General features: G+C 38.7%; 62 protein-coding genes (1 of these 62 running past the window's edge). 42 read left to right on the top strand and 20 right to left on the bottom strand.

Annotated elements, in window-relative coordinates; genetic code table 11:
- The 13 genes from M0R80_09970 to M0R80_09910 all read right to left on the bottom strand — a co-directional run.
- Window positions 1-7,400, bottom strand: partial view of a hypothetical protein gene (locus M0R80_09970; GenBank protein ID MCK9459952.1) — the 5' portion only. 2,593 nt of this gene lie to the left of the window's left edge; the window shows 7,400 of its 9,993 coding nt (coding positions 1-7,400); its start codon is at window positions 7,398-7,400; its stop codon lies off the left edge, out of view.
- A gap of 205 nt (window positions 7,401-7,605) precedes the next feature.
- On the bottom strand, window positions 7,606-8,145 hold the full coding sequence (locus M0R80_09965) for a hypothetical protein (GenBank protein MCK9459951.1): 540 nt from the start codon (window positions 8,143-8,145) through the stop codon (window positions 7,606-7,608).
- A 47-nt stretch (window positions 8,146-8,192) separates the two neighbouring features.
- Window positions 8,193-9,218: a phage tail tube protein gene (locus M0R80_09960; GenBank protein ID MCK9459950.1), complete on the bottom strand. Its 1,026-nt coding sequence runs from the start codon at window positions 9,216-9,218 to the stop codon at window positions 8,193-8,195.
- 6 nt (window positions 9,219-9,224) lie between these two features.
- Entirely contained in the window at window positions 9,225-9,605 is a 381-nt protein-coding gene (locus tag M0R80_09955; protein ID MCK9459949.1) for a hypothetical protein, read from the bottom strand.
- Window positions 9,606-9,607: 2 nt separating this feature from the next.
- Window positions 9,608-10,228, bottom strand: coding sequence for a hypothetical protein (locus M0R80_09950; protein MCK9459948.1), 621 nt, complete (start codon window positions 10,226-10,228; stop codon window positions 9,608-9,610).
- The gene (locus tag M0R80_09945; protein MCK9459947.1) at window positions 10,225-10,635 is read right to left on the bottom strand and encodes a hypothetical protein; all 411 of its coding nucleotides are present in this window, start codon (window positions 10,633-10,635) and stop codon (window positions 10,225-10,227) included. Before M0R80_09945 ends, M0R80_09950 begins: the two co-directional genes overlap by 4 nt.
- 13 nt (window positions 10,636-10,648) lie before the next feature.
- Entirely contained in the window at window positions 10,649-11,554 is a 906-nt protein-coding gene (locus M0R80_09940) for a hypothetical protein (protein ID MCK9459946.1), read from the bottom strand.
- A 2-nt stretch (window positions 11,555-11,556) separates the two neighbouring features.
- A complete protein-coding gene (locus tag M0R80_09935) occupies window positions 11,557-12,075 on the bottom strand; it encodes a hypothetical protein (GenBank protein MCK9459945.1) in 519 nt (172 codons plus the stop codon).
- Between the two features lie 17 nt (window positions 12,076-12,092).
- Window positions 12,093-13,199, bottom strand: coding sequence for a hypothetical protein (locus M0R80_09930; protein ID MCK9459944.1), 1,107 nt, complete (start codon window positions 13,197-13,199; stop codon window positions 12,093-12,095).
- Between the two features lie 42 nt (window positions 13,200-13,241).
- Window positions 13,242-14,726, bottom strand: coding sequence for a hypothetical protein (locus tag M0R80_09925; protein MCK9459943.1), 1,485 nt, complete (start codon window positions 14,724-14,726; stop codon window positions 13,242-13,244).
- Window positions 14,727-15,056: 330 nt separating this feature from the next.
- Window positions 15,057-16,601, bottom strand: coding sequence for a hypothetical protein (locus M0R80_09920; protein ID MCK9459942.1), 1,545 nt, complete (start codon window positions 16,599-16,601; stop codon window positions 15,057-15,059).
- Window positions 16,602-16,607: 6 nt separating this feature from the next.
- Complete coding sequence (locus tag M0R80_09915) at window positions 16,608-17,123, bottom strand: hypothetical protein (protein MCK9459941.1); 516 nt, start codon at window positions 17,121-17,123, stop codon at window positions 16,608-16,610.
- Window positions 17,124-17,313: 190 nt separating this feature from the next.
- The gene (locus M0R80_09910) at window positions 17,314-17,958 is read right to left on the bottom strand and encodes a hypothetical protein (protein MCK9459940.1); all 645 of its coding nucleotides are present in this window, start codon (window positions 17,956-17,958) and stop codon (window positions 17,314-17,316) included.
- A gap of 939 nt (window positions 17,959-18,897) precedes the next feature.
- Here M0R80_09910 and M0R80_09905 point away from each other — a divergent pair.
- The 42 genes from M0R80_09905 to M0R80_09700 all read left to right on the top strand — a co-directional run bounded on the left by M0R80_09905 (window position 18,898) and on the right by M0R80_09700 (window position 52,912).
- Window positions 18,898-19,185 carry a hypothetical protein gene (locus M0R80_09905; protein ID MCK9459939.1) on the top strand — a complete coding sequence of 96 codons (288 nt, stop codon included), beginning with the start codon at window positions 18,898-18,900 and terminating at the stop codon, window positions 19,183-19,185.
- Window positions 19,186-19,214: 29 nt separating this feature from the next.
- On the top strand, window positions 19,215-19,433 hold the full coding sequence (locus tag M0R80_09900; protein MCK9459938.1) for a hypothetical protein: 219 nt from the start codon (window positions 19,215-19,217) through the stop codon (window positions 19,431-19,433).
- Between the two features lie 478 nt (window positions 19,434-19,911).
- On the top strand, window positions 19,912-20,325 hold the full coding sequence (locus M0R80_09895; GenBank protein ID MCK9459937.1) for a hypothetical protein: 414 nt from the start codon (window positions 19,912-19,914) through the stop codon (window positions 20,323-20,325).
- Window positions 20,326-20,391: 66 nt separating this feature from the next.
- A complete protein-coding gene (locus M0R80_09890; GenBank protein MCK9459936.1) occupies window positions 20,392-20,835 on the top strand; it encodes a DUF2637 domain-containing protein in 444 nt (147 codons plus the stop codon).
- Window positions 20,836-21,085: 250 nt separating this feature from the next.
- Window positions 21,086-21,442: a hypothetical protein gene (locus M0R80_09885; protein ID MCK9459935.1), complete on the top strand. Its 357-nt coding sequence runs from the start codon at window positions 21,086-21,088 to the stop codon at window positions 21,440-21,442.
- Between the two features lie 64 nt (window positions 21,443-21,506).
- Window positions 21,507-21,947 (top strand): hypothetical protein, encoded by a 441-nt coding sequence (locus M0R80_09880; GenBank protein MCK9459934.1) that lies wholly within the window; start codon window positions 21,507-21,509, stop codon window positions 21,945-21,947.
- A gap of 391 nt (window positions 21,948-22,338) precedes the next feature.
- Window positions 22,339-22,587, top strand: coding sequence for a hypothetical protein (locus tag M0R80_09875; GenBank protein MCK9459933.1), 249 nt, complete (start codon window positions 22,339-22,341; stop codon window positions 22,585-22,587).
- Between the two features lie 80 nt (window positions 22,588-22,667).
- Window positions 22,668-23,396, top strand: a complete 729-nt coding sequence (locus tag M0R80_09870; GenBank protein MCK9459932.1) for a hypothetical protein — start codon at window positions 22,668-22,670, stop codon at window positions 23,394-23,396.
- Window positions 23,397-25,921: 2,525 nt separating this feature from the next.
- The gene (locus M0R80_09865) at window positions 25,922-26,233 is read left to right on the top strand and encodes a hypothetical protein (protein ID MCK9459931.1); all 312 of its coding nucleotides are present in this window, start codon (window positions 25,922-25,924) and stop codon (window positions 26,231-26,233) included.
- Window positions 26,230-26,463 (top strand): hypothetical protein, encoded by a 234-nt coding sequence (locus M0R80_09860; protein ID MCK9459930.1) that lies wholly within the window; start codon window positions 26,230-26,232, stop codon window positions 26,461-26,463. Before M0R80_09865 ends, M0R80_09860 begins: the two co-directional genes overlap by 4 nt.
- Before the next feature lie 1,782 nt (window positions 26,464-28,245).
- On the top strand, window positions 28,246-28,521 hold the full coding sequence (locus M0R80_09855) for a hypothetical protein (GenBank protein ID MCK9459929.1): 276 nt from the start codon (window positions 28,246-28,248) through the stop codon (window positions 28,519-28,521).
- Window positions 28,522-28,962: 441 nt separating this feature from the next.
- A complete protein-coding gene (locus tag M0R80_09850; GenBank protein ID MCK9459928.1) occupies window positions 28,963-29,454 on the top strand; it encodes a hypothetical protein in 492 nt (163 codons plus the stop codon).
- A gap of 425 nt (window positions 29,455-29,879) precedes the next feature.
- On the top strand, window positions 29,880-30,605 hold the full coding sequence (locus M0R80_09845) for a thymidylate synthase (GenBank protein ID MCK9459927.1): 726 nt from the start codon (window positions 29,880-29,882) through the stop codon (window positions 30,603-30,605).
- A 714-nt stretch (window positions 30,606-31,319) separates the two neighbouring features.
- Window positions 31,320-31,799, top strand: a complete 480-nt coding sequence (locus tag M0R80_09840) for a hypothetical protein (protein MCK9459926.1) — start codon at window positions 31,320-31,322, stop codon at window positions 31,797-31,799.
- Between the two features lie 563 nt (window positions 31,800-32,362).
- Window positions 32,363-32,653 (top strand): hypothetical protein, encoded by a 291-nt coding sequence (locus M0R80_09835; GenBank protein MCK9459925.1) that lies wholly within the window; start codon window positions 32,363-32,365, stop codon window positions 32,651-32,653.
- Window positions 32,654-33,543: 890 nt separating this feature from the next.
- Window positions 33,544-33,783 (top strand): DUF3450 domain-containing protein, encoded by a 240-nt coding sequence (locus M0R80_09830; protein ID MCK9459924.1) that lies wholly within the window; start codon window positions 33,544-33,546, stop codon window positions 33,781-33,783.
- A gap of 281 nt (window positions 33,784-34,064) precedes the next feature.
- Complete coding sequence (locus M0R80_09825; GenBank protein MCK9459923.1) at window positions 34,065-34,430, top strand: hypothetical protein; 366 nt, start codon at window positions 34,065-34,067, stop codon at window positions 34,428-34,430.
- Window positions 34,431-35,154: 724 nt separating this feature from the next.
- Window positions 35,155-35,544, top strand: coding sequence for a hypothetical protein (locus tag M0R80_09820; GenBank protein MCK9459922.1), 390 nt, complete (start codon window positions 35,155-35,157; stop codon window positions 35,542-35,544).
- Window positions 35,537-35,851 carry a hypothetical protein gene (locus M0R80_09815; GenBank protein ID MCK9459921.1) on the top strand — a complete coding sequence of 105 codons (315 nt, stop codon included), beginning with the start codon at window positions 35,537-35,539 and terminating at the stop codon, window positions 35,849-35,851. The genes M0R80_09820 and M0R80_09815 overlap by 8 nt, the downstream gene beginning before the upstream one ends.
- Before the next feature lie 147 nt (window positions 35,852-35,998).
- Window positions 35,999-36,676, top strand: coding sequence for a DUF2786 domain-containing protein (locus tag M0R80_09810; protein ID MCK9459920.1), 678 nt, complete (start codon window positions 35,999-36,001; stop codon window positions 36,674-36,676).
- Between the two features lie 414 nt (window positions 36,677-37,090).
- Complete coding sequence (locus M0R80_09805) at window positions 37,091-37,363, top strand: hypothetical protein (protein ID MCK9459919.1); 273 nt, start codon at window positions 37,091-37,093, stop codon at window positions 37,361-37,363.
- A 610-nt stretch (window positions 37,364-37,973) separates the two neighbouring features.
- A complete protein-coding gene (locus tag M0R80_09800; GenBank protein ID MCK9459918.1) occupies window positions 37,974-38,369 on the top strand; it encodes a hypothetical protein in 396 nt (131 codons plus the stop codon).
- 355 nt (window positions 38,370-38,724) lie between these two features.
- Entirely contained in the window at window positions 38,725-38,883 is a 159-nt protein-coding gene (locus M0R80_09795; GenBank protein MCK9459917.1) for a hypothetical protein, read from the top strand.
- 464 nt (window positions 38,884-39,347) lie between these two features.
- The gene (locus M0R80_09790; GenBank protein MCK9459916.1) at window positions 39,348-39,740 is read left to right on the top strand and encodes a helix-turn-helix domain-containing protein; all 393 of its coding nucleotides are present in this window, start codon (window positions 39,348-39,350) and stop codon (window positions 39,738-39,740) included.
- 173 nt (window positions 39,741-39,913) lie between these two features.
- The gene (locus M0R80_09785; GenBank protein MCK9459915.1) at window positions 39,914-40,237 is read left to right on the top strand and encodes a hypothetical protein; all 324 of its coding nucleotides are present in this window, start codon (window positions 39,914-39,916) and stop codon (window positions 40,235-40,237) included.
- A 10-nt stretch (window positions 40,238-40,247) separates the two neighbouring features.
- Window positions 40,248-40,616 carry a hypothetical protein gene (locus M0R80_09780; GenBank protein MCK9459914.1) on the top strand — a complete coding sequence of 123 codons (369 nt, stop codon included), beginning with the start codon at window positions 40,248-40,250 and terminating at the stop codon, window positions 40,614-40,616.
- Window positions 40,609-40,857, top strand: coding sequence for a hypothetical protein (locus tag M0R80_09775; protein ID MCK9459913.1), 249 nt, complete (start codon window positions 40,609-40,611; stop codon window positions 40,855-40,857). The genes M0R80_09780 and M0R80_09775 overlap by 8 nt, the downstream gene beginning before the upstream one ends.
- Before the next feature lie 64 nt (window positions 40,858-40,921).
- A complete protein-coding gene (locus tag M0R80_09770) occupies window positions 40,922-41,923 on the top strand; it encodes a hypothetical protein (GenBank protein MCK9459912.1) in 1,002 nt (333 codons plus the stop codon).
- A 10-nt stretch (window positions 41,924-41,933) separates the two neighbouring features.
- Complete coding sequence (locus tag M0R80_09765) at window positions 41,934-42,242, top strand: hypothetical protein (protein MCK9459911.1); 309 nt, start codon at window positions 41,934-41,936, stop codon at window positions 42,240-42,242.
- Between the two features lie 193 nt (window positions 42,243-42,435).
- On the top strand, window positions 42,436-43,287 hold the full coding sequence (locus tag M0R80_09760; protein ID MCK9459910.1) for an ATP-binding protein: 852 nt from the start codon (window positions 42,436-42,438) through the stop codon (window positions 43,285-43,287).
- An 8-nt stretch (window positions 43,288-43,295) separates the two neighbouring features.
- Window positions 43,296-45,569, top strand: coding sequence for a hypothetical protein (locus M0R80_09755; protein ID MCK9459909.1), 2,274 nt, complete (start codon window positions 43,296-43,298; stop codon window positions 45,567-45,569).
- Between the two features lies 1 nt (window position 45,570).
- Window positions 45,571-45,789, top strand: coding sequence for a hypothetical protein (locus tag M0R80_09750; protein MCK9459908.1), 219 nt, complete (start codon window positions 45,571-45,573; stop codon window positions 45,787-45,789).
- Window positions 45,790-46,345: 556 nt separating this feature from the next.
- Window positions 46,346-46,783, top strand: coding sequence for a hypothetical protein (locus tag M0R80_09745; GenBank protein MCK9459907.1), 438 nt, complete (start codon window positions 46,346-46,348; stop codon window positions 46,781-46,783).
- Window positions 46,784-46,885: 102 nt separating this feature from the next.
- Window positions 46,886-47,431, top strand: coding sequence for a hypothetical protein (locus M0R80_09740; protein MCK9459906.1), 546 nt, complete (start codon window positions 46,886-46,888; stop codon window positions 47,429-47,431).
- 417 nt (window positions 47,432-47,848) lie between these two features.
- Window positions 47,849-48,559 carry a PD-(D/E)XK nuclease family protein gene (locus tag M0R80_09735; GenBank protein ID MCK9459905.1) on the top strand — a complete coding sequence of 237 codons (711 nt, stop codon included), beginning with the start codon at window positions 47,849-47,851 and terminating at the stop codon, window positions 48,557-48,559.
- A gap of 40 nt (window positions 48,560-48,599) precedes the next feature.
- A complete protein-coding gene (locus M0R80_09730) occupies window positions 48,600-49,133 on the top strand; it encodes a hypothetical protein (GenBank protein ID MCK9459904.1) in 534 nt (177 codons plus the stop codon).
- A gap of 27 nt (window positions 49,134-49,160) precedes the next feature.
- The gene (locus tag M0R80_09725) at window positions 49,161-49,388 is read left to right on the top strand and encodes a hypothetical protein (protein ID MCK9459903.1); all 228 of its coding nucleotides are present in this window, start codon (window positions 49,161-49,163) and stop codon (window positions 49,386-49,388) included.
- 2 nt (window positions 49,389-49,390) lie between these two features.
- Window positions 49,391-49,942 (top strand): dCTP deaminase, encoded by a 552-nt coding sequence (dcd, locus tag M0R80_09720; GenBank protein MCK9459902.1) that lies wholly within the window; start codon window positions 49,391-49,393, stop codon window positions 49,940-49,942.
- A gap of 14 nt (window positions 49,943-49,956) precedes the next feature.
- Complete coding sequence (locus M0R80_09715; GenBank protein MCK9459901.1) at window positions 49,957-50,223, top strand: hypothetical protein; 267 nt, start codon at window positions 49,957-49,959, stop codon at window positions 50,221-50,223.
- Between the two features lie 8 nt (window positions 50,224-50,231).
- The gene (locus tag M0R80_09710; protein ID MCK9459900.1) at window positions 50,232-50,897 is read left to right on the top strand and encodes a hypothetical protein; all 666 of its coding nucleotides are present in this window, start codon (window positions 50,232-50,234) and stop codon (window positions 50,895-50,897) included.
- A 36-nt stretch (window positions 50,898-50,933) separates the two neighbouring features.
- Window positions 50,934-52,082 carry a hypothetical protein gene (locus M0R80_09705; protein ID MCK9459899.1) on the top strand — a complete coding sequence of 383 codons (1,149 nt, stop codon included), beginning with the start codon at window positions 50,934-50,936 and terminating at the stop codon, window positions 52,080-52,082.
- Between the two features lie 338 nt (window positions 52,083-52,420).
- Complete coding sequence (locus M0R80_09700; GenBank protein MCK9459898.1) at window positions 52,421-52,912, top strand: hypothetical protein; 492 nt, start codon at window positions 52,421-52,423, stop codon at window positions 52,910-52,912.
- A gap of 13 nt (window positions 52,913-52,925) precedes the next feature.
- On the opposite strand, the gene M0R80_09695 is transcribed toward M0R80_09700, so the two are convergent.
- The 7 genes from M0R80_09695 to M0R80_09665 form a co-directional block, all read right to left on the bottom strand.
- Window positions 52,926-53,420, bottom strand: a complete 495-nt coding sequence (locus M0R80_09695; protein MCK9459897.1) for a hypothetical protein — start codon at window positions 53,418-53,420, stop codon at window positions 52,926-52,928.
- 14 nt (window positions 53,421-53,434) lie between these two features.
- A complete protein-coding gene (locus tag M0R80_09690) occupies window positions 53,435-53,800 on the bottom strand; it encodes a hypothetical protein (GenBank protein ID MCK9459896.1) in 366 nt (121 codons plus the stop codon).
- A 49-nt stretch (window positions 53,801-53,849) separates the two neighbouring features.
- Window positions 53,850-54,872, bottom strand: coding sequence for a glycosyltransferase (locus M0R80_09685; protein ID MCK9459895.1), 1,023 nt, complete (start codon window positions 54,870-54,872; stop codon window positions 53,850-53,852).
- Between the two features lie 53 nt (window positions 54,873-54,925).
- On the bottom strand, window positions 54,926-55,801 hold the full coding sequence (locus M0R80_09680; GenBank protein MCK9459894.1) for a hypothetical protein: 876 nt from the start codon (window positions 55,799-55,801) through the stop codon (window positions 54,926-54,928).
- Window positions 55,802-56,069: 268 nt separating this feature from the next.
- The gene (locus M0R80_09675; protein MCK9459893.1) at window positions 56,070-56,357 is read right to left on the bottom strand and encodes a hypothetical protein; all 288 of its coding nucleotides are present in this window, start codon (window positions 56,355-56,357) and stop codon (window positions 56,070-56,072) included.
- Window positions 56,350-57,183: a hypothetical protein gene (locus M0R80_09670; protein MCK9459892.1), complete on the bottom strand. Its 834-nt coding sequence runs from the start codon at window positions 57,181-57,183 to the stop codon at window positions 56,350-56,352. Before M0R80_09670 ends, M0R80_09675 begins: the two co-directional genes overlap by 8 nt.
- Window positions 57,184-57,235: 52 nt before the next feature.
- Window positions 57,236-57,671: hypothetical protein (locus M0R80_09665; GenBank protein ID MCK9459891.1), on the bottom strand; the 436-nt coding region annotated here is incomplete at its 5' end.

Raw genomic sequence — 57,671 nt, 5'->3', positions numbered from 1 at the left:
GTAAGCACCGGTTGCATTACAAACGCAATAAGCGTAAATCCAGTAATAAGTGGAGCAAACGGACTTTTTGCAATTCCAGCAACCAGATTAGCAAGAGTTTTAGCAAACCCAATAAACATCGGTAGCAATTCTGCACCCGCCACAACCAGTGTCTTAACAGAACTCACCAATTCATCTATGCTTCTTTTATCTGTAAATGCCTTCATCAGTGTATCAGCAATGGTTTTGAACGCTGAAGTTCCGTCTTCTCCTACCTGCATCATCTTAGCAGCAATAGATCCCAAAAATACCTGGAACGATGCCTGGATAGATGTTATGCCTTTCCACCCATTAATGAAATCCTGCTGGGTTATTCCCATCGTAGCCATTATATCCTTAGATCTAAGTAGCCCATTGCTGAAGTTATCCATTATGGCAATTGATTTCATCTGAGAACTAAGATCCTTCAGTGAATCGGTTACCATACGAACGCCTTGAGATATCACACTATAGATACCAGTTATTGAAAAGTAGGTACCCATTGCACCCATGCTCAATGCCGTCATTTTTCTGCCATATCCCTGAAGAGTGGAAGATGCAGATAAATATCCAGATGATTCTTCTGTAGGTCTTGTGGTTCTCCTGCCTTCCACAATATCCAGGTTTGCATTTGAAATATATCCTGGCTGATCAATTAAAGACGGCCCAAACATACCCTGTAATATCTTCCTATAATCTTTGCCAAACTTCAATCTCAGAGCTTCTTTACTCACCTCTACATTCATCCCAAGTTGTTCCCCAAAGACGCTCTCAACTTGTTTTGACTTTTCGCCCGGTGAGAATTTTGTCCCCGTCTGAGTATTTATTTTAATATTTTTGTCAATCTTAGACAATTCAGATACAAATGCAGAGAACTCTGACTGCACCCTTGTCATTTCCGACTTAGCTGCTGGAGACTCCAATGCATAATTGGCTTGGAATGCAAATGTCTCAGTTTCTTCGGTCCCCTTCAAAGCCCTCTTCTTTAACCACCTAGCTAATCTCTGATCTCTGCTTTCTGAAAATGATGCTTCAAACCTATCTGCATTCCATTCTTCCGGAGTCAATCCGGGATCTCTCCTCTTTGCCATCATGTATCTGATGCTGCTTATAGGGCCTTCCTTAAAGTACCCCTTTTTCATGATTTCTTCCTGATATTCAGGAGATACCTTTCTTGCCTTTGCAATATTCTCTATCTTTGCAACATCAGAAAACGACTTCAATTCCGGAACAATAATCCTAAGCTGATCACTAAGTAGCTTAAACTGTTCTGCCACACCTTTTGTTACATCAATACCCCTGTTTGCCCCAATTGATGTTTCAAGACTCTTAATGAATCCACCATAATCAGTATCGCTACCAAGATCTCTCATCGACGCATTTAAATCCCCCAGCATATCTTTAAGACTATTAATTTCTGTTGCAGACAATCTTGCTCCGGATTGTGCGACTCCACCAGGCTGAGGCAATGATGTTACTACTTTTTGAATTCCAGGAATGGTGGCATCTTCATATACATCTGCAATCCCCCGGTTTTTATTTCGTATAAATCTATTATCTGTGATATTTGTGACATCCGACATTCTCTGGATTCTACCAGATATATCTTGTCCCATGATATCATGCCGCCCAATATCTTTTCTTACATTACCAGGACCACTAAGCGTATAATCAGTATTACCAAAGTCCATAAATCTTCCAATACCACTGATTATTCCACTTCCTTCCGTCCTAAACAACCCAGCCCTTTCAGGATGCTTCCCGGATTTAGCCAATCCGGAATTCATATGTTCCGCCACCACACTTTTTATCGACTGGATTTCAGACGGTGTGGTGGTCCTTGTGACTCCCTTTGTTGATAATAAATCTGATCCAAGAGCATTATATTCTTCAAAACTATTTTCAATAGATTCCGCAATAGACCGTATTATGTCATTTCTGTTGAAGTCTGGGGTTCCAAAAGCAAAGTGTGGAAGTCTATTCTTTGGTATTACAGTAGTAGGAGATCTAAAATTAACCACTTCTTCCGTATTGTGGGTTCTAATGGTCCCATCATCTGAGATTGATATTTCAGGTCCGCCATCGCCTACCACCGATAATCCAAATGCCTTACCAGATAATGTAATTCCATTTATATTTGGAGTTCCTTTTCCAAATTTAGGCAGTCTAAATCCAATACTTCTACCCTTACTGTAATCAATGACATCTGAGTACAGATCAGTAAGCACAGATGATCTCCCGCTTTTCATCCCAAGTCCATAATCGCGTGGATTATATTCAGACAACTTCCTTGGTATTCCCTTATAATATGGATTAACATGTTGTATTCCATATTCAGGTCTTAATGGTCTATATCCAGAAACCAAGTTAACCGCATCAAGATATTCAAGACTTATTTCTCCGGTTTCTCCAGTCCTGTATTTATTTATTACGTGAGATACCACATCATAATCGGATGCGTCTTTCCCTATCCTTTTTCCATTTAACATCCCGCTTTCTTGTATCTCCGCAACCTCCTCAAGCATACTGGACAACGTACCATATCCTTTCTCATTCTCAGAAAATGCAGCAGATAACTCCTTTGTATTGCCTTTTGTAAGCCAGTCAAATAGCGAAGTTCCCAATCCAGAACTCATACCTGGTGATTTAGACAATGCCAAGTAATCTGGAATATATGGATAAGTTCCCTCAACCCCTTCTTTCTTCCATTGATTGAATCCTTCAATAGATCTATGCATTTGATTTATAAGTTCAACCGGGTTATCAGATTCCTTAATGGACTGGAGAATTGATTTCTCCATTACATCTCTGCTTATTCTCTTAAAGTCCTTTGAACTCTCGGTTGTGGTTTCCCTGGTAAAGTCCAGTCCAAATATATCAGACCCTTTTATATCTTCGTTCTCTCCCTTCGGCATCAGACTAAATGGAGTCTTTCCACTCCATACCCGCTCCAACTCTTTGTTCATCCAAAAATCTATGGAAACCAAATCAGACACATCATTTTCTGGATAATATCCAGGAGCAAACAATCTGGCATCACTGCTTTTCCAAGTGTCTGGTTTCCTTGGACCCCATATGTTTAAAAACTTTGATATGATTCCAGGAGCCTTCTTTAATGCCTCCTTGCTATCTTTAAATCCTCCAACATCTTTAGCCATTCCAGCATAATCAGATACGCTTCCAATTATCTGTCCAATGTCTCTATTATATCTAACATTTGCTGTTTCTGGAGAATATTCCCCAAGTATGCGATTTCTTGATATTGTTTTCTTAGGAACATATCCTGGCTTTATTATATCGCTGTGTCTCTCTCCTATAGCATCAGAAACCTTGTTATATGTCTCATATGTCTTAACAAGATTTCCAACCTTTCCTTCTTCCATCACAGCATTTGCACCGGTAGCAACCTTGTGTCCTTTCAAGTAATCAACCTGAATGGAATGAGATCCAGCAAGCTTATCTAAAACCCGTTCGCTCTCGAGCCTTCTCAAATCTTGTTTCTTACGTGCTGCATTCTCAGCCATTACAGACAAGGTTTCTCCCATCATTCCCCGGAATGTACTGTAGTATAAACGAGATGGACCAGATCCACGTGTCTGAATATATTCATCTCCTACATTAGGCGGTCGTATAAATCCACTGGAGAAATCAACTTTAGAAATATCTGCAAATGCCCTCGGAATATGTTTTTCCCATCTAGTTCCTTTCTGATCTGTAATTGGTTTCGCAGACAACACAACAGCCTTTGCATATTCTTTATCCGTTATTGCACCAGACTCCAGCATAGACATTAAAACATCCGGATCGGTTATACCAATGGGGTGAGACATTAATGGAGTTCGTCCTCCAGTCTCAGACGATATATCAAATATTGCGTTCAGTAGCGGAGAATGAGATCTTCCAACTCCTGTATCTGAAATGACCGGTGCAACATCTGGAATAACAGAGGCAATTGCCTTTTTTAATGGTGGAAATAACGTTCTGCTGACTGCCAAGGTAGCAGGAATTTTTGATTCCGGAGAAAACGCCTGTCCTATATCATAAGCCTCAGTTGTGGCATTATTTACCAACGAATATGCATCGTCTTCATTCAATCCCAGCTTCTTCACCGTGTCATATATTGATGCTGCATTAACAGACTCAGTTGCATTTGGGGCATATCCCTTTTCTATTCCAGAAATAAACTTTTCTACTTGCAACAATTCTTTCGGCCTTATTACTTCAGACAGTTCCTTAACTCTGTTTATATAACTTCCTTCCAGTTTCCTGGCTTCCTTTTCACTCATCGTCGGGAGTGTAGATAATGTCTGATATGGTACAATGGTACTCATTCCTGTTTCTTCATTATAATTTCTATAAGATCCATGCAATACATTGGGGTTATATCCAACCTCGTTCTTAATATTCCCTATATAATCAAGACTTTTGTCTAGATCTGCCCTCATTATAGTTTCGTCTCTGGCAACTCTTTTTGACATCACTAAATTAAACAAACGAGACATCTTCAGAACTTCAGCATCACTAAGTACATTTTTCCCATATGCCTTCCTATAACTCATTTCAGTTAATATGGTGTTTTTGATGCCTTTTGCTGCTTTGATTCCCACTTTTTTATCCGGAATGCTCTTAAGCAGTCCTATCTGAGCAAAAAAATCATAGGAGTCTTTTATATATTGCGATCTTCCACCGGGTGTAATTCCCTTATCGCCGCTTGCATAAATTTCTGGAATCATCTTTGGTATATTTTCAATAAATGCCTCATGTCTAAACTGCTTATCAGTCAGCATAGATGTTATTTCCTGACCTACAGTTCCCTGATAGAACCCTGTGGATAACTCATAATTCTTATTATGTCCCACCATCCTGGTATCAAGATCTCCAACCTGCACCAGTCCGTTTGCATCTCTAAACGGCCCTTTTGTTCCTATAGCAAGAGCAGATCGTATCTTATTCTGAACTTCAGGCGAATAATTCTCAATATTTTCCCACAAGTCAGTAAACTTCTGCTTTACATCATCTGTAACAATAATTCTGGACTGTTTCCACCATTCGTTTCCTTTTCCATACAATACCGGGGATGTCAGTGCCTCTCTTAATATTTCTCCGCCATTTGCAACCAGTTCTTCAATCTTTTCAGGTTCAAATCCCAATGATCTCAACCGTTCTCTATGTGATTCATCAACATCTCCTTCTTTAAACCTGGATCGTATAGGCATCTTGTTAAGCAGCTCTGTTTCCCCATATAACTCATTCATTTCGGGTGTGTTGATTGCATTTACGGATTGCATCCGCTCGTCCATGTTCTCATATGCCGCACCATAATTAACAGCAGATGACATCAATTGCTGTCTGAATCTAAACTTTCCTGGTATGGCAGCCACACTTTCCGGTAATCCCATCTTTGTTATAATTTCAACAGCTCTTCCACTACCAAGCAACGATCCAAATGCAGCAGCAGACTTTCCGGGAGTAAATCCTGGAACACTATGTTTTGCTATTTTTATCCCGGCAAACGATTCATATACTCCATTAAGCAACGAGTTTAATCCGGACTCCGATATTTCAGACTTCGATTCCTGTAACTTCCTTGCATAAATAGGATCTCCGGTTGTAGGATCAAACCCAACCTGTTTAATTGCACCAACCACATTTCGTTCTATACTTTTCTTTCCAGTCAATCCTTTTGCCACATTACTAAGTCCAAGCCATGTTCCCACAAGGCCATGTCTATGATAATCCCTAATCCACATCTCCGGGTTTGCATCAATAACATCAGGTGAAATTCCCAATGCACCAAAATAATTCTTTACCTCGTTTATATCGGTAGGCAGACTCTTTACCCTATTAAATATGTCAGATGTTGCAGATTCTACATTTCCCTTGTTTATATCCCCTTTAACAAAGTGCCCCACAGATTTCATCAGGTATTCGGGAGATGCTTCATACATCTGTCTGAATGCCTTTACAATTGAAAAATCCCCGCTTCTTATTTCCGGAATATATCCAATTCCAATCTTGTTGTCCTTGCTGTATGCACTGGCATATTTAGCATATGATCCGCCCTGCCCAGGTTTGTTTCGATATGCATCAGATACATACACCCGGTTGGATCTAAACATCCCAAGTCTTCCGGCTACACCCTTTGCATACATCCTTGCAATTGGATTAATCCCGGATTTTACATCGGTCTTTGCAGTTCCGGATAATGCATCTGCAACTGCTTTATAAATGTCTATTCCGTGGTTTGTATGCAGATAACTTGCTATTTCTCTTTCTGCTTTTAGATTTACTTCCTCTGCAATTTCTCCTTTTTTTAGTTTTACTCCTACTGCTGCTGCCTTTTCCAATATTCCTGTTTCGTGCTTTTTTTTAATATCTAAAATATTATTGTCGCTTAGGTAATTCATCACTGCATTTTGGGATTCATCAGACGGTGACAAATAACTTTCAACATATAACTTCCCATCATTTCCCTTTTTAACCCTGGTTGCTATAATATTCCGTCCTTCCATGAAATCCTGAACACTAGGCGGTGGCCTAAACATTGATCTCTTTGCATGCTCTATCTCATCAATCTTATTTATAAAATCAATCTGATCCTTGGATGCTCCAATATTCTTCAGGTTCTTAAGATCATTGTGCTCTCCATAATACTTAGATACCACTTCATACAGTGCTAGTGCATCTCCAGCACCATACCTAAGAAACCACTTATCAAAATCTTTGGTTTTGGATGTCTCAACATTATAGTTAAATCCAAATCCAGACCCAGACAACTTCTTAGGCAGATATTTTCCCAAAGATCTCAGTACAAATGATGCCAGAGAATTTCCCATTTCTGGATTAGCAAGCAAGTTTGCCTTCCCAAGTCTGGATGCCAATGCAACTGTATCATGTGCTGTAACTTCCCCCCCTGAATTTGTCAATGCCAGATTAAACCCATCCCTGGTGAGAAAGTCCATATCAAACATTCTATTATGGTAATATGAATGCACGTCATCCCGGTTTAACAACGACCCTATCTTATTTCTAAGATATGTCATATCCGCTTCGTTTTCTCTAAATGCATTAACCGCAATAGTATGTACACCTGATCTAGATGCAATTTGAATAGTCCCGGGTTTTCCGGCCCTAGGATTTACCTCGGTATCCACAGCAAAAGTTTTATCCAGCATGACATGTTGCATCATGTCATTAAGCTCTTTGCGATCACTCACCAGCTTAGGATTAACAAGTATGATGTCTTCATCGGCCCCATACTCCTTTATGGCATCCTTATATCGCGTTCTAATGTGCTCAAGATTCTCATCGCCTTTCTTTGCGGCGTCAAGCAAGATCTTAACTCTTACATTATCATTGATATTTTTTTTAGGATCCACCATAAAATAAAACCTCTAATATTAATTACTAGAATTTGATTCTTTCCTAGTATTATTAACTATGTAGAGGTCAAACAACAATCGCCTATACCAATCTTTAGGATCGTCCCATCCAAAAATAGAAGTTGGCCTTATATGATATCGCTCACCTATATCATTGAGGCTATCCATCAGACTGTTTACTCGTTTCTGTTCTTGTCCTTTCTCTTTAGACGCCATCACCGACAAGTAACCGAAAGGGCGTAACGCCACTATTACACCTGTTGTATAGCGCCATAAAAATCCCAAACATGTCAGCAGGAGGCATCTTATCAAACGGTAGTCCTTCTACAACCACGGCACCCGGTTTATTCAGTATATTTTCGCACCATGCTTTAAATGCCTCGAATAAATTTCTCCAGTTTGCATCAGACCACCTAGGCGTTCTAACCTTTGTCATCACCGGAATGGGATCTCCATCTTCATCAATCTTAAACGTCCCATCTTCATTTGTCTTAAATACTGGAATTCTCTCTGCTCCTTCGATAATATCTCCGTTTTCATCCCTGGGATATTCATATTTTGGAACTCTCTCATCCTCAAACTGCATGTCCATAGGAACTCCTTTAGACATCAAAATAAAATGATCAGGTGCAAGATTCCCAACAGGCTCCTGGATCTTATATACGTTTCCAGTGGATGGAATAAGTACCTTCATAATATTATCTTTGCATTCGATAATCTGTCCAGATTCTTTATCAAAACCCATAAGATATAATGATATTACCTGGATATCAATATATCGAAAAAAAGTAATTATGTTACTGCTGCCACAGTAATACTGAAATCAGCACTTGTAGGTAGTGCAGCTTTCCAATTCACGGTCTTTTCCCACATATTCCGGTTCTGGACACTCCGGTTAAAATCAGTAACAACACATTTAGCTATCGTAACAGTCAAAAGCAGTCCATTTGTCGCACCGCTACCAGCCGGCCTATAGAACTTCAACTTCAATTCTCCAGAGGCCATCGTGTTTGCCAGACTACCATCAAACTCCGTATGACCTGAATCGAGAGCACCGCCAATTGAGGACCCATTAATGATCTGACTTACGAGATCCCATTCACCAGCTCCAATATCCATAGTTCCTGAAAGGTTGCTCATACCGTTAATATACAAGCCCTGCAAAAACTGTGACCCCAAGAACCTGTAATCCTGAGCATATTTTCTCTCAGCCTTAACAGTAATTCCTTTGGTCTGTAAGACAGTTCCTCCAAATGTCAACACTGCATTATAATATACTGACATCGGAAAACTTGTCCAGGTTGGTTCCGTTGGTGCAGCCGATAATGCCCCATGAACTGTTATAGCCCGTCTTCCAATCCATGCAAACTTAAGCTTGGCGTAATCTTCTACCTTACAGCTTATTTCCATGGACGTCATCCCGACACCGGTATAATATGTGGCAACCCCGGCATTATCATTTGCCTGCTCATCATACACAAGCAACGTGCATGTGGTAAGCGGGATATTCGTCATATAATAAGTACCGGCGGTTGTTCCACTAGCTTGAACCCCCATGAAACAACTAATCAGATTAAGAGTCCCAGGATCAGTCCTAAGTGTTCCATCAATATTACCGGTAACAGCATATCCACCACCGTCTATTTCACCCGGTGCCATAGTATCCATGTTCTCTTCTGATATAGGAGTCCTGTTCACCCCATCAGTATCAGCACTACCCCTGAACTTATAATAAGTTCCGGCGATATCAGTTCCGATGGTGGTTACTCCATAATCAGAAGTAGAATTTATTGCAATTGCAACCAATCTATCTGTCATTTATTTTCACCCATGACTTACTAATTCCCTAAACGATACAGTCATTACGGATCTATACGATGTTCCTAAATCTATTATTTTTACTTTCCCAAACATAAAGCTAGATACATGAAGCACTCCGCTTAACTTAACGGTCTTCTCAACATTTTCCACCATTCTCCTTACCTGGAGCCTAAGATTTGTATCTATTTTCTCCTCCCATTGTATAACCAGTGTGTTCCACTGAATATAGTCCTCCGTAGTTTCAAGTTCAAGATCTACATCCGTATAATATATGGCACACTCGTTTGGTGCCATACTATCCTTCTTTGAATAAAATATCTTATATCCTAAGTCCTTAAGACACTTTCCAATCAAACTCTTATACTCGTCAACATTTTCTTCCATACTTAAAACCGTGTAAGTGATCTTGTACTTTCCACTCCTCTATTCAGATATGCCTTAACAACCTCACCAGAATTGCTAAATGCATGTCCTTCCTTATCCTCATAACCAGCTCCCTTTATATCCGCAACATACCCTGCAATCCTATCGCTCTCCTCCCTACACCTATTCGTAAATACAGTATCCCATCGTCTCCAATACTCCGCGCTAAATCCTTTCCATTTTCCACCTTTTTCCATAACCCCAGAAAATGGATCATAATGCATCCCATCTCTTCCAGGAACACCATGAGACAACGCCTTAATAAGCTGAACGGAAGTCCCATTTGGATTTTTCTTCACAACATTTTTTAACCCCAATATCCCCATATTTCTAGCGTTTATTGTAGGCTTCAACAATGCATTCTGAAGCACAGACGATTTAGATGGCGACACCAGCTTAAATTTAGATCCTTTCTTAAACAGACTTTGATTTTCACTCCGTCTAAAATAATATTTTACCCGGTTGTTCCAAAAAAATATCAGATTATCTCCGGCCATTAAAAGTGCCAATCTATAATCATCATAGTCCACGCTACCCAATAACCCCGGATTCCCATATTCATACACCTTAAGTATTTCTGTCATATCGGATCAGCAACAGATTTTGTGAGTCCAAAACAACATACCGTTCGTTTAGACATCACTTTCATATCAATAGTTAACTCATCTGTAAGCGGAAATGACGTCAACATCTGAATCATACCTTTTGCCGTAGATCTCAACATCGCTGCTTTGTTCATGTTTGCAGCAGGTAAATATCCCAATTCTGGTTCTACCAATGTTGTCCATGTAACATATGAATAAAACGTAGTTAATGCTTCAACTGCATCATAAACCTGATCATCAGTAGCATCAGAATCAGCAGGCAGATAAAAGTTTACAAATGAATAAGCTCTTCTGGCGTCATTCCTTACAAATTTTTCATCAAGATATGACTGAGTTATTCCATGTAAATTATCAATAACCCGATCGACTATAATAGAGAGATCCATAATGGATCCCTCCTTAACTAGATGCTCTTGTAGCTCTAGTCTGACATACGCCACTTAACAAAATAATCCGGTTATTCTTAAGTCTATCAGTAGTGCTATTCGGCATAGCAAGAGTCGAGTACATCTGAGTTACATAGAACTTGTTACCGGTTCCGTACTCTCTTGCATACTCAACAAGCGGAATATCTCCACCCATATATATCATATGAAGTGCAGTCCACTGTCCTGGAAATACCAACATTGCTTCTGCGTCAAGTTGCCTGGTTGGAATAAATGTGACTCCATATTTCTGCTGAACCCATTCAATAGGACTCATACCAAGCATGGTATATTCGTTTGGTCTTGCAGGCTGATTCATAAATGCCCAAAGCTCAGCAGGATAAAACAATATTCCACCTTTTAAATCAACCACATTCATATAGGTAGTCGAAAGAGCAAATGCCATAGCTTCAGCAATATCCTTAGGCAAGTTGCTCGAAACCGGGTCATCCCAATAAGCAGACACACTAACCGTCTTTCCAGCAGCAGCTTTTACAACGGTCTTTATCTCCTTATCTTTTGCCCATGCCAGACCTCTTGCAATTGCAGTCATGGTATATGGCATCTGGATATTCATCTGGTTTCTGGCATTTGCTTCATCAGTCGTCAGAATGATATCCTGGAACTTTTTCATGCTCCCATAAAACTCTGCCCAGCTAAGTTTCTGGTAATCAGCAATTGTTCCTTCTGTTACCTGTTGAGGATCAAGCCTCTCAACCGTGGGAAATGTCATCCCATAACTCAGCTGATCTATTCCCTGAACTACAACAGCTCTGCCCATTTCAAGCATTGTTTCAGCTTCGGTATATAAAATCCGCTTAACAATGTCTTTTTTCATTGCGTCCTTATCAGAAGTTAACGCACCAAATTTAAGCACCATAATTAGCTCTCCTTCTGGACATCAACCCAGATAAGCATAAAGTCAGCATCAAGTCCAGCAGTCCCCAAGCTATCAGTGTTTGCATCAATCGCCCTCAATGCATACCCAATAGACCAGGTTGCACCAGAAACAGCAGACAGTTTATCATGCTCACCGTTTGCATAAATTGCAACTTTTTCTCCTATCGCAATTGCTGCATGTCCGGCACAAAGCGGAACTGATATTCTCTGCCCTCTTTCATATCTATTTACAGAACATGGGACATCGCTCTGATAACTACTCGAAGTCTGATATTCATATGGTATCCTCGGATCTACCGTAGACAGATATGCAAACCCCACAGGCACATCATTTTTATCTGCAAGTGTCACATAAGGATCTCCGTTTTCATCAACCTCGCTTGTTTTAAACGTCACTGCTGTTCCAGGCCAATACACAGCAGAGTCTACAAAATACATCCTCCTTGGAGCATCTTGCAGAGTTCCACCAGTACTGATCTGCTGATCGTTGCTTATTGGCATCACCATAATTTACAACCTCACTGATACATTTCCGGAAACATTTCCGTATAATGTTTGTCTCCAAACCCAAGTTCTGTCATAGTTTTCTCAAATTCCATCCTAGAAGCTTTCGAAGATTCACCACCACCAAGATTCTGTGGAACACCGTTTAACTTGATCAAATCCAGTCTAAGATCCTTTGTTTTGGTCAGAAACTCAATAGTGCCCTTCTTCGAAGCTCCAGCCGGAATCAATGACATTGGATCGGACACACCAAACCCTTTAATCTGATTTACAAGGGCCTCGATCTTTTCGTCCATCATACCATCAAGCATGGCGCCCTGTTCATCAAGTCTGCTTTTTAAAGCATCTACTCCCGGATCAGAACCCCCATCTTGCTTTATAGTCTTCTTATCTACATTATCACCGCCTTTAGATTCCTCCTTCTTACCACCATCAGAAACACCAGGAGTAGTATTCCCTCCAGCGGTAAGAAACGGCTTTAATGCATCTATTGTCATACTAACAATCTTATTATAATCTACCTCTACCGGTGCTTGTTCTGCCTTCTTTCCCCCGTCGAACAACCCGGCAAACTTATCCTTAGCATCATTTCCAGACTCCTTTTTCTGATCTTGTCCGGAAATATTTCCAGCATTTCCATCTGTCTTGTCTGCCCCTTTTTCTGGAGCTTCTTCAAATTTTTCGAACATAAAATTCACATCATTTTTCATCGCAGAATTGGGAATATAACAAAGTGCAGTAAGAGTTCTATCAGCATTTCCTTTTGAATCAATTAATGTACTAAATTCTGGAGAGCACTCGTTATCCCCGCTTACAATTGCCTTTTGCGCATCCAAATTATACACAAATCCTTTATGGGCAATTTTACTGCTGTCTTCTGATATTCCAAAGCTCATTGCATATCCATCGGGTTCACTCCGATCTCCTCTCCTGCCATGCAGATCTACATAAATCGGAATTAATCCCTTTGGAATTCTGTCATAGATCTTCCTTACATCAGAATTAGTGAAAGTAGAGACATATGGCTTATTATCAACGACATTGTTTCCGTGCCAAGTACCAGCTTTGACAACATCGCCTTCAGAAAGCAAAACGTCTTCCTGTTTCCACTGGAATACCATAATTAGGCTATGAAATTTCCATGATAAAAAAGAAATGGGTAATTACGTTGCGCTGACAGACTTTTCAGCCTTGCTCATACCTGCAACAGTAGGTCTCTGATTTGCACTCTGTGGTGTATCCGGATAGTTCATCTCATTCTTCATACTACTTGCCGCATTTACAGCACCAGGCATCTTATCATAATCCTTTGGATCTAAATGTGAATGTCCGGTCTCATTCCTACATTCATCGATCGTATAACAATTTGTAGATGCCATTGCAGCACCTCTCTTAATCTCATCCAACTCAGTTGTAGCAAGCTTAAACTCCAATTTAACCTTTAAATAATCAACAGGATACCCTTTGTTATATGCCTGAAGCCTTTTTTTCATATTTTCCAGTATTGGTATTGTTGCCCTTCCAGCCAAATGCAAAATCATAGTGTTGGTGTAGTTTGCAATGGTAAGCTCACTAGCATAACTATTGCCGGAAACCCCAGTAACAATGCTCTTAGGTATCGCAATTGCACCCCATACCTGATCAGAGATCTGTGTCAACAAATCATTTGGTGCCATATATCCGGCGTTTGCATGCTCCAACGGCTCAATAGTCACTGTATCTAATGTAACATATCCCTGATCAGGTGCCTTTGCACTAACTTCAGCAGCATATGCTTTTATAACCTTATCTGCTGCCTTTATCGACTGATCCACAACGCTGTCCATATCAGACCCAGGAAATTTATCCAGGCTAAACATCTCAGAATTCAACTTATGGTGATCCCTGGGAACATTTGCCCATCTCCACATTGCATCAATGGCAATAATAATTGATTTTTGCCAAACTGGAATAATAGCACGCTGCAATGGACTAACCGGATACAATCCATATGTCAGCCTGCATAATCTATCTTTTGCCCATAACGGAATATCCCGCATCTTAACAATATAGCATTCAGACACCGGATATTTGTCCATTAAGTCTGGCACCGGTTCATTGACACAAACTATATTTGCCTTTGTAATAACCTGTTTCTTTATATCGGTAGGAGGAGTTGTTATTCTGCTTTCATAATCAAGAAACGTAATTAAACTATTTGGCAAAATATCGATATCATACGTTCCTGGATCTTCGTGAAGCACCAGTAATCCATACATCGACAGCACCCCACCGTATGTAGCTGCAACCGAAGACAAATCATTCTTAATTTTGAGATAATTTGCTCTTCTAACCATCTCATCTAACTTTTTCTTATCCGGTGGAGGTCCATCAGTAAACATTTCTTCATTCGAACATGCTTCAAACCCTATAAATGCCTGTCCACACATCGTGGAAACTCTATCTATCCCACCTCCTACAGCATCATCATAGCAATACATATCCTGGAAAATTTCTTCTTCTTGTTTCGTATCCCAATCAGAAAACAAATTAATTACAAAATTTACAAAAGAATTGGATTGCATTCTGGCACCCACACTTCCACCAGGTGCCTGTCTAACCCTTGCAAATCCCGAAAACACCTCTCGTATATGTTTAATCAGTCCCATATCCAAATATTAAACACAAGAACTGATATAGATGTTGGAGCACAATCGTAACCGTTGAGATAATTTAGCAACCCTTAAGTTACAAGACATCTTATACTTATTTCCACAAACAAACCAAGCAGGAGAAATCAATTTCCTTTCTTCTGTTTAAGCAAGATCATTTGCGCAATTAGTGGTTGATTTGTGTTCTATTCTTATTACCTAATGATTCGCGGCGAATCTACATTCAAGACACAAGTTGCTCCAGGATTCAAATCAATCAACTTAAATATCAACCCAACTTACTCTGTATAGACAGGGTCTATAAGAGTGGTCCCCTGTCAATCTCTTTTAAATTATTTGAAGCCCGATATACGGCACTACAGTTGATTCGACCTCAAAATTCGTTAGGAACCAGCAGACGCCTGCCACAGTATCCGACTGATCTTTATACTGGTTCCAGGCATGATCTACCACATGTCCGCGTTTGCCTTCCTTAACTATGAGCTGATCGGCTTCGTCCTTTAGTTCTTTATCGTAGCACAATCGCATCGGGTGTGGTGCGTTAGGGCTTTGATAGGACCTCCAGGTATCATAATCGGATTTAGTCACGAAATGCTGTTCTGGCTTAATTCCATGCTTTTTCCAGACTCGCTCCAGGATTTCAGTGAACATCCAGGTATCAAAGCAAAAGTATCGGACATTACATCTTGGGATTGCTTCATTTATAAAGTCCCAGACATCAGACGGCATGATAAACGGGTCGCCCGTTTTCTTCTTAAAATATGTTGTGCCGTCTACCACCATTCCTTTAAATGGCACCCTACAGCCAACGGATATCCCAAATTTATCTGATCTTGCAGCCGGATCTATGTACATGACATGGGGGTATTGAAACTTCGGACGGACCTTTTCCTTTAATATGTTAGTCAGGGTCTCATCCATGAATATGCCTTCAGGAAACTGCATGCCACCTGCCATTTCGGGTTTGCATCCAAAGTCTCTCCACATCGCAATCATATCATGGGCATATCGCTTACATAATTCCGGGAATGAAAAGAACGGATCTGGATTTAGTTCCCATACGGGCTTATTAAATCCAATTGTGTCGGTTCCATTTATGCCAAATTCCTCAATACGTTTTTGTGCTACTCTTACCAATGACAAAATTGGACCGGATATAGACTTTGGAGACGAAATTGCAACCAGATGCCCCCATTCTCTTAAGGTGTCCCTGGATTTTGTCATCCTGGAATATACCTCCATTCCAGACCGTTTAGAAGTAGATTCCTCAAAATAATCTATTTCGTCCAGCAATACGCAGAAGTTGGTCCTGCCAACTGCTGTATTCATCCAGGAACCTAATACCTGGGCATACACTTGTTTATCATCAACACTGATTTGGGGTATAGGAGAGGTCACAGATCTTATGTCAAACCACTGATTCATCCATTCGCTTGCTTCAATGGCATTTAGCATGTGCGCATAAATTCCATCCTCCGCAAGCTTCCCGCTGGTACTCATGCAGGTGGCAAAAAGCTTCTGTGAATTTTTAACCCCGAAGAACTTTTGTGGTTCTGGAATAGTCACCACGTTAAAAAAGTCATATGACCCAATCATTGCAGCCCACATAGTTTTTCCACTACGCTGGCCCGCTGATAGATATGCATCTCTTATCGGCATTAAACTGGCATCATAAATATTCCGGTAAAACAATCTCAGGTATTCTTCCTGCCAGGGGAACAGATCTCCAAATCCCAAAATATTTTGGACCGCCCAAACCGGATCTGATTTCCCCTTAATCAAATCCAACTTAAACCGGATCAGATCTTTCCCGTCTAAAGTCTCCCCGGGCTTTATCTTAAACTCATTAAACTCTTTTTTGGATTTTGTCAAGACCTATCACGCCAGAAGTTTCTGTTCTCCGTATACAAACCCTTCCATTTCAGCAATTGCAATTTTCTTGCATTCCGGACATAATTTCATCATAATAACATTAGTCAAATTATCAATATTATTTTGGACATTTGTTATCTGTATTTGTGGAGCATCTTTCTTAATTATGCCTGCTATTTGTGCCCTGGACACCAGTTGCTTCTCAATTACATCCATCAGTTTAAGCACCTTGTCTAACTTCGACGGATCTAGTTCCTTACTCACTATCATTTCATCCATCCAGATCTCACAAATATGAGAAAATCTAAGCAGCTTATTCTTTAGATGTTCTGGTGTATTAGGGTCGCCGTCGGCATCCAATCCAGATGAATGTTTGTATATGTGTTCATTTACTTCTTCCACAGATATGTCAAATTCTTTAGCACACTCCATAGAAGACTTTTCATTCGATAAAATAAGCCTGCTCCATGCATCCGCCTGGATAGGACTTCGACACAATGGACAGTTCTCATCATATGGCATGAGACAGTATTTGTGGTTCAATGTTTAAATAACGCAACCCGACACACCACGCAACTGCCAAAATACATTGGGAGTCTCATGAATGATTTCGCTTACAAAGAAAACCATTACCATGCAATATTGACAAATGTTGTATCGGGATAAAAAATAAGCAACCTGCAAACTTTGCAGATAATTGCAGATAATTGATTTAAACTACACGCGAAATGTTTTCAATCCTGACAATATTATACACAATTCGGGATATTACGCCACCGGTGGTATATTTGTTCCGTTTGGATACCACAAATGCAATGTTGGAACGCGAATTGTCTACAAATTTTAGGTCTATGGTTAAGGGGATCTCTCCGTCAAATTCCACAAGGTCGCCCCCAGTAATACAGATTGTTCCCATCGTTGCAATGGCATCAGCGCCAATGTTGCCGATCTGATCAAATAATATTGACATGTGTTTTGCCTCACATTTGTTGCCATTTATAACGACAGAAGTATAATATCCTGGAGCAAGAACTGGCATGACATGATCTCTTGGAAAATCAATACTTTTGCCTAATAGTATAAGGTTTTGATCTAATATTTCCCTCTCTAGGTAAAAAGTCGCATAATTTTGGGGAATAAAATCCATAAATATACTTGAAAATCTACCTTTAGGAACATGAAATCTACTCACAGAATATGCAGGATGGACACCGTCCGGAATTAATTCATTCCGCAATAACTCCATAAACTCCGGTCTAATTGCACCACCAAACTTCAAAGTCCATGGTTCTCTCGCTCTGGTCTCAATAGACACGTCAGTTATCCCCATGTAACTATTGCCGTATTTGAACGTCATACACGAATGTATGGATGTCCAGCATTATAATGATTGCGTAACGAAACCCCGGCAAAAATAGTGATAATATCAAGAAATTATTTCTTCGGCCTTTTCGGCTTTTTACATCCCATAACATAATGTGGGTAAGATAGGTGATAAACTCGACTGCAATATATAATAACGATATATATGTTTTGTTTTTTATAATAATTGGTAGATTTAGTGAAATTTTTTTTTATCCGGGTAGAAGGTGAGGATGATTTGTGATATTATGAGGCTATATAGATGCTTTTTTTCTTCCATTCATATAGCCAGAGTATCACTGGAGAACAACATGACAAGACGAGAATACAATCTTAAGATTGAGTGGTTATTTGCACTCAACATGGTATTGATGAACATAGCATTATGGGTGGGATGTATTGGGCTGATTAAATGAAGCAGTTGGTTTTAGATGCTTACTTAGCATCATGTAGCACCTCTGTGTGGAGAGTAACCATAGAGATGTTTAACGGTGGCAAGAAGGTAGAATACTGTCAGGGTAACACCTGGCTAGACGTTTACCTACAGTATCGCACTGTGGGTAAAATAGTCAGGGAGTTAGTACACACCTAACTCTCATCGTTTCCCAGATAGCATGGCAGAATCAATCTGTCATGCCTGGAGAAAAATAAATGAAAACAGAAAAGAAGTTCGACATGGTGTATGTAGCACCATGCGGTGATAAATTTACGAACCCATGTTTTATGTGTTACTGGCATGGGCCGGCGTACGACACAAGATCGTGTGGGTATCACTGCGGCAAAAGCACTGGTTGCTGTGCGGCGGGTCTAATGACATGCACACACCCATTAGGGTGCAGCATAGATGGAAGGCACTTTGTGCCTAACATCTAATCCTTTTTAACCCAGATAGGGTAGCAGATGACAACCTGCTATCCCTGGAGAAAAGAAAGAAATGAATGGAAACTTGAAGGGGTATATGATTGTATCCTCAAAGAAAGCAGCAGTCAAGTTTCATAGCAAACTTGCTGTGAAGCAACAGTATGTAGAATACAGCATTTCAAAGAAGCTCAACGATATAGTGCTTGTTAAGCCTGTAACAATCAAGGAAGCCTCAAGAAGGCTTAAGCTTGCAGATGTGGTGTCATACAATGGCATCCATCTTACTATAGAGAAGATAGTAGAACAGCACTCATTAGACTTTGTAATAGAAGGCAAATGGGTTAAATCAACCCATTTTTAACACAGATAGGACATCAGCATGCTAGACTGATGTCCCTGGAGAAGAAAATGGAAGACCGAGAAATACAGGTGCATGGATCACAATCCACACTTGTCAAGCAACAGGATGTGCTTAGGATTGGCACTCCTGGTAAAGGGGGAAGTATGGACATACACGGTGATATCAGTGATATTGCTGACTTCAAGAGTAAGATTGACAACGCAAAGATTGCACTTGAGTATGCAAGACAACAGCTTGAGGTGAAGTAAACGATTAACTGCAATGTAGACGAGTATCGAGAGTATCTTGCAGATAATGCAGATACCGACGAAAAGCGAGAAGAATACGAAAGGATGTCTGATGGAGAGATATTAGACATCTTTTGGTCCGGTTATGAGGACCATTGCTATGAAGTAGAAAGAGATCGTCGTCTTTGTGAAGAAGACGATTACTAACCCTTATTTTTGGAGAAGTAATGAGAAGAAAACTAGAAACAGAGGTTGCATATCTACGGAATATGTACGCTTTGCTACCAGAAAATGATAGGTTTAAAGAATTTATCGGTCATTCAATCGACTTGGTAGAATTCTATACAAAACACGGCAATAGAAGGAAAGCATGGAAAGTAATTGATAAGTTTTATACAATGTAGACCTTATCACTCTAATTTTTTAACGGGCAGATAGCATGTCAGCCCATGTATGACTGATATGCCTGCACCAGGCAGTAACTTGGATGGAGAAAGAAATGGCAGCAGAACTCAATTCAGTTAAGGTCTCAAAGGACGACCTTGCAAAGGCAGTAGAATTTCTGACTGAATACCACATCGATCTAGAAAATCAGATCAATGTTGGATTAGATCTGGCAGAAACAACTATTGCACTGTGTGATACCCTGGAGAATCACGTATTATCAGTTGTATCTAGACAGAGAACAACTAGGAAAAACAGTGGTGATCTCCTTGGAGTTATTACAATAGACAGTCTAGTCAATGACATCAGATATTGTGAGAATCTACTCACAAAGACTGAAGCGTTCGGTAACACAAGACTGTCTGTCAAGACTATGAAAACAATCCGAAAAGATTGTGAGAAAATTAAGACCATAGCATTATCGATCAATGTAGAAGCATTGATCCAAAGTGCTAGGAATGAAATCTAACTTTTTTAAGACATTAATTCCCTAGATTGGGTAACAGAACATTCTGTTATCCCTAGAGGAAAAGAAATGAAACTAACGAAATCCAGCAAGAGAATTGCTGATGTAGTCACTGTAGGACTGATTGCAGTGTGTATTGCTGCATTCACCCTGTCTTACAGCAGCCTGGTAATAATGGGGCTAGAACACGGATTATCATATCTATCCTATCTGTGGCCTCTATGTCTTGACTTGTTCATGGTGATTGGTTGCCTCACTGTTATCAGGTTCAGTATGCTCAAGGAGAATACCATATTCCCGTGGGCTATTGTGGTAGCAACTACAGCAGCATCGACTGCATTCAATGTGGCAAGTGTCTGGTATACCCAGAATCCACTTACCATGTGTATGTATGTGGTCCCGCCGGTGACCGTCTTTGCATCATTAGAATTCTTGATTATGATAATCAAGATTGAGCAGAAGCATAGTCCGGCGGCATCAAGAAAGCCAAGGATGGTAAAAGCAGATGATTAAGATTGGAACGAGAGTTGTAAACCAATACACACTCTCTCCTAAATGCGGTCTTCATGGTAAAGTTATAAGATCTAGATATGGCAAGGATTGGGAGCATTACTGGGCAATGGTCCAGTATGATGATGGAACTGAAGACACTGAAATGAATCGATATCTGATGAGAGAATAACCCTCTACTTTTTAGAAGTCGGTTCAATCCGGATAGAGGATTCCATCCCTAGAGTAAGCATCTAGGGTATGGAGAAAAGAAATGGAAAAATTCAAGTTTCTAACAGGAGACGTGAACTGGAAGGACTATGGCGGAAAATGGTATAGATACGATGGATGTTCATGTTACACGATCATTGAATTTTGTAATATGCAAGATTGCTGTGATAACATATCAAACGGCAAATACTTAGTTATAGTAAGAAACATAGATTTGTCATCTTTATCGTATACAGGTGTGTCTAATGCATCAAAGACGTGTGGAGAGCCAATTAAAGAAGTGATGAAGGATCAACTATTATTACTTGAAGTCTGCGATTCATACGGTCTGTCTGATAATATAGATCATAGATATGGCAATAACTATACTGCATTGCTGAAGTGGGCTAAATCTCTATAATCCTCCTTCTATTTTTCCCGGATCTGGATAGGTAATCAATCCTATCCACTGGAGAAGAAAAGAAATGGAAAACATCTGTAAGGCTGTGTATGAAGCCGTAAGGTCAGAATACACGGCAGACAGCAGGAGAACTATTGTATCTCCTGAAGATATCCTGGCATATAAGCAGGTATCCAGGATATCTGGACAAAAACAGGAGCACGTCTTGGTACTGACTCTTGGTGCTGATTCAAAGGTTATCAGGTGCAGAATCATTACCAAAGGATTGATGAATCATTCATTGGTCCACCCACGTGAGGTATTCCGGGAAGCAATAATGGATAATGCACACAGCATAATTATTGTGCATAATCACCCAAGCAACTGTCTCACACCAAGCAGTGCAGACATAGAAGTTACCAAGCAGATTGTCAATGCTGGTAAGATTATTGGAATAGAACTGCTAGACCACATAATAGTGGCAAAGGCAGGGATAGCATCGTTAAGAAGACTAGGATGCATATGATTAGATTAACATGTCCTTATTGCGGAGAAGATGAGAACCTAGAAGACACCAGCTGTGGATCTGGTTACATCCACTTCATCTGTCACAACTGCGACAATGAATTTGACTGGAGCGTTGATTAAATGAGATTTAGAATCTATTACCACAGTTACGCCGATGTTGAGGCCAATTCGCCAGAAGAAGCATTGAACATCGATACATCGGAACAGATCATGAAATACCTTATGGCTTGTCAAGTAAGGTTAAGGGATAACGATCAAATTATATGAAAAACCACACCACAACCATTTTGGTTCTAATCCCATGGATACTATCAATTTGTATCCTATTGTATAGTTGTTGAATAACTTTTGGCAATGAGGTTAATTCTGAGCCTACTGGAGAAGAAAACATGAAAGAAGAAATAGAAATATATGGTGCCGGGGCAGTTTTATGCCCAAGCTGCCAGTATGGATTGATAACAAAAGCCTATAATATAACATTTTGGGTATATGCACATGGCACTACAGACTGCAATGCTCACAGTATATGTCCATACTGTGGAGAAACTGTTCTTATAACATCTGGTTCTGATGTCGTTCACTACAGATTTGAAGATGCTGCGTGTATGGCAGCACCTTTAGTTGTAGTAGATCGATAAATTCTCTTATTTTTTGGTTCATTGCTCCAAAAATAGGACTCTCTTGGGAAATGAGGTTAATTCTGATCCCAGGAGAAGAAATGAAAACAACCATAATTAGTAGAGAGGTTGCTCTCAAGAAGAACATCTATAACATCCTCCCAAAGGAGAAACTTTTTGATGACCTTGGGTGCGTTCATTGGAGCACGATGACCGGGAAGATGTTTGGAAAGCGTGCAATTGGTCGGCCGATGACCGACAGATGTCAACCCAGACACGAAATACCAGGATGTATTTGCCAAAAGTGCTATGCAACACGGATAAATCAAATATATCCTGCTGTTGGACAGGCACTACAACGCAACCGAGATCTGTCCCCGGAAGATGTATATGATCATCCTCCTGTCTTTCATTTAAATAATGATCTTACTTGGAGATCTAATTGGAATGGAGATTATCAGGACGAACGAGATGTTCTTGTGGATTTTGCCATATGTTCTGTTGTAAACTATGCAACATGTACATCGTGGACTAAAAATCCAGACATAATTGAGAGAGTTGAAAGCAAAATGCCCTCAAACTACACGTTTGTTCATTCTAACCCGATGATAAACGATGTGGACTTCGACAGGCATCCACTGTCGCGGGCATCATTCAACATATTCACAGCAGACTTTGCAATTGAAAATGACATAAATATCAATTGTATTGGTGCATGCAGGCTATGTAAGCGTTGTTATGGAGAACAAAAACATAAGCCAAAAGTGGTCAATGAGTTGCTGAAAAGCGATGAGGCCAAGTATTTAAAACTTATTGGAATTATACAATGAGGACAATCATAGAGGACTACCTGTTTGAGGAGATCGAACAGGAGTTTGAGAAGTCGAGCACAATTATATCACAAATAAAGTGTAATTGTGACGGAAAAATGAATAGGAGTCGTATTGACAGCCTAATTTCAATACATAAAAAGATTGTGGAGGTAAACACATCACTCACTAGGTTATACCAGTGGACAAGATCCTTCAGATAACAATTTTTTAATCAAATAATACGACAGTAAAAAAAATACACAAATTATTAACACACTACACTAATACCAATTGGTATAAGTGTTACTGCAATTTTGTTAAGTATATATACTTAACACCACCTGATTCATCAAAAACCAGTTTGCGCAATTATTATAGCGATAGCTAACGCGCTAAAGCCGCATTCTTCAATCTACCCCAGCAATAGCCATGCTTTATAAGTTAAACCAATCCAGCCATGTTTTACATTAGCGCGGCTTTAAATCAAAAATAAAAACCAAGCCCAAATCAGCCCCAAAATAGTTGTCAACCAGTCCGGACAAGTCAAGAAACGGCATATACACTGCTTATTCATCATTCCGACCTATAATTAACGTCACACTCCCACTATTTCCACTGGAAAATACGCCCATTCTGTCCTTATTTCAATCCAAGCCCATTCTGCCAGTTGCAACTAGTTGCATCCGTATCTCACTTATTTCACCAATCCAGATTTAAATCATCAGTAGAATATAAAATTGAATTAGTAGCACAAATCTATCACGATTCTACATTTTCCGAAATCATCCCAAACATATAAATACTACAAAAATTGAAATTTTCTCAAAAAAGTGCGGTATCAAATAAGCGAAAACAAAACTTAACTTAACTCAAAAAACATTGAGTTAGCATCTATCCAACCATTTTCCACACGCGCAACACCACGCCAGACTCGCGCCTATTTTATCCATCACAAACTATATTACAAAACCAACGTAGATAAATCGATATCCGGCTTCATCACGATGCGTGTGCGCTCCATAAATCATTAAATAAACCATATTTAAATAAAAGTATTAATATTAAAGCCAAATTGAACCCCGATTCAAAAGTATAACAAAATCACACTAAAAAAAAATTAGTGTTAAACTTTTTTTCATATTTTTTAAACTAAATCTCAACTTTTGTACCACTACATGTTATATTTGTGTTTTCGCCGCCCACTTAACCCTCATTTCCGGACAAAATTACCACAACATAAACCTATCGGTCAGGATAGAATAGAAGGAAACTGATATTAACGTTTTGGCTAACGATTTTGAATCCCTGGCAGTAATGAGGCGCAATCGGATAAAGGTATGCTCTCCTTTTGCCAATAACCCTTTTTTCGATTCCTTCATTTTACTTATATTGCAGTGTTACCATATAATACATCAGGCATAATTAAGCCGCAATCAAAAAATTAACCCAGTATATCCCACCAAAAAACATTAACCGGAAACAAAGCCCAAACTATCCCCCAATCATATCCCACATGATCTATCATGACAATTAACCCAATAAGGTAAAAACCAAATAAAAAATTATACAGAACATCATTACATTATCATTTTTGAGTTGAAAAGAGAATTAATTATACCAAATCTTATTACTATTTTATCAGTGTTGTTGTAAGGATTGAACCTAATACATATATAACACCATTCAAAACAATTAAATACCTAATGGCAAGCCACTTGCCACAATTCCCTAACCATATTTAAACAGCGCATCAACTCATCTCACAATAACCTCAAAATTGCCCCAAAACTTATCACCCACCGCATTTCATAATTCACCATTCAATTCACCAAATCCGTCATCTCCTACCGAAAACCACAGCATTAAATACAACAGAACGCAATCATTAGCATATGTATGAGCCATGTTCATCATATATTCATGATGGAAAATGCCGTAACATATCCTGCATACACTATTTCATATGTGCAGGGAGTCCTGTGGCTATGGATAGATATGCTGCTAGGAAAAAAGAAATAGATGATTTAATCCATTCCACGACCTGAGGTAATCATATGCAACACAAGAGCACCATACCAAAAACCAAATGCAACAAATGCAAAGAATCAAAGCACACGACAAAGTCAGCCAAACAATGCGGGACTACCATAGAACATCCTAAAACAACAACAGGCACCATTACAAAGCCATCCAAATGCAACACTTATCAGAACTACAACAGCAATTGCAAAGTTAAATGCAAACACTACAACATGTGCACCAGGATTCACATACAACAGATCGAAGTGAAATCACTAACCCAGTCTCTCAACAAATATAGAGACGCATATCATGCAGCCAAATCCACTAGCACGACAACTGCAAGAAGTCTAATTCCCGAATGCCACAACTACAACAACTACAACAGCAATTGTAATGCTGACTGCCACATGTATTCAGCATGTCGGGCAATACATGAACTCAATGCCTGCATAGAATCACGACATGCAACCATACAGCATCTAAACTCCAAAATACATAGCATTGCATCAGCAGACAGCATAATGATGGTAGCCAAGGATAACACCATACAAGCACTAAAGAAAATATTATCGGATCGCGATAACACCATACAAGAACTAAATACCAAATTAGATGATGAGATAAAATCCTATAATCAAATGTTGACAGTTTATGCCAAAAAAGAAGACCGAAGAGAGTGGACAACTGAAGATCAAAGTACGAAAATCGAAGCGCTTACCATCCATAACAAACAATTAACGGAATTTATAGCAGCCAAAGACGAAACCATACAAAATCTAAAGAAAACACTATGGTTAAACGTGACGAAAAAACACTGGTGGAATAGACTATGATAGAGATATTGTTAAAGATATACATTGAAAATCGTAGTGGTAAAGGACTACTGCTTGAAGAGTTCAATCCCGAAGATAAAGATAAAGTTTTAGCATTAATAGACATGGGTCTTGTTGTATGGGAACCATCATTTTGCGGAGAACCCATCCTGGTAATTCCAGATGAATTAGTTTTGTCAATTTGTAGTATTTATAGAGTTGTTCAAAGAAAATTGAAGGGTGTGGAATAGACTATGGTAGACACGGCAAAAGGATCAAACTGCGATGATTCCGACAACTATCCAAATTTTAGGTGTAGTATTGACATGCACAAATACATTCGTAAAATTGAGGAATAATATTATGAAGTGGGTTACTGTCAAGTATCAGAGGAACATCCAATGAAACAAAGATTGAAACAATCATGACAATAATTATAATAGACAAGATACGTAGCATTATTATGAGAGCACATAAGAATCATGGAGAAAATCATTCGGGAATGAATGAATTTGATAAAATAAAATATTATGACATAGAAAAAAGGAGGCTTCCAGAAAGTCACACTATAAAATGTTTTAATTGTAATGCAATAATTGACGATCCGAATCCAATGGACTGTTGTAGATGTTTAGAGTGTGGCGAAATTATCTGTCCCATCTGTGGTGGTAAACTACATACGGAAATGGACGACGCAATAACACTGGTATTACACTGCTATAATTGTGAAAATAAAATTTATGATGACTAAATACACGGATAACCCATGACAACAATTACGCCCAACATATCTCTAACATACCAAGACAGGACATATCCAATACATCCGACCTCTCTACCCATCATAGAATCCATTCTATCTTCCAGTCTTAACCACACCGGACATAACACCGTAACCCTATCTATAAACAATACCACAACAGTCTACACCGGTATAGAAGACAACGTAATTTCATACCTCACCAGACTACTAAACTCAGGCAGCCTAACAACAAACCCAAGGAAAAACAATGACAACACAATACACCACATGTAAACACCACAACTATCAACACACTGGACATATCTGCACCAAAATCAACTCAGGATGTCCATTTGCCATGTTATCAGACAACGGCACCTCATCTCCAGATCCAAGCGCCTGGGAATTTGCAGCCCTTCTATGCAAACATTACAAGACCATATCTAAATAAAAAATGCAAACAACGAACCATCCAATGAATAACATAACATGTAATATCACCCAATTATATCCCCAATGATCCCCCATTGTTTTTCCTGCATTCCATTCCACAACGCCTTTATCTGCGCAGAAAAAATCAGAAATCGCCCCTGTTGTTATCCAGGACACCTCACCTGCAATTACAAACTACAATTTAACTCCCCACCGTCTGTGCAGTTAATCAAACAACATTAACACAACACCTCATATCTCCACCAAATCCACAAAACACCTACTTTTTCTGCATATTAAACCGAAACACTTAATAGTCAAATCATCAAATGTAATTATACCGATGAGTTCCGTGAGGCAAGGCAACCACACCCGGCCCTGCCAAATGACGACAGAATAACATCTGTCCAGGAATGATGCAGGCAACAGCATTAACAGCATATTATATGCGGCTGTAACTGGGTAGGTAAAGCTGATTAGTGTGACATTAATCCGGGCATTAATCAAGAACAAAACAGCACTCTATAAAACAGAATGCTGCAACCCTGTAGAACAATTCTACAACCATTCTATTATTGTTAACAAATTGGGTCAAACCAATAGTTAACCTGGGAGTAACCCAAGCCCATTTTTCCATTATCTACTGTTAAAATACAGGAAAAACAATGAACAACATAACACTTATATTGAAGTTGGCAACGGCCATAGAACTGCTAAAGGACCACAAGATATCATCCACCATATCAAACAACCTAAATCAGATTCTTGTCGAAATGCTAGAACGACAAGGATGCCCGCTACATCATGATAAATTGTCATATAATGATATATGTCGTGCTTTAATCCCGGAGATAAAATAATGGAAGACACAACAGAAAACAGCAAAATCTGCCCATTCTCTCTTTCTTCGGGAAATCTTCTATATTGTACTGAAGGGAGAATTGGAAATCAGCGAGTTGGCATTCTGGGTGAGGAAATCTGCAGAGCATGGTCTCCAGAACTAAAATTTGGTGACACCCACTATCACAAGAAAATTGGTAACGGCTGTCATTACAGGCCAGGTTACTGTATGTTAATTCCTGCGAGCGAACCAGACGTAACATTTCTACCAAATATATTTTTGGATGGTGATTAAGCATGGCAGAAGAAAAAATCTGTCCATTCATGAGCATACCAGTCGCAGCAAGTTCTTTCAGAGATCCCAGGATTCTAATTGCACAGTTCAACATGGTGAAATGCCTAGGTAACGAATGTATGGCATGGCGGGAAATCAACACCGGAAAGTGGGATTGCATAAGACTACAACACGGATCTACATAATGACAGGAGAATCTACATCATGACATCCCTATCATTTAAGAAAATCGTGTTGTGTCCAATGTTAGATGACTACAAAGATCCAGCATATTGCGAAGACTGCGACTATTATCGAGGTCACAACGAGTACTCCCTGGATTGTAGATATAGCGAACAGAGTTAATCAAAGAGTGATAAGAAATGACTGAAGAATTACTCCATTGTCCATTTTGCGGGTGGCCTGAAGAGATGTTAACAGAAGGTAAAATGGTGAACAAGTATGAAATATCATGTTGAACCCTGCCCGGAATGTGGAGCAGGAGATGCAGATGAAGATTGTAACGGTGTGGGATTGATAATTGGCTTCCACCCGCAAGATCCAACTCGACTTAAATTACCTGGAACAATTTTCTTTATCGGTTGTAACAAATGCCAGTACGTAGGACCTATCGTGTTATGCCCTTGTGGTATAAATGAGAAAAAAATAACCGATGCGTGGAATGAGCACATTAAACCCGGCTCCACCATTTCTACTGAAGATCTTGTCCAGGCATTATCCAAACGAAAAGAAATTTGTCCAGAAGATTATCCATGGAATTTATTAAACTCCAATAAATCTGAAGAACTACCAGAATGGATATTGGCAAAACTCCAGAGTAAAATAGATGAAATGAAAACAGATGAAACAGTTCGTTCGACAACACGGATATGTGGAATTAAAATATTGGGTTGGGTTTTATCATTGAAGAAACCGGGGGAGGAAGATATATAATGATTGCCCCATCCTCAATTAAAGTTGTAGAAAGTTCAGATTGTGATAAATTTGAGGAACTGGTAAATGGTCTCCTTAAAGCAGGATACAAGTTGCAATCGTCTTCGTGTTGGTTCGGAGGGAGAGAATCTGATGGATTTTGCCCACTTTATCAGGCAATTTTATTATACGATACAGAGAGAGAGAGAGAGAGTGGATCGTGTAGACAATCTATCGCAATCAAATTGCATGGGTTCCCTGAAGAAATCGGAAACAGATCATGACTGAATCCACATATCTAATTTGCATAGTAACATTTATCATAATATATGTTATCATGCTATTATATCTATATAGCCTGGTGATTAGATTGGAGCACGATTTTAAACATTTTGTTAGACTACATGTCGACTATTACAACAAAATTGAGGAGAATAAATGATCCCATGATCCTACTATCAAAATCAACAATTGGAGAGGCACATAATTCCATCGTAAATCTTATCCATGACACATGTCTCGGCATTGATAAACTAACCGAAGACAACGAACACATATGGGACCTGGAACAACCTCTCTGTGTTCATATAAAAAATCCAATGCAGTCCCCAATGAAATCCCAATACTCTATGTTTGGCGACAAATTCATAGATCAATACAAATCATCTATGTATTCAATTACAACGCGAAAAAACGACAACACTGACGCAACATACACCTATGGTAACAGATTGTGCGATTATCCAACTGAAGATGGGCAAATTGGCAATGGAAATCTAGGGGGAATAAATCAGCTCAAACTCAGCATAATAACTCGACTAATCAACACCCCAAACAGTAGAAGAGCCATAGCAATCACTTGGTCTCCAGAGATTGACATAATATCATCTGAACCCCCATGTCTCCAACTAATCCAGGCACTAATCGATAGAACAAATCATCTAAACTTAATTTCCATATTCCGCTCCAATGACATGCTATCTGCCTGGGGGATGAACGCCATAGCACTAGCATATCTACAGCAGAAACTAGTGAATGACATTAATACAATGTTATCCCATGAAATTGAATCCGGGTGGCTTGAAACCATAAGCAATTCACCCCACATCTATTACAAACGAGACATTGAAGAATTATCCAGATTTATACAAGGCAGGAAGCAATTCTCATGACTATCTCGACTAGACGATGTCCATACAAAGGCTTTACATCCTGTTACCTGGAGGAGTGTCCGGCATACCAATCAACCAAACCAATCTGGTGTATATTTGTAGAACAGAAGCAAACGCCAAAAAAGAAGTGATGATATGGGAGATAATCCAGGATATACTTGTAAAACATGCAGATTTTCAAGTGATGTTTTTGAAATAACTTGTAACGATATGATCGAATGCAGGCGAGATAACCCTTCAATTGACGGGTTCCCAATTATAAGAGCAAATGCATGGTGCTGGAATGGTCGTAAGTCACAGCACTCAATTGATGATAATGAAATCGGGGAAATAGCATTATGAACAAAGCACACTGTATATGTTGTGAAGATAACTTCTACAACGGCAATAACGACTTAAATGTCAAGGAATGCTGGAGGTTAAAAGATGCCAAAATGGTATGGTGTAAAGTAATATCGCGTGATGCTTACCCGAGAGATTACTGGAAATATCCAAAGCAACGGAAGCCAGACTGCTATAAAAAACGAGGATACACTATGTTCATAAAAGGATCAAAGTATTACGACGCTAAAGAGGGCGATTATGTCTAACAGAAACATCGAACAATACTTAAATGATGCCCTACTCATATGTGCATTACTAATGGTTATCATAACACTAATACTGTTTATATATTCGACATTATATGGATGAACTCCAAAATATGGTGACACAATGTTTGACCTGACAAAATTACACAAAATATTATCTGAATCAACTATATGCCTCAGGATCGGAAAACCATCTGAACAAATTGAATACAAAGATCTCACTGTAACTGAAATTTGGAATATGCCACACGAATCAGATCCGGACTATACCGATATTCTAAAAATAGATGTGGGATTATTCAAGGTAGGTATAATAGTAGAAAAAGCAGAACGGAATAAACAAAGTCTGATAGACATCCTAGACAACTACCCCGATCCAAAACGACTCTCTCAAGGCCCAAGTTACATAGAAATTGGGGCAACACTAGATTCCCAAGAAGCAGCATTCAGGATCGCAGCATTAGGGTCATACCTGGAAATATGCGACATAATATCTCCCATGTCATTGGGAATCACCGGAGATGACGCAAAACTTATGATAAAACGTGGACTTTTCATGATGATATATCCAAAAAGGATGTTTATCAATGGAAATGGATATTAACAATATTGGGATAACATAGTGATGATATGACACTTAAATTAACAACTCGCTCATTCTCCGGTGTGATATACCACCAGATAAAGGTCCACAGCATATTTTTTACACCAGAATTAACAACCATAATGTATGAAATCGGAAATTTAGACAGAGAATCACAACGTGAGATGCTAATATTATGGAAACAATTAAGCATAAATTGAGGAATGATATATGACAGACAGAAACAACAACGAATTCAAACAAATAAACTCATGTAGAGACTGCACAGAAAGTTCAGTAAAAAACGGAATGTATAAATGCAACATATCCGGAGACCTCCGGTACCAAATGATATCATGCCCACAAAAGAAGTGGTAACATGGCAAAAAAACTATTTAAAGATGACATAGAAACCCCACCAACATGCAACCATTGCGGGTACCTGATAAACGGACAGAAATCCGGATACTCCTGCAAATTTTATCACATATACCTCGGACCGCCAGGAAAAATCCCAGCAAAATATCCAAAATGTGGTATTATCATCCAACAAAAATAATACCAGGGAACACCAACCACATATTATGGAGACAAAAGCGCTTTACATAGTTCTTCTGATAGCAACATTACTGATGCTATCTAGTATCGCAATGGCAGATACCAATCAGACCATAAACGTAACATCAAAGTCCCTGGTTATTGCAGGTGGGGCGACACCACTTTACTATGGTGAGTTCATCACAAACCAATCAGTACTTTATGTTACAGGACAACAGGCATCTCTTGCTGCAACCCTGACCATCTATAACAACCTGACAACAAACACATCAGAAGTTGTGGCTCAGTCGAATTACATAATAAGCAGAGCTTATTAACCTTATTAACTCAAACTTTTTTGGCCGGTGATCCAATAATCACATCTTGGTGAGGCCAAACAACTACAGGAGGACCACAAGACACGGAAACAAGCCATCGAATGCACCTACTTAGTACAAACATTTTATCCTCATCAGACTGATACCCTTCGCAAATATAACTCATACAGGAAACTTACTCAACTTCCTGTCGCAAATAACAATAATCTTATCCCTGGGTCAAATCAGGGGTAAGACCTCCATAAGTCTGATTGAATTGTGGTTAAATTCCACTATTCGGTTATCCAGAAATGGATGAGATTTAAAGACGTTTGAATCAAAAAGAGGTTAAATTCATAGGTTGATACCTCTATAAAAACAATCAGCCTATCGGATGTTTGATATGAGATCAATGGAGGTTCAAACCCTCTACATCCGATCATCAGGATGAGTTATAACAAAAACCGGAAGTGGGTTGGCACATGTAGCGCCGTTCGGGTTCGATCCCCGATTCTGGTTATCTCTGGTATCAGAAACTATGAAGAACCAGCAGCGTGTAGCGACTAATTGCTTCATATGAGGGTGTCTGTAAAGTCAGCTTAAATCGACCCACGACGGGTCAGCCTGTTACCAGAGAACAACAAACTCAAAATCTGCCGCCGTAGGGCTACGTGAGTGCGAATCTCACTGGTGCCATTTCAAAGAATGTTAACAATTCCCATTGTCGATTTGGTCTGGTCTAATAAAATCATGCCCGTGGGAAATATAGATCTATCATTTGTATTTTATTAGATTGGTAAAGACGGTGGTCTCAAGCCACAGAAGTAGGTTCAAATCCTACAATCGACATATCTTAACGAAACCAATACTATAAATAAGATAATAAACAGAATTCTAACCGAGGAACCACAATGAGCAAAAAGTTACCACAATTAACATCTTATATATCTGAAATAAAACCAGATCCAGAAATTGAAAATCTTAAGAATGAACTGTCATATCTCAAAGACAGAATAAAAGAAACGGAACTAACTATTACAGAACTTCAGCAGAAAATAAACAAACTTGAAAACATCTCAAGAACCCTAGTAAGAGCAGAACTAAAGAAATCAGCAGATATTGCAGATGACATTGCAATATTCAACGTATAACATATTTTCAATTGACTCCTGCAATGACGGAACAAAAATTCCAGAGCAGAAAATCACTGGGTGTAGAAAATATGTGGGAGGTTATGATGGGTTCAGTCCCACATAATCTTTACTCTGGGCACGGAGGCTAAACTATGTAGGGACAACATAGGTCCGATGTTTTTTCATTTCTTTCTTCTCCAGGGAGATACAATAGGCAGGAGTGGGATCAAACCCCATTCCCGCCAATCGCAAGCGGTAACACTATGAAATCAGTAAATCCACATATCTGATGATCTATTATGACATCCACAAGCTTCAGCACAATAATCCAGACAGCGCCATTCTCATATGAGACAGCATTCTGGTATAGAACAAAAACTGGTAAATTTGACACATTTGCCATGATGGTTGACGTATCTCCATACATAAACCATAGTATAGACAAATTAAAAACAGCAAACCTAATAAAACAGTCATATGACCTCATATTAGGATCTATCATATCAGACATAAATGAGCAATTCGGAGAAAAAATGGCATGTGAATTAACAGAATGCATCTTACAGAACGACACTGAACTATCTACAGACGACCAGGAAAAAATTAAAGCCGGGATATGTCCATTCCCAGAACATTGTCCTCACTCAACAAAGTTCGAAGAATGATACAATAAGGCAAAAAATTACATACAAATTAACCCAATGAGGAAAATATAGCATGATAAATGGAAACCCGACATTACGATCAACAAATCTAAAACTAATATTCCGGTGTGATTTCTTATGAAACTAACAAAACAAATCGAAGTTGCAAGTGTAAAACACATAGTAATCAAGAAAAAAGGCAATGAAATCCTTTACGTAAGAACAGGCATAAACTCTTGGATGAAGGCATCGAACGGAAAAGACTACTCAATGAACTATATATCCAAAATGGTTCAGCGACTACTAAAACAACACATCCAATATTACGGGAGGCCAAAGTATCGACTGTGGATAAAGGAAGGAGAACACCCCGGCAACACCACATTAAACTTTGTTCGACTATACTATGAGGACTAAAACATGGGGGAAAAATCATTTGGTAACCTGTGCATGGCATCTGTAATCGACTTGAGTAAAATCAAGGAAATTCCAGATGATCCCATATATTGTAATGCATGTGGCCGCAAACTATATCATTACGTGGACATCTCAATAAACATACAGCCAAGAGTCGTCCACACTACATCATTCTGGGATATGGACGAGTATAGAATCGATCACCGCGAATATCCCCGCATATGTGAAGAATGTCTGCGTAATATGTTAAACTGTGTTGAAGGAAATATAACAGTAAGATTGCTAAACAGATTCAAACAATTCTCAGATAAACTCATGAGGCGACAACATGATTAAACCTGCAAGAGACACACCAGTCGATCCAAGATCAACGCTAAAAGACGTGGTAAAAACAATACGGATTACCAGGGGGGACCTGGTATTCCTAAATGCAGCATTTCTTATGATAAACAGAGCCATGGGAAACCCAGAATTTAATGACGCCAACTCGGAATTATCCTGGATATTTAGCGTAGACAAAGCACACCCGGGATCCCTAACTCTGCCGTTTATCATACCACCACTCCATAAAAAACACTGGATAGAATATTCAGAGATCCACAGGAAAAGATCTGAATTATGGCTTAAAAAAACACATCCTGAAATGTTTGACTCGGAAGGCAACTTTATCCATAAAACCCCAGAACCAATTAAATCCCAAGGTGAACCAAATGAATGACCCAGACATTACAATAACCATTTTTACGTTAGAAAACTGTCCAAATTGCGAAAAACTCAAAGAGAAACTAGATGCATATAATATTCCGTATATAACTGAGGATATGCAAAGCAAAAATGCCCTATGCGAACTCAGATATCGTAGTTGTTTTGCAATTCAGGCACCAGTATTACTTATAACTCACGACTCTGATGTTCGTGCAGATGCCATATACCAAATATCAGATCTGTTTGACTCACTTGGCAACATAAACGAATATACCATAAAGTCACTTCTTGATTTGTGTGGCATAGCATGTCAGACATAACAGATAGCGACGAAATCTATTTTTGTGCTGATTGTGCGAATTACAAACGATGCAAATACAAAGAACCACAGTTATGCAACAAGTATGGGAATCCCGGATCACCATCATACAATATAGACGACGACGCCACAAATACACTGGAGGATTATGACACCTATTTCTGAAATAAAATCCAAAATAAGCAAGTTGCTGGAACTGTCATCTAGCACCAACGAACACGAAGCAAACACCGCATTATTAAAAGCCCAAGAACTCCTATCCAAGCATAAACTATCCATTAAAGATATCCAGATACCAGAATCAGATATTACAGTCCAGATCCACCAATATACATTCAGACATAAAAAATGGAGGATGCTGCTAGCCAGCATAATATCATCAAACTTCAGCTGTTATTGTCTAATTCAGCCAAGACATTGCGGGACCAAATGCATTGTGTTTTTGGGACTGAAAGACGATGTAGACGTATGCATGGAGGTATACAAATACGCCACATCATTCATACTAAAGCGGTCTACAGAACTCAAAAAAGAATACAAAAGGCACAATCAATCCACAAGAGATCTCGAAGACTCATATGCAACCGGGTTTGCAGCAGGACTCCACCAGAACTATAAAGAACAGAAATCCAGTAATTCCAGTGTTGCACTTGCCATGATACCAGATACAAAGGTAACCGAAACATACAACAAGGTAGCATCAATCAAAACAGAAAACATACGACCCAAAATCAACAGATCTCATCAACTTGTTTTTATGGAAGGACGCATTGACGGCTTAACATTTTCAACATCGGACAAACTGGAGGAACCATGCAACACATAGCAGGAGCGTTAAAATGAAGATTATACAATTTATCCTATTATTTCTGGTATTTACAGCCGGAGTTATTAACATCTACGTTATGGATCGAACATGTAATGACTTCTCAGACTTTAAGATCTCCGGAGACAATCTCACCATAACCCACACATCAGAGATCAACGGCAGTAGACACCAAACAAATCTTACGAACATAACAGAACAAGACTTCACTATAAATAGTTATGGAAGACTCAAAGAAAATATCGGTGGATAGAATGAGAATAGGACACATAATAATTTGCCAGACAGGTTATTCCGGTTTTAGGGTATATCGGTACGCCACATATTTCACCATTCTGATTGTTACCCCGGTGTTTAGCATAGGAATTTTATCAGAAATCGGATACAATAAACTCAGGAGATAATGCGAGAAAAATGATTGATATTTATTGTAGGACCGAAGTAAAAGATTTTGCAATCCTTATGGAAGATAAACTTCGAAAGAACGATTTCAAGGGTGGGTGGAAACAAGATGACATCACAACCCTATTACTCAAACTCCAAGTCAACGTAGAAAAACTATTTAATGATGCAGTTATGAGCCGAAGTTCTACCGACATAACACAAATGAAGAGTATTGATGACTGTGCTGACATAGCAAACTATGCAATGATGATAGTAGACAATATAAAGGATGAATTATGGTGAGTAAATTAATGATAATACTAGATGAGCCAACTCCAGAGTCAATCAGAGTTGACTTACTCTGGATAGAAACTTTCATTTAACGAATTCATGAGGAAATGTTTCAATGATAATCAACATTAATGGTATGATTACTTGCGTTTACTGTGGGAAAGAATTTGAATCGCACTTTGGTGATATAGTATTTAAAAATTATACAACAAAATGCCCCCACTGTCATAAAACAATCGGAGTTAGTTCTGAACTAATGCATATTTCATTCAAACTTATAAAGGATGAATCATGACTCGTGAAGAGTATACAAAGACATGTCCTAGATGCAGAGGCAATGGTTATGATCCTGAAACAGATCTAACTTGTAGGCAATGTAATGGATCAGGAACAATTGAAGATGGTGCAGATGAATCATGATACCAAAATTTACATTATATGTAGAAGTTAAATATGATAAATGGATTAATCCACCATTGGGTGATCTATCTAATTCTACTTGGATTCCCCCAGTTAATTCTATAATCATGTTTGGATACAAGAAATACATAGTAATTGGTTACCATTGTCTCTTTCCGGATACGGTGGATGTTTTATGTGAATATATAGGAGATGAATAATCATGACTGAAAATTATGAAATGCAAATCCTCCGGGAAGAAGAAACCATCAATGAGATGAAGAGTCAGGGCCACAAATTCTGCTATAAGTGCATAAACCGTAAAACTTGTCATAATGAAAAGTATCCTACTTATTGTTCTAGGATGGATAAAGGCGATGAATTATTGAATATAGGCGAATTATCAATTCAAGGTATAGATATTAAAGTGACTAAATTGTATCCTTGTATATTACCTATTGCCAGATGGGTATCCATAAACGGAGAACCCTTACATATACAATTCAATCAAGATGCCACTTATATTAATGGTGTATCTGTTCAATATCAGGATGAAAACCTCACCCTACATGAAGGTCCAACTTACAATCAAGATAGGGTTATAAGGAAATTAAAATGAAAGAAATATTACTAGCAGGTGAATACATCCAACGAGGCCAGCCAGTCTACATCAAAGATGACATGGTTTATGTTTGCAGGCCAAATGATAGTACAGTTGATTGCGTAAACCATTGCGATGAAATGCAAAGATATGATCCGAGTGTATATGACTGTGATTTTTGGGAAATTATATGCCCATTAGATTTACCCAATCGAAAGTATTGTATAAATTATAGCCCGGTTGGGGAGGTGAATACTCATGACTGAAAACTGGCCGCCTGGATCATCAAGAAGTCGCCTAATCATCCAAGAGCTAAACAATCTAGGCAAAGACTGTCCTTGTCCGTTTTGCAAAGGCATAGATCTTGACTATTGTGAGGGAGGGACTCTCTTCACTAATTATGTATTTGTATATTGCCGCAAATGCAATGCTTGTGGACCATATGGAACGGATATGGAACAAGCCAGGAAACTTTGGAAACAATGTAAAAATGGAGTTTGAAACTGCGAATAACAACAAGGCAAAACCATGACAGAACAATGCAAACATTACGTTAAACCTGACCCGGGCGCAGTGCACATATCAAACATATGTGCAGCGACCAAAGAATTAAACCACTGTATTTTTGCAACGATAGTTAATAACCCCTGGACGCAAGCACAAACATTTTGCAAGTATTACGAGCCAAAAGAAAAACTTGGATTGCAGTCATATCTGGATAGAGGAAAAGTTGTAGACGTAGATCACATTAATATGCACCTATCCCAGGGAGATACCATTTGTTATTACAGGAATGACGAATGCTATGAGGAAAAACATATGATATGCGTTATAACAGCACACAATGCCTTGCTTAGAATAACCGCGGAAAAATAAGACAGACGCAACTCCTCAAACAATCGATTCTAAACAAGAAGAAAAGGAAAAAGACAATTCCGATCTTGCTTGTTGTTTGTGTTTGGGGAAATAAATATTAACACGAGAGGTAATAAATCTATGCCTGATATAGAAAAACTACATGAAATCAGTACCTCATTACAATTATGTAAATTGAATGCGGTAGACTCAGATGTGCTAGCATATCTACTGATCAAGTCTCCTGCAACAATGAAAGAGATTGTAATGTGTACCAATAGAGATGAACCGGCAGTCTCCCTATCTCTAAAACGACTCTTGCAATTAGAACTCATAAAGGTAAAACAAAGAGCAATTAAAAAGACTGTGATGGGAAGATGTGCCAATCTCTATTCATCTAATTCCCGTGTTCTAGACAAAATAGGTCTTTGGAATACAAATGAACACAACTATAAAATCCAAAAGATTGAATTGATCAAAGAAATAATATCAAAGGGAAATGTCGAAAAAGAAACAGAAAGGCAAGATATGTAAAGAATGCAGAGGATCCGGAAAAATCATAGGAGATATCCCACCATACGAAATAACTCAGTGCAGTTATTGTGGTGGTCGTGGATGGATTTCAGTAAATGGCAAGCATTAGACAACCTATATGTTACCACATCATTTGCATTAAATGATATATGTATTGAGATCTATTTATTACTATGAAAGACGGATGCGATACGATCGGAGATCTTCATGCATATTTTACAGATGAAATGAATCGAAAGAAGAAAAATAAACCATCTATATCAAACTCCATTCGTGCATTTGTGTTGCATTACGCAGAGGAAGTTCACGACACAAAACTTGCTGTATTTGTCCTGCATAATGCATATATACAATCTACCGGGTATTCAATACGGAAATCATATTTTGAAAAAATTATTCTGGGAACTTGGGAAAGCGAGAAGGATATGGATGGAGTATTACATATAGACACAAGCATGCCAATACATGGCAGTGTTTATATAAGGCGAATTTTATAAACAGAGAATCATGACGCTAGATAAACAATTTAACCTAATAGTAAACTCAAAAGGAGAGATCCCATTAATTCTGCCGTGTTATGCTCGTTCTGCAAACATCGTATTGGAATTTTTAAAAACAGAAGAGAACATTGCTGAGGTTAATGTGCCGGTAGATCAAAAACGCGATAGTTTATACGGGAAACTCAATAGATATCTCCATATGCATCCGGAACTTGAAACCGATATTGCATTACGGGGAGAAAAATTATATTTGTATAGACGCGATATGTCTAAAGCACATGAGGAATACATAAAGAAAATTGCAGGAGATTCCAACTATAAAGAAGGATTTATTCAGGGACTAATGGCAGTAAAGAAAAAACAACAGCATGAATGAACAAGATCTTGATGACTTTATAAAATACAACTGGCATACCTGTATGGCACCATCAGCTCCGTGGTTAGGAGACTATTTTGGATCTGGAAGGGGAATGGCAAAATGGTATTTAAACAAGGTTGTGACACAACATAAAGTCGTCAGGATAAAATATAAACGGCACGTATGGTATGTACGTCCGGAAGTTGCGGAACGATTTTTACAGTATAAACCAGTTGGTGTATCTGTAGAATATAGGTGAATAAATCGGCCAATGATAGATAACATGTCTTGAGGCATTTTGTACAAAATAACAGAGATAGAACATGACATCAAGCGAAGAGCTCTACGCAAAAATAAAGGGAATACCTGCTGAAGATGCAAAAGCAGCAGTAGACAGCATACGAAAGCAAATTGCAGAACGAAGTCCAGGAAAAACTCCAGAAGAAATTGAAAAAATTCTTTACATGAAAATCAGCTTGGCGAAAAGATCCGGTGGAGAAAAAGCAAAGGCAGTAATTGTATCCATAACCTCATATCGAGATGTGAACTTTCCATCCAAAAAGCACGCTCTGAACAAATATGCAGAAAACCCGCAACTTGCTCTTACGGAAGGACTGGTAAGATTAGATGAAAATAGACAGCCTATTCCAATCTACTCCAAGGAATTCTTTGACGCTAAGAAAACACAGAAGAACCCAAATTTTAGGAAGGACATTGAAGAGGAGCTCAAGCGCGAAGGCATCTTATTAATCGAGGACAAAAGTGGTGATGTATTCTGTGTTCCATTCAACGGCAAGCTTGATGCAAACGCCGGCGACAACGGTATAATGACCGGGAAGATTAACAAGACCGATGACGGAAAACTCACAAAGGCATTCATATACAAAGAAGGATGGGAACCAAAAGGAACATCCGATCCGCAAGAGCTTTGGAACACAACTTACGATATCCTGAGTAACTCAGATATGTCGGTTCCGATTGAATCGGTGTTTGACAATGATCCCGGAACACTCGTGGCGGTAATTGGTAAGGTAACATCAATAAAAGTCACAAAGGACGGTGCAGGTGGAGTAATGGTGGGAATTACCGACATTGGTCTTGCAGATGATATTGTAGGGTTTGCAGACGTCTCTAATGAAGTAATCAAGGAACAATCCGAAAACATCCCACGTGGTTCTGAAGTAATCATGTTCGGGACCGTAAACAAGTATAAGGGCAGAGATGGGAATGAAAACCAGAACATAAATTTACTCGGTGTGTTATTGAATCCATCAAGCAGTGAGTTGTCTGGTGCATTGACTGCAATTGACGACATAGAAATCTAACGAGGCGAACATGAAAACATTCAAGAATGATCTTAGACTCGGAACATGCATTGATTGTGGGAATTACGATGAAGAAACATCAAATTGCTGCATAAATCCCGAGTCTATCTACAAAAAACCAAATTCCTGGTGTAGGAAATGGGAGAAGCGTCCTGATGGATTACGAGAAGTGCAAGATCCCAAAGAATACGCCAAGCCAAACTCAACACCAACCGGAAGACTGGAGAATTCAAAGTCAACAGACATACCCACCGATATCCATAAGTCTTCAAAAAAGCAGCAATTGCCGCCTTCCAAACCAGAAGACACAACTGCATAACTATTTTTTAGGTGAACATTATGTCAAAACATACTATTTATACATGTGATGTCTGCAATAAAACACAGGAAAAGCCATTTGCGCTTCATATGATTGCGAATTATGGTGATAAATCAGATTACGCAGATGTATGCAGCAAAGATTGTGCAGTGAAATTTGCACAAGACGCAGCAGAAAAATTGGGAATATAATCATGGCATTTGGTAGCACAATTAAAACCAAAAAATCAGTGGACGACTATTTTAAACCTATAAGCCATCAGAAAGCAACAATTCGAATTGCGGTATATTCCAGGGCAAAACAAGGCAAAACTCATTTTTGCATATCGTCTGCACAATATCTTATCAGTCATAATCTCCCGGGTTATGTCTGGGCAATAGATACAGAAGGTGATTTCCACATAAATGTATCAACTTGGCCTCAGGAAGTCCAAGACAGAATAAGATTGTTCAATGCTGTGGAATATCTGGACAAAAAGAACAAAACCGTTGATCTGGTAAAGTCTCTGACCCTATACGAAGAGGCAATTGATGTTTTAACCGACATGATACTGTCCAATGAAGAATTACCAGAGGAAGATCGCAAATACGGATTCATTGTAATTGATTCTGGAACCGATGCCTGGGAATGGCTAAGTCTTTGGCTTGAAACCATAGAGACGAAAAAGGTAAAAGATAAATCCGGCAAAGATTTGATGATGCAAACTGAGTGGGGTAAGGCAAACCGCAAGTATATGGATATGCTACGGATGCTTTTAGCCACCAAATGGCATGTCATAATTACATTTAGAGCCCATCAGGCATTTGATGGATCTACTCCACTGAAATTTGATCTGCCAAAATGGCAAAAAAATACAGATTTCTGGCTGAATCTTGTTATGGAAGTTAAAAAAGTCCCGGAACCAATCACAGGGCTTAACGAACACTGGTTTTACTTCAAAGGTGGAAGATTTGGCGATATTCCCGAGATCGAACCCATGATAAACCCTACATGGGAAGATGTCAAAAACAAAGTGGGAACATACAGTTCTCTTGAATTTGTATAGGATTTGTCATGTCTATTTCGATTGTTCAGGATGTAGCATATCAAATAGATTTTAAAAATCGGAAGCCAATCCTGCATGTTTTTGGAAGAGACACTACCACAAGAGAACCAACCGTAACAAAGATAAAAGACTTCGAACCATATTTTTATGTTCCATATGATGAAGCAGGTAGAATTACTCAACTGGATGGATGTAGACGAGGAGAATCCGCAACCGATTGTTTTGGCAGAAACGTCGTCAAGGTATTTACAGACCTCCCTGGACGGGTCTCAGAAGTACGAGATCAGTTTAGTTTCACAGATGAGAGCGACATTCTGTTTGAAAAGAGATTTATTGCAGACAAAAAGCTAAAAAAAGCATATAAAATCGAGAGCAACAGCGCAGTATCATCGGTGCAGTACGACGGTTACATTCCTCCAAGAATCCTGTTTTTCGATATCGAAATCGACAATGATCCCGGGGACATGCCAAATCCATCAACTGTAAAATATCCGGTCGCAACCATTCAATTTGGCGACAGTTACACCGGAAAGAAATTCATAATCACAAATGGAATAGATCACAGAATAAAATCCAATCATATTGTTGCAAAGTCGGAAAAAGAACTGTTTGAAATTTTTTATCAACTAATCAAAAAGATTGATCCCGATGTTTACACCGGATGGTATTGTCTTCAATTTGATTTGCCATATCTCGTACGCAGGGCAAACGTCATAGGCATGAGAACAACTGCTTTATGCAGGCTAAATGACGCACGATGCGACTTAATGCCAAACGGAAAATACATCGTAAGAACTCCGGGTCGTCAATGTTTTGACATGTTAGACGGATTTAAAAAACTAAAATCATCTGAGTCGGAACGTGAAGACAACGGACTCAAAACAGTGTCGGCCGAATACGGATTCCCATATAAAGACTATGGTGCCCAAATAAAACACCTGTATGCTACTCATGACTGGGATACCCTACTTCAGTACTGTGAAAATGATATCACCAGCCTGATGATCATTGAAGAAAAGACACAGATGTTTCGGTTTTTTGATTCAGTTCGTCATTTTACAGGCTGCAAACTTGAAGACACCATATACAACAGCAAAATCATAGAATCATATCTCATGCAATCTGGCATCAAACCGATGCCAAGACGACTTCCAAATAATTCAGACAGTACATTTGAAGGCGCAACAGTAATTCTCCCGCCGTTTGGCCTGCACAAAAACGTAGGCTGGGTAGACTTAAAATCCCTATATCCAACTATTATGATGGCATATGACATCTCCCCGGATGTAGATAAATTAGTTCCAAAAATCCTGAAACACATCGTAGCAGAGCGTGACAGACTCAGAACCATAAACAAAACAAGCCAGGATATAAATCTAAAATATCAGGAACAAGTCCTAAAGTATCTAGCAAACAGCTTCTATGGAGTTCTTGGAGCCAAAAGCTTCCGTTTATACAACGAAGCAACAGCTGCGTCAGTCACTCGCTATGGCAGAGAAATCTCAAAAATAGTACGGGATAAAATAGAATCGCTTGGATATCACGTAATATATTGCGACACGGACTCAGCAGCGTTTAATCCTGTAAATACGCTTGAAGAGGGTTTAAAAGTTCAAGATATATTAAATGGTGATCTTAAAACATACTCCATAGCCACAAATGCCATTGTAGATTTTACGTTAAAGCTCGAAAAAATACATGACTCACTGTTCTTCAAGATGAGAAAAAAAGGTAATGAAGCAGCTAAAAAGAAATATGTGGGATTGTTGTTGTGGCATCAGGATTACGGGTTCTGTAAAAAGATGAGTTATGTTGGAGTCGAAATCAAAAGATCAGATCAGGCAAAAGCGGTAAAAGATCTCCAAACAGAATTTTTCAACATACTATTCATTGAAGATGATCTACCAAAAGCACTGGCTCTCATAAGACAACGCTGGAAGGACATAAAATCCGGAAAGTTATCAGTATACGATGTCTCTATACCTAAGGGAATACATACTGAACATGACGATCCGTGGTATCGTGGGAGAGAAGTAGCAAAGGTTCAATACCAACACATATTTGATCCTTCTGTAAAGCCACGTCTTGTTTATCTCCTTAAACGTGACTCGTGGCCCAGAGAGATTTGTATAGATGGAGATTTCGATACCTCAATAATTCAAAGTGAGGTTGATTGGACAACACACGCAGAAAAGCTGGTAAAAAATAAAATGGAATCATATATGGAAGCATTGGGATACACATGGGATTATATAGTAAATGGACAACAGACATTGTGGTAACATGATAGAAACAATAACATGTGGCATTTGCGGGGAAACAGTGGGGACAGATCATTACGGGGGGAAAATAAATGGAGTATTAGTTGACTTTTTAAACAAAGACACAGCATCAATCAGACTCCCTATATGCGATCAATGTATGCTTAAAATATATTATGGATGTGAAGCCAGAAAAACTATAGAAAGAAACTCAGATATTGATTTGGGTTGGTTTAAATGACCGAAGACATCTCATATTATTTGGCATGCATAGAAAATAGAGAGTTTGAATCTAATACAATGTCAGACCAGATATTTAATCAGTTTTTAAAGAGCAGGAAGTCAAATTTACACGTCGGAAAGATAATAAGACTGAGATTGTTTAAATGATAAAATCGTTATGCAAAACTTGTAAACACTCCGAAGACAACGCTGTAATCGATGGAAGAAACTACATAACATGCGGACTTGACAATTCTAAAAAATGGAAGGTAGACATGTGTATATTATACAAGAAAACAAATGATAAACCTTAAGCACAGCCATGTCATATAGTTATTTCCACACAAAACCAAACAGCAGACAATTATCTTTTTGTCTCTGTTTAAGCTGGATCATTTCTCTGATTATTTTATTGCATTGTGGAGCACATTGAGATTATGGAAGACATTTACTTAATTATAGTTGGATTCTTTATCTTTTGCTTTCTTATTGCACCGTTTATTAATTGCTTCAAATAGATAAGCAACTTATCTATTAAGAAAAGCATAATTATGGGGCAAATCATATAGATAGTTATGATAGAGACTCTTGCAGTCAATCCGGAACTAATTGGTTCCTGGATTGTTTTGGGAGGTATCAGTCTTGGGTTATTCAAAAAGCTCAGGTCTGTAGGAAAGGCGTGTAGAGATTTTGCAGTAATGCAGGTGGAAAAGGCACGCATCGATTCTCTTGGCAACAAAACACTGACATATAACGATGTTGATGAGTATGTAGAAGCATCGTTTAAGTTTCAGGAGCATGTTGAGAACATATTAAAGTTTGTTTATGGAGCGACAATAAGCAGCCAGAGCACCGGGTGGCTAAAGGCTTATCTACCACCAGAAGAAGATATTAAAACTGGAATCGACAGTGCTATCCGTGAAATGGCTAAGGTCTCCGATGGTGACTTAAGTCAGGAATCAACAGTTGAACAGCAGGCTGAGACAGTCAGCATACCAGTAGCATCATCATGAAAGTATTAGAAGAAAAAAACGGATATAAATTCGGGATAAATGACAACCCGAATATTATTGGGACTGTAGTAGAGGAAAAGAGATACCAGATAGAGTTTCCGAATGGCGAACATCTTTCTGGAAACAAAAGCACAGTGCGAAAACTCTATGACAAATACACCGGGTGAAAGCATAATGGAAGATGCACGAAAACCCAAGGAAGAACCCCAGGCACAAAACATTCCCACAGATGAACCCGAAGTATCTACACCCGTAGAAAGGCCAAATACCACGGGAACCGGTGGGCTTGCAATTACAATTAATGGCATTTGGGCTGGAAAAGCAGGAGAGCCAAATCCAAAAACCGAAATCACCATTCCTATAACAACCGAAAAACTGTTTTACAGAATTGAATCATCTGGGAAAGGATATGGGGTAGTGAACAATGTAGTTCGGGTATATATCAACAGTAAGATGGTTGCTATTTGTCATGGACAGATAAAAGAGGGCGATAACACCGACACCGAATTCTTTGCTATTCCTTCCAAGTTTAGAATCGCAGGGGAGACAGCGGAAGTTCAGATCTCAGTATTCGTCTATGCAGCACAGGAAAGCCAGAGAATAGAGATGTTTAAGAACGAATCTCCATTCACGGTTAAATTCACATAACTCTTTTTTTATCATGTCTAAACCAAGCGATTGTAAATACTGTGGGTGCTCTATGGTTATAAAATCTGAATACATAAAGAAAAACGGGCAGATTATAGACATATTTTACTCACATTGCAACAAATGTGGTGCAAGAGGACCGGAAGGCTATAACATAGGGGATGCAATAGACAAAACACACGTGGTGTATGATGCCAATAACATTTGAAGTAGAGTCTCATAATGGTGAACATTGCTACACGTTTTCTACTGATGAATGCGGAACTTGTAGCAGATTTATTCATCGAGGCAACTTATCAGGAATATGTGAAGATAGCATAAGACGTGGTGAAATAAGTGCTCATGCAGATAGATGCGGTCAGTGGAAGATTAAAGACAGATATATAGAGTGCGTAGAGAAGGAAATAAGGAGAGCAAATGTACATTAGAAAGTCTCACATAGAATCCTATTCGTTCTGTCCACTCCAGTTCAAAAAGCAATACATCGACAAAACAGAGCAGAAAAAATCATATGCCCTAACTTTAGGATCTCGATTCCATGAATTCGCGGACAAATTTTTTGTCGCAGTAGACATCCTAAAATATTCTCCAGACAGATGGACAGAGTTCATACCACAGGAGTTTGGAATTTTAGAACGCAGGATGGCATCATATTTTATAAATTACGAAATAAACCGGTTTTATTCTGACGAACTATTTTTTCCATATGTCACGGAGCTTGAATTTACAAACCACATCCTGGAAACCACAGGGACAATAGACCGGATCGATGCACTACTTTACGGTGGGTTTCGTCTGGTAGAATACAAAACCAGCAAAAAGTTTGACCGTAAATCAGAAAAGCGTCAACTCGAATTTTATGCATATAACATCAAGAACATCCTGGATATTGACATAACTGAACTCAGGGTAATCAATCCAAGACTACAACAGTATGTGGACTATGGCTATCCAGACACATCAAAAGTAGAAACCGCGATACAAGACATGAAAGCCATAATAAACAATCCGGATGCTGAAATTAAACCACGGTGCTCCTGGGCAATGTATCCAATATGTGGATTATGTAGTTCAACACAGGAAGCCGGGCTATTCAAGGATGTCCCAAACCCTCTTACATTGCGGTGATATTTTGAGGGAACTATCAAAAGGACAATATGATAATCTATTGACCATATTTAACAAAGTAGGTTGTGATAAATTCATAACCAGTTATTTATCCGGTGCATTACCAAGAGGAATGATATACAAACTTAAGAATTTGGGGTGTATTGTAAGTGTAACAAATGTTTCTTTTGGAGGATCTACACGAATATGGCAGATATCTGATGATTGGATTGGAAAACTTACCAACGATACCGGTACGTGCCCCATGAATACCCAATCTGAATCCTACATAAAGGAATATGTTAGAAATCGTGTTATGGGTAAATTATCTATACCCCCGGATGTTGCATCTGCTGTAGGTATACGAGAAATACGATATGACGGTAATAATCTCATAACTCAAATAGGACTGTTTGATATGCATATGATAGATTATCTGATTAAACTATCAAAGAAAAACATATCAACCAATATTGTTGAGATTGTTTCCATAAAGCATAAAGACGGATCTAATGCAATTGGAATACGAGACAAAAATACAGACTCATATATTATATGCTGTCCGGTAATTAGCAACAAAACATCAGCAGATTAAATACAAATCGATGTTATATCATTAAGTATGGTAGATAATATATTTCCAGCATATACTGCAAGACGCATAGGAAAAAATGCATGCGGGAAACTTATTGGTATGGAAACTGCAACACATCTTGCCAAGTTGGCAACCTCTTATGTTGAACACCTGGTACAAGACGCAGAAAAAATAGTCGATAAAAAGAACGGAAAAAGAATTACCGCGGACGACATAGATTTTGTTCTTTCTAATTTTAAGGATTATGGAAATTAAACATGGTAATGGTGGATTGGGAGATCAAATCATACATATCGGACGGTTTAGTATCCATAAGTCCATATGATGAATCCTTAGTAAATCCAAACTCTATTGATTTGAGATTGAGCGATGGTTTCATTACATTTGGCCCGACATTTCACGCAATCGATCCATACAATCAACAAGACATATCAAATTGCGGAAAGCCATTTGCAACACCAGACATAACAATAAATCCAGGTGATTTCATCTTGGGATCATCAATAGAAAAAATAACTCTTCCCGATAACATCTGTGCAGAAGTTACTGGGAAGTCATCTTTGGCAAGACTCGGTATAGATGTACACAAAACTGCTGGATGGATTGACGCCGGATTTTCCGGTACCATAACATTTGAGATATCAAATTGCGGAATGTATCCAATAAAACTAAAATCCGGAATGACATTTGCCCAACTAATTTTTCACAAAACAGAACATTGCAAGATTCCGTATGGAAACAAACCAGGATCAAAGTATCAAGGTCAACAAGGCCCAACAAAGTCCAGATACTACAGGAACAAATTATGACAGGAAGCGATTATATGAATGAAATCTACATTGCTATAATTAGTAAAATTACTTCAGATACCGAACGTGTTACGTTTTCCGAAGTGACGAATTACATTGTTGAACAACATGGCGAACTAAACATAGAGGAGGCGTCATTTAACTCCTTTAGCGACATCGGAAATCATATTTTAGGTAAATGGCTAGACTCCATAAAAAATAAAGGGTGGTGGATGCCTTGGATGAATGAAGCAACCGAAATAACCTGGTATACTGGAACATATGGAGACGAAGAGATATAAGTGATTTTATGTCTCTTGAGATAATAATTGATACCAGAGAAAAGAAATCTATTTTTGACGAGTATTGTGTTTTATTTCCTGCAATAACTTTTCACCATGAAAAACTCGATGCGGGAGACTACTATGCGAAGAGTGCAGAAGTTTTGGTAGAACGTAAAACCATAGGGGACCTATGTGAATCTATTTTTGGTCCAAAACAACTAAATGGACGTTCTAGGATCCACAACGAAACTGATAAACTGGCAACCCACGAAGACAAAATCGTACTTTTTTTAATTATAGGATCGGTTGACTCTTATATCCGAGACATGAAATCTATAGAGATAGATATCAACGAGTCTATCATATACGGCGAGATTGCATCATTGATGACAAGGGAAAAATTTCATGTAATCTGGACTCATGACGAAATCAATGCCAAATTTGCAATGATTAGGTTTATGCAGGCAGTATATGATGGTAAATATGGGATTCCCGCGAGAAGAGATCCTATTAAACTTATGGCTCGAATACTCAAAATAACCCCAGAGCAACTAAAACAACTATTAACAACTTACAAAACAATCCATAACTTATCAATTCAGCCTCCTGAAAATTATACGGTTGTAAAGGGGATTGCGGAGAAACGAGCAGAGTTCATCTGCAATATATTAAACACCGAATGGGAAGAATAAATCGGAGGAAACGACGAATTGATATATAATAGAGTTATGCAGGAGATGGAGGACCGCAAATTATACCTTTACAATGTATATGCTCCATTCTATATCTGTTCTTACGCTATGCATCATATGAACCTGTTAAATCGAAAAATAGATATAATAACGGGAAAACGAGAAGCTGTATATTGGGAAGCCGGTGATATCCCGGAACTACGCGAACACAATCTATTTATCTCTCCTTCCGGGTTTATGAAAACCACATATTTGCGTGCATTTAACTCCATATTCAAAAGTTCCGGAACCGACATGGTATTCAAATCCGGAATGACTGAATCCGCATTAGTCGGATCTGTTACAACAAACCGTGATGGTGAACAGATTCCGCACTTTGGGATTGCAGAAATTCACGCCAACGATATCATAATGATTGACGAATTTACAACAATCACCGGGAGCACCAGGGCAGTATATAATGCAACACTAATCAGCAGGTTATTGGAGATACTGGATGGAGGTCACATCTCAAAGGACCTGGCCGCAGGAGGTAGAACATACGACACATTTCTAACACTGTGGGCTGGCATCCAGCCAAGTCATTATGAAGGAGCATCAGGACTATTCCGAAGATTCTGTCCCCTTATATTTCTTCCAACTCGATATGATAACACTGCAATGCTTCAGATGAAACAACAGATGTCAAACATCAGAGAAAACGAAACTAACATCAATTCCATTTCAACCAGCGTAGTAAATTGGAAGGAGAAATTTAACTCAATCGAATCAATTGAATTTGCAACCGAAGTATACAGCTTACACCAGGAATTAAACCTATTTCAATTTGAAACCAATGTGTTCAACAACTTATTATTGGGATACCACCTGGCAAAATACGGACCAGAACCACATATAAAAGTAGAGGCACACGATAATGAAATTCTCCGGTTAATAGGGCTGTTTCGTGATTGGAAACGATTATTATTAGACGACATCGACTCTGTCATGATCTGTAAAATAATAAAAAGTATCGTTCAGAGAGACAAGGACAGCAGGCTCATTACAAGCAGGAGACTAATTGCAGACGAATGTAAAATGATATCTTGGGGAAGAAAAGACGTGTTTGCAAAATTAAAATGCATAGAGTCCGATGGAGACATCCGGATTGTAGGAGACACAGTTCAATGGACAGGAGTACAATGAACATCATATTGGATAGACTGGTAGAAGACCGGATATTAAACAAAGAAACCATATTTTTTGACGGATCAAACTATTATTCTGATGAAAGTATCAGACTGATTCTTCCAATGTGTCTTATGATGCATCATAAATACTACGGCATATATTTCATACACCATAACATTATAGTTCCCCATTGGATAGAATCATATACAGAATCAAAGGCAATCGTATGGCTATATACATCAGATCGTCCATTAGATATTTCCATGTATTATATACGAACAGACTGCGTAGACAACTTATCCACTCAGTTTATCGTTACAAACATAATGAAATGATATGATATCATGACAAAAATGAGAGCAGTCCACGTCAAACTTGAAGAATCGGACTTCAACAAGCTTGATCAATTAGGCATGTGCAAATCAGATGCCATTCGTAGAATAATTCACCATATACTTGAGCACGACTCATCATACGTCGACACATCTGTAGTAAGTGGTGATCTACGCGACAACATATCAATGCTGGAGAAAAGCATAGCAAGACTAAGACAGCAACGATCTATTATAGATCACGAAATTCTAAACCTAGATACCAGACTTGCAAGCCTCCAACAATATCGTGTAATGGTAGAGTCCAGACACAACGAACTTAAGATGTGGGAAAGATTATGCGAGATTGGCAACGTAATAGACAACGCCATAGTAATCTATGGGTTTGATCCGGAAAAAATATTGGAAGAAAATGAAGCAGAAATTAAAGAAATGGAAACCATAAACCCAGGATGGACATTAACATCTCATCTTGAAATGAGAAAGAAAATGATGAGTGCGTGGGGATCCTGAGTTCCGTACTCGTCTATTTCATTATCCTCACCCATAATTTTTCACCCTTTGGGTACTTTTCATATACGGATTCAGTGTCAACCGTAGATTTGACTCTATAGAACGAGGAAAACATTCCTGCGTTCTTAAACTCTTCAGAAGTGGGATAAAATCTCACTCCGCCGGTAATATCTTCAATAGCTTCACATTCCACTCCATTCATTATATATTTATAATCGGTGTTCCATGTTGTTCCGTCATATCGTAACAACACAAGATTAGACTGGATTAATAATCCTCGAATTAAATCATTCGGATTATCTGTAAAATAGTCGTCTCGTTCAACATTAGTGTCAAATGTATACACTGGAGTTATGCAAATACCGTCTTCATCATACATATAGAAATAGACATCGCAGTTAGACAAATCAATTGGTGGAGTCAAATCGCTATCTATACTTCGTTTTCTCAATATGTAATCAATCGGAGATGTATCCCCATTAAATGCTCTAATTGTATATTCAGTCATAACATATCTTCCTTCTATTTGTTTATTGGAAAAATCGACATTACCCAGCTTATTGCAGCACCCGAAATAATTCCCCCTAGTGTTCCCCAATAACTCAGCTTTGTTTTTATCTCAGTAATCGTAATAAGGTTATCTGTGGTTTTGCTATTCGCCTCTCTAAAAAATCCATCCATTTTATCCAAAATAAGATCTTGTTTATTTATGACATCATCAATCCTATCATGAACCCTTGATATATCAGTATTTACCGATTCCTCAAATTTATCCATTCTTGCAGATTGACTGCTTTCTATCTTTGATTGATTTCCTTCTATTGCATCAAATCGTTTATTATATAAATCAAGACACTGGTTTAACCAGTCTGTATTGGATGGTGTCATAATATTATTCATATAGACGTTCCCACAAAATATAATATATAGGTGAGTTTTATTTCAAGAGATCCCTTACCGATTCAATATTTCTATCCAGCCATTCACTATCACAATTGATTGATTTTGCATTTTCAATAGCATTTCTGGATTTTTCTATCTGTCCCGTCTTTGCATACGCAACAATTAAATTTCCCCAGCAGTTAAACAACGCAGACAGCACATCATTAAACATATAACTCGTATCCTTACATTTTGTTGCCGATTCAAACCATGTTATCGCGCTATCATATTTGTCCTGGCTCATATCCAATTGACCCAGCAGATTGTATGCCGGAACAAAATTTGTGTTACACGACAACACTCTAAAGCAATATTCACGGGCTTTTGTAAAGTCTCCTTCAAATCCATAACAGGTTGCCAGGTTTACCATGGCATCCAACTTTTCAGGTTCAAATGTAGACAACGGTAAATATCTATTAAAATATATTATTCCATTTTTGTAATCATTTGAATCCAAACACTCCCGTCCCATGTAAAACAGGTATCGTGGCATCTCATCAATTATATTCTTAAGTATTCGGATGTTGCGTCCGGGTTCAATTACCTTATCGGGATGTTTATGCACCATGGATATTGGAATATCAGCAGCCCAAATTTCACAATCACTATCTATTTTTTCTATGGCTTCGTGTATCCGGTATCTAAACTTCAAAAATCTCCGATCATATATCCTGGGAGACGTAATAGAGTTGCCTGGAGCTGTTACTAAATTAACCCGCATTAACTTAACATCGTTTTTTATCTCATTTATTATATGCCCCTTACATCCCTCAATAACGATGTCGTCTACATCTATGACAAAGATAAAATCATTGGTAGATTTTGATGCCACCAGATTTCTTGCATATGCAAAGTCGTCTATCCAGTCAAACTCAAAAACGTTATTCGTATATTTTTCTATAATTTCTCTGCTGTTGTCTTTTGTCCTGGAATCTATCCCTACTACAATTTCATTCACAAGATCCCTAACTGATTTAAGTGCGGCCTCAATCGTCTCTGCGCCGTCTCGTACTATCATACATGCAGAAATCATAGGAATAAATGGTACATAATACGTAAAAAAGTATGGGATTAAATTGCCTCGGCATTTACAACAGTAGAGTTAACAGTCTGGTTTACTGTAGAATTTGCAGTAGCATTAGTGGTGTTTTGTGCTTCCCATGTGTCCGGCATATTTGGTCCATCATATTTATGCCCGACGAAATTCAACACCGCATGTTGTTTAATCCCTTCGGATTCGTCTGATGCCATAATAGTATCGGACTGAGTATACTGGTGGAATTGCTCTACTTTCTCTTTTCGGTTCTGTCCGGATGCAATATAACTTGACACAGTCTGGAATGAATTACCTTTTGGTGAATCCGTATCGTAAGACAACGATATGTTAGATCCTTCAAGACTTCTGGTGCTCTCATAAATACCCGGATCATCATCAGTTCCCTGTCCCATAATGGTATATGAGGCAACTGCATTTTGGCTCATTGGAACAATACCAGATGCCCGAAAAACATTACTAGATGTGTTGTTTGTGGCGTTAATTAGTGAACCTGTTGGCTGGGTTAGATCTCCAGTATCACACAACGTCCCCGGAACATTAGTGTTATCTTCGTGCATCGACACAACATCAGATGCCAGGTAAGCATCGGCAGACTGTAACTTTAAGCTTCCATTAATATTGCCATTGTCTTTATTTGTAAACAAGTGAGATGATAGTCCTGTAGTTAGATAACTTGTTCTTGATGCATCCATCTGATAATATCCATCAGTTTGATTAAACCTCTGTAAATTTGTGGAGTATTCAGATATCGATGTGTATGATCCTCCGGTTGCCCCTCCATATCCAGAACTTAATACCTCCCATCCCCCATCTGATAAACATGGCGTTATCAACAAAAAAAGAATGAAACTAATTGCGAGTGCCCTTGTTATCATTCTGACCCTCTTCATTAAATGGACACCATGGGTTTTTCTCTACTTCACCATCTTGTGGAGATGGAGAATTCTTAACAGACTCTTGAGCCTTTTTTATCTCATCATCCGTATACTCTTTAACCTTTCTCTTTTTTCGAACCATAACTAAGTATAATCGTCGCGAGTAAATAAAAAGTTGGTAGACAAAAAATGATATTATTTAGTCTTTAAAGTGCCAAAGTACTTCTTTAGTAAGTTTAAAAATTATTAAACATGTTATGATGTTGGATATATGAATCCACCCTCACGTCAAGTCTTCAGAATTTATCTTACTCGCTTTCGCCCAGTCCAGTATCTTTTCTCCGGCATCATAGTTTGCGTCAAGATACGCCTGAACTTCAGCCAGCGTTGTGTATACTACAGGCAACGTCCATCGCATCCGGCATTCGTCATACTGCCACAATGTGATGGCAGTTTCATCTATTCCAGCTCGTTCAACCTGTTCTTTGTTCCAACGAACCCGGATTGTTGCGATTCCGGATACTATGCCGTCTATGCCGATGTTTGTCGGCTCTATGTTTGATTCAACCATTTTTAAAACTCCTAAAATTATATGTGATTTCATCTTCAGTGATTACAGGCCATTTGTATCCAAAACAACTTATAATCTTACTTGGGCATGATCCTATGTAATCAAAGAATGCTCGTATTGCTGCACGTTTGTTAATTACTATGTTATATTGATTTGGTTTACAACTCTTGTTAATTTTAATGTCATTAAATGGAATGTTTAATTCTAATGCCATCATTTGTATTAATTTTGCTATATCATCAAATGTGAAGTTATTAACGGCAAGTGAAACATATTCTATGCGTTGAATTTTCCAATTTATACCGAGGCAGCCATCTTCAATGTAGAAAGTTCGTAGGCATTCGGGCGTTAATTTGATATTATTAGGTATGATTTTCTTATTGCCAGGATACCACAATCTGCGTAGATCAGGAAACCAGCCTCTGTAATAACCCGTTTGCCAAACATACCAAGTTCCCAAATCATTAGTATATTTTGCAATCGAGCCACGAGTTTTAATGTTGGAAATATCTTCAAATACAGATTTAACGTACTGCAGATACTTCTTATACTTGCTAGATAGCGAATAATATGCTGATACAGTTTCGTAACCCCAAGATAGCGAACCATCGCCAAGCATTGATCCCGTAATTAAATTATTTAGATCCTCATTAAATTTGCAGTAATTAGCAATGTATGCTTTGCGCCTTGGTATTTCAAATCTTATCATCCATTTGCGGATACATTCATCATCAACTTGACAGATTTCTGCAATCTTATAAGTACTTAACTCTTCTGTGAGGTATTTTGTTTGCAACCATTCTTTGTCTCGGTATTGAATGTTCATGATTTTACGTTGATTTTCAATGCATAAATAAGTGTTGGTTGTCGGATAGATATTAGATTATTGCCTCGGCGCGAGCACCCACATTAAGCTCGCAGAACGAAGATCCGCGATTCGAACCACGACAGCCGACACCCGCCGAAGCGCCATAAGTCCAACCGCCACCGACCAGCAAAACGCCCGTTTGTGAGATTCCATATTGGTGTGAATATCCATAATCACAGAATTCTGCGTTCGACCCGCCATTAAAAGCCCCCGGTACCAACGCAACATGTAAAATCCCTGCACTATCCATAGCCAGATCTGATATGTATCCGTGGCAATAAGTGCCGGCATCAGTTCCCGAAATGTTAGTTACTCCATTCAAAGGCACAGGATCCGTGACCTCTTCATATGACCCAGAAGCCAATACAGACGCGATTGTCCCGGTTCCATCCCGATTAAGAATTCTATGGCTTATATCTGTTGTGTTGTACCCAGGTTTAAACTCC

This window comes from Pseudomonadota bacterium (assembly GCA_023229365.1).
Classification (GTDB): domain Bacteria; phylum Myxococcota_A; class Polyangia; order JAAYKL01; family JAAYKL01; genus JALNZK01.
Note: the sequence above shows the minus strand (reverse complement) of the source record. Positions and strands in the feature narration are given on the sequence as shown.

Coding starts and splice junctions, on each gene's coding strand:
- M0R80_09870 (MCK9459932.1), top strand. CDS start 22,668: ATGAAAACAACCATAATTAGTAGAGAGGTTGCTCTCAAGAAGAACATC.
- M0R80_09750 (MCK9459908.1), top strand. CDS start 45,571: ATGATAGAAACAATAACATGTGGCATTTGCGGGGAAACAGTGGGGACA.
- M0R80_09940 (MCK9459946.1), bottom strand. CDS start 11,554: ATGGTGCTTAAATTTGGTGCGTTAACTTCTGATAAGGACGCAATGAAA.
- M0R80_09845 (MCK9459927.1), top strand. CDS start 29,880: ATGATCCTACTATCAAAATCAACAATTGGAGAGGCACATAATTCCATC.
- M0R80_09780 (MCK9459914.1), top strand. CDS start 40,248: ATGACGCTAGATAAACAATTTAACCTAATAGTAAACTCAAAAGGAGAG.
- M0R80_09905 (MCK9459939.1), top strand. CDS start 18,898: ATGAATGGAAACTTGAAGGGGTATATGATTGTATCCTCAAAGAAAGCA.
- M0R80_09690 (MCK9459896.1), bottom strand. CDS start 53,800: ATGACACCATCCAATACAGACTGGTTAAACCAGTGTCTTGATTTATAT.
- M0R80_09685 (MCK9459895.1), bottom strand. CDS start 54,872: ATGATAGTACGAGACGGCGCAGAGACGATTGAGGCCGCACTTAAATCA.
- M0R80_09755 (MCK9459909.1), top strand. CDS start 43,296: ATGTCTATTTCGATTGTTCAGGATGTAGCATATCAAATAGATTTTAAA.
- M0R80_09810 (MCK9459920.1), top strand. CDS start 35,999: ATGACACCTATTTCTGAAATAAAATCCAAAATAAGCAAGTTGCTGGAA.
- M0R80_09675 (MCK9459893.1), bottom strand. CDS start 56,357: ATGGTTGAATCAAACATAGAGCCGACAAACATCGGCATAGACGGCATA.
- M0R80_09790 (MCK9459916.1), top strand. CDS start 39,348: ATGCCTGATATAGAAAAACTACATGAAATCAGTACCTCATTACAATTA.
- M0R80_09815 (MCK9459921.1), top strand. CDS start 35,537: ATGAATGACCCAGACATTACAATAACCATTTTTACGTTAGAAAACTGT.
- M0R80_09715 (MCK9459901.1), top strand. CDS start 49,957: ATGAATGAAATCTACATTGCTATAATTAGTAAAATTACTTCAGATACC.
- M0R80_09890 (MCK9459936.1), top strand. CDS start 20,392: ATGAAACTAACGAAATCCAGCAAGAGAATTGCTGATGTAGTCACTGTA.
- M0R80_09960 (MCK9459950.1), bottom strand. CDS start 9,218: ATGACAGATAGATTGGTTGCAATTGCAATAAATTCTACTTCTGATTAT.
- M0R80_09670 (MCK9459892.1), bottom strand. CDS start 57,183: ATGAACATTCAATACCGAGACAAAGAATGGTTGCAAACAAAATACCTC.
- M0R80_09695 (MCK9459897.1), bottom strand. CDS start 53,420: ATGACTGAATATACAATTAGAGCATTTAATGGGGATACATCTCCGATT.
- M0R80_09725 (MCK9459903.1), top strand. CDS start 49,161: ATGGTAGATAATATATTTCCAGCATATACTGCAAGACGCATAGGAAAA.
- M0R80_09760 (MCK9459910.1), top strand. CDS start 42,436: ATGGCATTTGGTAGCACAATTAAAACCAAAAAATCAGTGGACGACTAT.
- M0R80_09935 (MCK9459945.1), bottom strand. CDS start 12,075: ATGCCAATAAGCAACGATCAGCAGATCAGTACTGGTGGAACTCTGCAA.
- M0R80_09740 (MCK9459906.1), top strand. CDS start 46,886: ATGGCGAACATCTTTCTGGAAACAAAAGCACAGTGCGAAAACTCTATG.
- M0R80_09950 (MCK9459948.1), bottom strand. CDS start 10,228: ATGACAGAAATACTTAAGGTGTATGAATATGGGAATCCGGGGTTATTG.
- M0R80_09825 (MCK9459923.1), top strand. CDS start 34,065: ATGACATCCACAAGCTTCAGCACAATAATCCAGACAGCGCCATTCTCA.
- M0R80_09850 (MCK9459928.1), top strand. CDS start 28,963: ATGAAATATCATGTTGAACCCTGCCCGGAATGTGGAGCAGGAGATGCA.
- M0R80_09835 (MCK9459925.1), top strand. CDS start 32,363: ATGGAGACAAAAGCGCTTTACATAGTTCTTCTGATAGCAACATTACTG.
- M0R80_09820 (MCK9459922.1), top strand. CDS start 35,155: ATGATTAAACCTGCAAGAGACACACCAGTCGATCCAAGATCAACGCTA.
- M0R80_09785 (MCK9459915.1), top strand. CDS start 39,914: ATGAAAGACGGATGCGATACGATCGGAGATCTTCATGCATATTTTACA.
- M0R80_09875 (MCK9459933.1), top strand. CDS start 22,339: ATGAAAGAAGAAATAGAAATATATGGTGCCGGGGCAGTTTTATGCCCA.
- M0R80_09840 (MCK9459926.1), top strand. CDS start 31,320: ATGTTTGACCTGACAAAATTACACAAAATATTATCTGAATCAACTATA.
- M0R80_09880 (MCK9459934.1), top strand. CDS start 21,507: ATGGAAAACATCTGTAAGGCTGTGTATGAAGCCGTAAGGTCAGAATAC.
- M0R80_09910 (MCK9459940.1), bottom strand. CDS start 17,958: ATGACGTTCAAATACGGCAATAGTTACATGGGGATAACTGACGTGTCT.
- M0R80_09895 (MCK9459937.1), top strand. CDS start 19,912: ATGGCAGCAGAACTCAATTCAGTTAAGGTCTCAAAGGACGACCTTGCA.
- dcd (MCK9459902.1), top strand. CDS start 49,391: ATGGTAATGGTGGATTGGGAGATCAAATCATACATATCGGACGGTTTA.
- M0R80_09830 (MCK9459924.1), top strand. CDS start 33,544: ATGAGCAAAAAGTTACCACAATTAACATCTTATATATCTGAAATAAAA.
- M0R80_09805 (MCK9459919.1), top strand. CDS start 37,091: ATGATTGATATTTATTGTAGGACCGAAGTAAAAGATTTTGCAATCCTT.
- M0R80_09930 (MCK9459944.1), bottom strand. CDS start 13,199: ATGGTATTCCAGTGGAAACAGGAAGACGTTTTGCTTTCTGAAGGCGAT.
- M0R80_09765 (MCK9459911.1), top strand. CDS start 41,934: ATGAAAACATTCAAGAATGATCTTAGACTCGGAACATGCATTGATTGT.
- M0R80_09680 (MCK9459894.1), bottom strand. CDS start 55,801: ATGAAGAGGGTCAGAATGATAACAAGGGCACTCGCAATTAGTTTCATT.
- M0R80_09915 (MCK9459941.1), bottom strand. CDS start 17,123: ATGCCATATGATGAGAACTGTCCATTGTGTCGAAGTCCTATCCAGGCG.
- M0R80_09885 (MCK9459935.1), top strand. CDS start 21,086: ATGGAAAAATTCAAGTTTCTAACAGGAGACGTGAACTGGAAGGACTAT.
- M0R80_09705 (MCK9459899.1), top strand. CDS start 50,934: ATGCAGGAGATGGAGGACCGCAAATTATACCTTTACAATGTATATGCT.
- M0R80_09735 (MCK9459905.1), top strand. CDS start 47,849: ATGTACATTAGAAAGTCTCACATAGAATCCTATTCGTTCTGTCCACTC.
- M0R80_09925 (MCK9459943.1), bottom strand. CDS start 14,726: ATGGGACTGATTAAACATATACGAGAGGTGTTTTCGGGATTTGCAAGG.
- M0R80_09865 (MCK9459931.1), top strand. CDS start 25,922: ATGATGGTAGCCAAGGATAACACCATACAAGCACTAAAGAAAATATTA.
- M0R80_09710 (MCK9459900.1), top strand. CDS start 50,232: ATGTCTCTTGAGATAATAATTGATACCAGAGAAAAGAAATCTATTTTT.
- M0R80_09700 (MCK9459898.1), top strand. CDS start 52,421: ATGAGAGCAGTCCACGTCAAACTTGAAGAATCGGACTTCAACAAGCTT.
- M0R80_09770 (MCK9459912.1), top strand. CDS start 40,922: ATGACATCAAGCGAAGAGCTCTACGCAAAAATAAAGGGAATACCTGCT.
- M0R80_09945 (MCK9459947.1), bottom strand. CDS start 10,635: ATGGATCTCTCTATTATAGTCGATCGGGTTATTGATAATTTACATGGA.
- M0R80_09745 (MCK9459907.1), top strand. CDS start 46,346: ATGATAGAGACTCTTGCAGTCAATCCGGAACTAATTGGTTCCTGGATT.
- M0R80_09965 (MCK9459951.1), bottom strand. CDS start 8,145: ATGGGTTTTGATAAAGAATCTGGACAGATTATCGAATGCAAAGATAAT.
- M0R80_09775 (MCK9459913.1), top strand. CDS start 40,609: ATGAATGAACAAGATCTTGATGACTTTATAAAATACAACTGGCATACC.
- M0R80_09860 (MCK9459930.1), top strand. CDS start 26,230: ATGATAGAGATATTGTTAAAGATATACATTGAAAATCGTAGTGGTAAA.
- M0R80_09855 (MCK9459929.1), top strand. CDS start 28,246: ATGGAAGACACAACAGAAAACAGCAAAATCTGCCCATTCTCTCTTTCT.
- M0R80_09800 (MCK9459918.1), top strand. CDS start 37,974: ATGACTGAAAATTATGAAATGCAAATCCTCCGGGAAGAAGAAACCATC.
- M0R80_09955 (MCK9459949.1), bottom strand. CDS start 9,605: ATGGAAGAAAATGTTGACGAGTATAAGAGTTTGATTGGAAAGTGTCTT.
- M0R80_09900 (MCK9459938.1), top strand. CDS start 19,215: ATGTCCCTGGAGAAGAAAATGGAAGACCGAGAAATACAGGTGCATGGA.